Origin of the sequence: Massilia agrisoli (genome assembly GCF_020831365.1) — a bacterium.
Classification (GTDB): domain Bacteria; phylum Pseudomonadota; class Gammaproteobacteria; order Burkholderiales; family Burkholderiaceae_D; genus Telluria_A; species Telluria_A agrisoli.
Window position 1 is genome coordinate 281,005 of the sequence record NZ_JAJHPV010000012.1, and the last position, 57,468, is coordinate 338,472.

Here is a 57,468-nt window from a genome sequence, read left to right on the forward strand (position 1 = left end):
TTTTCATCTGGGTCGGGCGAATATTGTGGTTTCGGGTTGTAAAGCTCTGGCGCACGCCGTGGAAATGGATCGCCAGGCAGGCGACCAGCGTGTCCTCGGTGCGTTCCAGGACTTTCACCCCGCCGCACCAGGGCAGGAATTTCGGATAATCTTCCACGTTCGCCACCAGGTCGAACATCTGTTCTGCGCTATAACCCAGAAAAACTGTTTTGTGCACTACTGCCATGAGTCAGCCGTTTGTTATGATGTTGGATATGTTGCATTAGTAGTTTAACCGAACCGCGCCATTTCGCTATTTCATGAGCATTGCAGACAACAGAAAAGCATTTCACGACTACTTCATCGAAGACCGCTACGAGGCCGGCATTGTGCTGGAAGGATGGGAAGTCAAAGCCATCCGCGAGTCGCGCGTCCAGATCAAGGAAGCCTACGTCGTCGTGCGTGGCGATGAGCTCTATCTTTTCGGCGCCCACGTCAGCGCCCTCAACACCGCGTCGGCCTTCAGCCACCCGGAAGCCATCCGCACGCGCAAGCTGCTGCTCCACCGCGCCGAAATCGACAAGCTGATCGGCAAGGTCGAGCGCTCCGGCTACACCTTGGTGCCTTTGAATTTGCATTTCAAGGGTGGGCGGGTCAAGTGCGAGATTGGCCTCGCCAAGGGCAAGAAGCAGCACGACAAGCGCGCCACCGAAAAAGACCGCGACGCCAAGCGCGAAGTGGCCAGCGCGATGAAGCAGAACACCCGCTAACCAGCGTCTTTCCCATTCGGGATCAGACCACCACGTTTCTAGAACATTTCGCAAATTCGGGGTCAGACCACCGCATTTCACAAATTCGCGCAAATTCGGGGTCAGACCACCGCGTTTTTAGCGCAAATTTGGGGTCAGACCACCGCGTTTTTAGAATATTGCGAAAAAACGGTGGTCTGACCCCGATTTTGGCAACTATTGCGAAAAAACGGTGGTCTGACCCCGATCTTGCGAAAAAACGGTGGTCTGACCCCGATTTTGGAAATTCGAAGAACGGTGGTCTGACCCCGATTTTGGAAATTGTTGACGGCCGCCGGGGTCTGTCCCCGGGGACGGACCCCGAAGTTTTTGTTTATTGCTGCGGAGCCTGGACGCGCAGGCTGAGGCGCCAGCACAGGAAGCTGGCGACCAGCCCGGCCATCACGCCGCAGGCTAGCTTGAGCGCGCTGTCGAATAGCACCGGCGCGAGCAGGCCCGATACCAGCGCAAACGCCATCATCTGGATGAACGAGAGCATCGATGAGGCGAGCCCGCGGTTGGCCGGGAACAGCGCCAGCGCGCCGACCTGGATCGCGGGCATCGCTACCGCCAGCCCGAACGTGTAAATCATCAGCGGCAGCACCGCCCACGGAATGTCTGCTACAAACAAGGCGTTGTAGCCGACATTGAGCACGCTCGCCAACGCCATCACGGCAAAGCCGAGCCATACCATGCGCGCGGGCTTGATCTTGTCCGCTTTCTTGCCGCCCCACGCCGAGCCGATGACCATGCCGCTGATGAGCGGCACGAACAGCCAGCCAAACGCCGTTTCCGGCAGCTTCAGGATCTCCAGGATAAAATTCGCCGCCGATCCGATGTACAGCGACAGCCCCCCAAACGCCATGCCGACCGCTAGCGACAGCAGCAGGAACTGCGGGTTCTTCAGCACTTTCAGGTAGTTTTTGGCGATGGCTACGCCGTGGAAGGCGTGGCGCTGCTCTTTCGGCAGGCTCTCGGGCAGCATCCGGTACACCAGCGCAATCAGCAGCGCGCCAAACACGGCCAGGAAGATGAAGGTCGAGCGCCAGCCGAACGTCACGTGCAGCCAGCCGCCCAAAATCGGCGCAATCGCAGGCGCAAGCCCGAATACCATCATGATGTGCGACATGATCCGCTGCGCGTGCGACTGGTCATGCGAGAACCGGTCCTGCACGATCGCTTGCCCGATCACCGAGCCGGCGCCCGCCGCCAGCCCCTGCAGCGCGCGGCATACCAGCAGCCAGCCGAAGGTGGGCGCAAACGCCGCGCCCAGCGAGGACAAGGTATATACCGTCAGCGCCACCAGGATCACCGGCCGGCGCCCGAACGAGTCGGACAGCGTGCCGTAAAACAGCATCATGAAGGCGAAGGTGAATAAAAAGACGCTGAGCGTCTGCTGCACGGCCAGCGGCCCAACCGCAAACTCCCGACCGATGGCGGGGATGGATGGCAGGTAGGTGTCGATCGCAAGCGCCCCCACCATGCCCAGGAGAGCCAGAATAACCGTCAACAGTCGCTGCATGCAATGCCCTCACAGAGTCCGGCACCGCAGTGTGCGCGCCATCAGAGGGCGAGATTTTACGGGAATTTCCGAAAGATTACCGATGGCCCAACTTTTACTACCGTTAACGGCGCTCCTATTCTTTATGCGATCTCAACGCGCCCTGCCGGATCACACCGGATCATCACGGTTGTGTCCGTCTGATTTGATATCGCTGGAGCCTACCATGAACGCCTTCCTCCGCCACCTGACCGGGACCCAGCCCTTGCCGGCCCGCCCCGAGCTGCCGGTCGTGCATGTCCCCTACTATTACGAAGTGCGCAGGCTGGTGGCAGATGTCGCCACGCTGCGCGCCGAAAACATCGACCCTAACCTGGTCAACGCCTGGGGCATTGCCTTCAATCCCTTCGGTTTTGTGTGGGTGTCCGACGAGGGCACCGGCCTGTCGACCCTGTACGACGGCGACGGCCATCCGCAGTCGCTGGTCGTCACGATCCCGCCTCCTGCCGGCTCCACCGCCCGCGGCGAGCCGACCGGCATCGTGTTCTACGGCGGCGGCGGTTTCGTGGTCAGCAACGGCAGCTCGTCGGGCCCCAGCCGCTTTATCTTCGCGGGCGAAGACGGTGTAATCTCAGGCTGGGCGCCGAACGTCGACTTCACCAACGCCATCCGCGTGATCGACAATTCGCCGCTGGGCGCCGTCTACAAAGGCCTGGCCATCGGCGCCAGCGGCCAGGGCGCGCTGCTGTACGCGACCGACTTCCATAACGCCCGCATCGACGTGTTCGACGCCACCTTCCAGCCCGTCGTGCTGCCCGCCCGCGCTTTCCAGGACCCGCACCTGCCGCACGGCTTCGCGCCGTTCGGCATCCAGGCAATCGGCGGCGATATCTATGTGACGTATGCAAAGCAGGATGCGGACCGCGACCATGAAGTGCCAGGCCGCGGCCTCGGACTCGTGTCGGTCTTCAGCCCGACCGGTGAATTCGTGCGCCGCCTGATCACGCGCGGCGCCCTGAACGCACCGTGGGGCCTGGCCCTGGCGCCAGCCAGCTTCGGCAAGTTCGGCAACCGCCTGTTGGTCGGTAATTTCGGCGATGGAGCCATCAACGCCTACGACATCGCCAACGGACGCTTCGCCGGCCGCCTGCGCGGCACCGACCGCGAGCCGCTGCGCATCGACGGCCTGTGGGGACTCGCCTTCGGCAATGGCGTCAACAACCAGCCGCTGAACACCTTGTTCTTCACGGCCGGTCCGGGTAACGAAGAACACGGCCTGTACGGCCGCATCGACGTGGCCCGGGACGACACCCAGGCCGATGTCCAGGACGTTGAGTGATCAGTCGAGCGCCATCAGGAAGCGCGACCCGCGCGGCATCCAGTTGCCCTTGATATCGGCCGAGACCAGGACACGCTCGGCCCTTCCGATCAGCAGCTCGCGCTTAACAAAACCGATAAAGCGCGAATCCGCGCTGTTGTCGCGGTTATCGCCCAACATCATGAACTGGCCCGCCGGTACCGTCACCGGGCCGAAGCTGCGCGCCGCTTTAATCCCAGGCATTACAAGGATTGGACGCTGTTTGCCGCCGGACGTTTCGGTCAGCTGGAGCGCGTCCGTGTAAGTGGTGGTGGACCCGACCTGCTCGGACACCTGGCCCACCATGTCGTATGCCGCCTCCTGGCCATTGATCACCAGGCGCTCGTTGCGCATCTCGACCACGTCGCCCGGCAGCGCAATAAGGCGCTTAATCAGGCGCGTGCCGTCTTTCGGAGAGCTGAAGGTGACCACATCGCCCCGCGCCGGCTCGCCCAGCTGTGCCACGACCACGTCCGTCAGCGGCACCTTCAGGTTGTAAGCAAGGCGGTTGACCAGCACGACATCGCCTTCGAGCAGGTTGGGCCGCATCGACCCCGACGGAATCGGGTTCCAGTCCGCCACCGCGGTGCGGAACACACCGAAGAGGACGAGGAAAACGAGGAATCCCTTGTTCGCGCTAATCCAGCTTTTCATTTCAGGCCCCATCTGTTGTTGGTATGCCCGCAGTTATACGCAGTTAGTCTTTAGCCAAGCTTAAAACAGGAGCCAGACCAACGTCGTTCCCGCGCAGGCGGGAACCTATAGCACCTGTGAACGGCGGCGCTATGGATTCCCGCTTTCGCGGTATGACACTGCCACGGGTGCCCGGGTCAGCGCTTTAATCCGTACCACGCGCAAGCAGCGACGGGCACGCCAAGCGTCACCGCCGACAGCGCATCCCAGACGCCATCGCCAAGCAGCGCGGAGATGAGGCCAACCGTCGTCAGCGCCCCAAATACGATGGGCGCGCGCCAGGTACTGTGTGTCGGTCGATTCATTGTGCCTCCTTGCGTGCACAGGCCGGTTGCGGCACGTTCAGCGATGGCAGCGGGGCCTTGGCCTTCACTACCCTCGCGCGCTTGACCCACAGGTACAAACCGCTGCCCAACACGATGATGGTGGCGATGTCGAGCATCGCCCATAAAAACTGCATCCACGCGCCGCCGTAGTCGCCGAAGTGCAGCGGTTGCGACACCAGCAGCGCGGTCAGGTACCAGGGCAGCGTGCGCCGGTCGGTCATCTCGCCTGTTTGCGCGTCGATCAGCGCGGGCCTGTACAGGCGCGACGAAAACGCTTCGTCGCCGCGCATGAAGACCCCGTAGTGATGCGGCGTAGCGAACGGCGTGCCGGGGAACGCGACGAAGGCAACTTCCATCCCCGGCTCGGATGCCAGCGCCAGCTTGACCGAGCGGTCCATCGAGGCCAGCGTCTTTGGTGCGCCTATGCCCTGGTATGGCTTGACCATCTCTGCCAGTTCGGTCGCCTGCCAGTACTTCAGCAGCACGTCGGCCCAGGTGTTGATCATGCCAGTCGCGCCCACCACCAGCGCCCAAACCAGCGTGACGATGCCAAGCACATTGTGCAGGTCCAGCCACTTGGTGCGCGCCGAGCGGTCGCGGCGCACCGTGCCGAATTCAAGCTTGCGCATGAACGGCGAATACAGCACCGCGCCCGATACCAGCGCCACCAGCAACAGTAAGCCCATCAGGCCGAGGAACAGCTTGCCCCAGATGCCGGCGAACAGGTCGACATGGAGGTGGAACATCGTCGACATGAAGGCGCCGCCCTCGAACGCCGGCTCGGTGATCACCTTTGCGGTGCGCGCGTCGACGGCGATCGGCTTGTAGTTCTCGTCGGTCGGATGGTCGCCCAGGGTCAGGTTCCAGATGTTCGGCTCGTCCGCTTCCTGCGACATGTACATCATGATCTTCCCCGGGTACATCGCCTTCCCCGCCGCGATCACGTCGTCGAGGTTCGCCTTCGGCGTCCCGGCCGGCATGGCCGGCGCCTCGACATCGTTACCCAGCAGGTGGCCAATCTCATGGTGATAGATCAGCGGCAGGCCGGTCAGGCAAAGCAGCAGCATGAAAACGGTGCAGACAAGGCTGCTCCATTTGTGGATCCATGCCCAGCGGCGGACAGTAAGAGGAGTCATCAGGAATGCATCAGAAGGGTATATCCCTCGATGTTAATGCAAATCGTTCTCATTTACAAGAAGCGGATTGCGCAGTACAATGAGAATCGTTCTCATTATGACAAAGAAGCTTCCATGCACACCCTCCCCTTCAAGCTGTCTCCCCTCGCCCTCGCCGCCCTGGTCGTTGCCAGTCCCGCTGCCCACGCACAGACCGCCACCGGCGATGCCGCCGTCATGCCGACCGTGGTGATCAGCGCATCGGCCGACGCATCGGCGCAGGGACTGCCGTCTGTGTTCGCCGGCGGCCAGGTCGCCCGCGGCGGCCGCATCGGTTTGCTGGGCAATGTGGATGTGATGGATACCCCGTTCAACACCACCAATTACACGCAGGCGCTGATCCAGGACCAGCAGGCGCGCAGCGTGGCCGACGTGCTACAGAACGATCCGTCGGTGCGCGTGGCGCGCGGCTTCGGCAATTACCAGGAGCTGTATGTGATCCGCGGCTTCGCGGTGAACTCGGACGACCTGGCCTACAACGGTTTATATGGCCTGCTGCCACGTCAGTTCGTCGCCTCCGAGCTGCTTGAACGGGTCGAGGTCTTCCGCGGCGCGAACAGTTTCGTCAACGGCGCAGCGCCGGGCGGCGGCGGCATCGGCGGCTCGATCAACCTGCTGCCCAAGCGCGCTGCCAACACGCCGCTGACCCAGTTCACGCTCGGCGCTGAAAGCGGCGGCCAGGCTTACGCGGCGGCCGACATCGGACGCCGTTTCGGGCCGCAAGACCGCGCCGGTGTGCGCATCAACGCAGTCAAGCGCAAAGGCGACACCGCCATCGACCGCGAAGAGCGCGAACTGAGCCTGTTCTCGGTTGGCCTCGACTACCGTGGCGATAAGGTGCGCGTCTCCGCCGACGCCGGCTACCAGGACCACGCGCTGGACAAGGCCCGCCCGAGCGTGACCCTGGGCGCGGGCATCCCGGTTCCGGCAGCGCCGGAAGGAACCAGCAACTGGGCGCAGCCGTGGACCACGTCCACCGAGCGCGACACCTTCGGCACCTTGCGCGCGGAAGCCGACCTTGGCGGCGACACGGTGGCGTGGGGCGCATTCGGCGTGCGTTCGGGCGACGAGTTCAACATCCTCGCGTCGCCAACGGTCGGCAAGGCCGACGGCAGCGCCGTGATGTACCGTTTCGACAATGCCCGCACCGACCACGTTCGCACAGCCGAAATCGGCGTGCGCGGCAAGCTGCGCACCGGGACGGTCGGCCACACGCTGAGCGCCACGGCGTCAGGTTTCTCGCAGAAGTCGCGCAACGCCTACGCAATGAGCGACTTCTTCACCGGCTTCGCCACCAACCTGTACCGGCCGGTCGATGTCGCCGCGCCTGCGGCCAACTTCTTCACCGGCGGCGACATGAACAACCCGCTGCTGACCCAGAAGAGCGTGTTGTCGAGCTACGCAGTGGCCGACACGATGGAGCTCGCCGGTGGCAAACTGCTGGTGACTGTCGGCGCGCGCCGCCAGAACATCAAGGCCTACAGCTACGACTACAACACGGGCGCCGAGAATGCTGCGTACGACCAGGGTGAAGTCACGCCGGTCGCAGGCATCGTGTACAAGCCATGGGCAGGCGTCTCCGTCTACGCGAACTACATCGAAGGCCTGCAGCAAGGGCCGGTCGCCTCCGGCGCCAATATCGACAACGTGGGCGAGGCTTTTGCGCCGTTCACGTCCAGGCAGAAGGAAGTGGGCGTCAAGTATGACGCGGGCAAACTGGGCATGAGCGCGGCGTTGTTCACCACATCGCAGCCATCGGCGTATGTCATCGAGCGCCGTTTTGGCGTGTACGGCGAGCAGCGCAACCGCGGACTGGAGCTGTCGGTGTTCGGCACGCCAGTGCGCGGCGTGCGCGTGCTGGGCGGCCTCACCCTGCTCGACGCGGAGCAGCGCGTTACCGCTGGCGGCATCAACCAGGGCAAGGACGTCATCGGTGTGCCTGACACCCAACTGAACCTGGGCGCTGAGTGGGATGTGGCGGGTGTCGATGGATTGACGCTGACAGCCCGCACGCTGTACACCGCGGGCCAGTACGCGGACGGCGCCAACCTGCAGAAGCTGCCGTCGTGGGCACGCCTCGACCTTGGGGCAAGCTACGCCACCCGCATCGCTGACCGCGCTGTCACGCTGCGCGCCCGTGTCGACAATGCGACCGGCAAGGATTACTGGGCATCGGCGGGTGGCTACCCTGGCGCCGGCTACCTGGTGCAAGGCGCAGCGCGCACGGTGGCGGTCTCCGCATCCGTCGACTTCTGAACCCCGTCGTTCCCGCGAAGGCGGGAATCCATACATCAGGGGCTAGACCTCTCAGCATAGGTTCCCGCTTTCGCGGGAACGACGGTGATACGTTTTACCTTGGCTTGGCGTCGTCCTTGACGGCCGCCAGCGCCATGTCCTCCACAACACCGGGCGCGACCAGCTTCAGGAAGCGTCCGACCTTCGACTTCAGCGTCATCACCACCTCGCGCTCACGCTTGTTCATCCCCGCGATGATCAGGCGCGCGCACTCCTCCACGCTCATCGCATCATCTTCCTTCAGCTTGCTCACACCAGCAGGTTTGCCTTCAGCGTTAAACCCGCGCACGCGAATTTTGGTGGCCACCACGCCCGGATAAGCTGTCGTCACACTGACGCCTGCGCCTTTGAGCTCCATGCGCAAGGTCTCGAAGAAGCCGGTCATCGCAAACTTGGTCGCCGCATACGCCGTCCTGCCCGGCACCCCCACCAGGCCGACAATCGACGACACCGCGACAATAGAACCCTTCGACGCCTTCAGGTGCGGCAGCGCCGCGTGCGTGCACCACACGCTGCCCCACAGGTTGATGCGCATGAGTTCTTCGTACCAGCCCAGGTCCGCGACTTCTTCGAACAGCGCGTGCGCGGAGCGCCCCGCATTGTTGATCAGCGCGTCGATGCGGCCGCACCGCTCGACCGCCTGGTCAACCAGCCGGATACATTGCTGCTGCTCCGTCACATCGGTCGGCGCCACCAGGACCTGCGCGCCGAAGGCCTCGCACTGGCCAGCCACTTCCGCCAGCATCTGCCCGTTCCGGGCCGCCAGCACAAGCGCCACATCGCTGCCGTGCGCTTGCGCAAGCTGGCGCGCCATCTCGGCCCCGATCCCGTCGGAAGCGCCGGTGATGATGACGACCTTCATCAAGTCTTTTGCGCTTTGGCGATCTGCATCGCGCTGGCAATCAGCCCGCTCATGTCCGACAAGTTGGCCGGCACAATGATCGAGTTGTTCGTCTTGGCCAGGTTCTCGAACGCGTCCACGTACTGCTCCGCCACCTTCAGGTTGACGGCTTCCGTGCCGCCCGGCTCGCGGATCGCCGCGCCGATCTGGCGCAGCGCATCGGCGTTCGCTTCCGCCAGCGCCACGATGGCCTTGGCCTGGCCTTCCGCCAGGTTGATCGACGCCTGCTTTTCGCCTTCGGACCGGGCGATGGCAGCTTCGCGCTCGCCGGTTGCGATGTTGATCTGTTCCTGCTTGCGGCCTTCGGACGCGGCAATCAAGGCGCGCTTCTCGCGTTCGGCGGTAATCTGCGCCTGCATCGCGTGCAAAATCTCCTGCGGCGGCGTCAGGTCCTTGATCTCGTAGCGCAGCACCTTCACGCCCCAGTTGGCGGCCGATTCGTCGATCGCATTGACGATGGTGGTGTTGATGTGGTCGCGCTCTTCAAAGGTTTTGTCGAGCTCCATCTTGCCGATCACGGAACGCAGCGTGGTCTGGGCCAGCTGGGTAATCGCCGCCAGGTAGTTCGACGAGCCGTACGAGGCGCGCATCGCGTCGGTGATCTGGAAGTAGAGGATGCCGTCCACCTGCAACTGCGTGTTATCGCGCGTGATGCAGACCTGTGGCGGCACGTCGAGTGGAATCTCCTTGAGCGAATGCTTGTACGCGATCCGGTCGATGAACGGCACCACGATATTGAGCCCCGGGGCCAGTGTCGCATGGTACTTGCCGAGCCGTTCCACCACCCACGCATGCTGCTGCGGCACCACGTTGATCGTCTTGAACACGAATACCAGTGCGACGATGAACAGAACCGTCGCTACGCTGCCAAAGAACTCCATGTTTGAACCTCTTTCAGTTTGATTATTATGAATTCGCGACGATCAGGCGATTGCCCTGTACTTCGACAATCTTGAAGCTCCCTGCTTCGGCAATGGCGCCCTGCCCCAGTTCGACGTCCCACAGCGCGCCCCGGTACATCACGCGCGCCTTGCCACCCTGCCATTCGGCGACCGTCAGGCGCTGGCCGATGTCGATGTTCACGTTGTGGTCGCGCGCGGGGTTTTGCTTGGCCGGGTGGCCAAAGCGGCTGCGGTGCAGCACGCCCGTCGCAATCACACCGACCACCGCGGCCACGATCGTCTGCGCCGGCACCGACATGCCAAACAGCGCGGCCAGCGCACCGAAGCCCAGGCCGATCGCAATCATCAAGAGATAGAACGTCCCGGTGAACATCTCCAGCACCACCAGCACACCGGCCATGATCAGCCATAACACCCAGTCGTTCATTTCACCCTCCTTGGGTAATGCGGATTCAAAATGCAAAAACCCCCGAAGCCGGTGAGGGCTGCGAGGGTTCCTGATGCGATCGTATAAGTTTTTATAATGTCGGGATTCGCTAAGTTGATACCCGTAGTGTAGCCATATTTAGCGAAGTGTCAACATCATCCTTCCTTACATGGCCGCGAGCTTTTGCCAGGTTTCGACGACCGAGTCAGGGTTCAGCGACATCGACTCGATCCCTTCGGCCATCAGCCATGCGGCGAAGTCCGGATGGTCCGATGGGCCCTGGCCGCAGATGCCGATGTACTTGCCCTGCGCGCGGCAGGCCTTGATCGCCATCGACAGCATCGCCTTGACGGCCGGGTCGCGCTCGTCGAAGTCGGCAGCCAGCAGCGCCATGCCCGAATCGCGGTCCAGGCCCAGGGTCAGCTGGGTCAGGTCGTTGGAACCGATCGAGAAGCCGTCGAAGTGCTTGAGGAATTCGTCGGCCAGGATGGCGTTCGAAGGCACTTCGCACATCATGATCAGGCGCAGGCCGTTTTCGCCGCGCTTCAGGCCATTCTTGCCCAGCAGGTCGACCACCTTCTCGGCCTGCCCGATGGTGCGCACGAACGGCACCATGATCTCGACGTTGGTCAGGCCCATGTCGTTACGCACGCGCTTCATCGCCGCGCATTCCATTTCGAATGCACCGGCAAAGTCGGCCGCCAGGTAGCGCGCCGCGCCGCGGAAGCCCAGCATCGGGTTTTCTTCGTCCGGCTCGTAGCGCGAACCGCCGATCAGCTTCTTGTACTCATTGGACTTGAAGTCCGACAGGCGCACGATGACCGGCTTTGGCCAGAAGGCCGCGGCGATGGTGGCGATGCCTTCGGCCAGCTTGTCGACGTAGAAAGCCTTCGGCGATGCGTGGCCGCGCGCGACCGATTCCACCGCCTTCTTCAGGTCCGCATCGATGTTCGGGTACTCGAGGATCGCCTTCGGGTGCACGCCGATGTTGTTGTTGATGATGAATTCAAGGCGCGCCAGGCCGACGCCTGCATTCGGCACCGACTGGAAGTCGAAGGCCAGCTGCGGGTTGCCGACGTTGAGCATGATCTTGGTTTTCAGCGGAGGCAGTTCGCCGCGCGCCACTTCCGACACTTCGGTTTCCAGCAGGCCGTCATAGATGCGGCCTTCGTCGCCTTCGGCGCACGATACCGTCACCAGGGTGCCGTCCTTGAGGATGTCGGTCGCGTCGCCGCAGCCGACCACCGCCGGTACGCCCAGCTCGCGCGCGATGATCGCCGCGTGGCAGGTACGGCCGCCGCGGTTGGTCACGATTGCCGATGCGCGCTTCATCACCGGTTCCCAGTTAGGGTCGGTCATGTCGGCCACCAGCACGTCGCCCGGCTGCACGCGCTCCATTTCAGACGGGTCGGTGATGACGCGGACCGGGCCGGCGCCGATCTTCTGGCCGATTGCACGGCCCGAGGTCAGCACGGTGCCGCTGCCTTTGAGCTTGAAGCGCTGCTGCGCGTCGGTCGACTTCTGCTGCGACTTCACCGTTTCCGGGCGCGCCTGCAGGATGTACAGCTTGCCGTCGCGGCCGTCCTTGCCCCACTCGATGTCCATCGGGCGGCCATAGTGGTTTTCGATGATGACGGCGTACTTCGCCAGCTCGACGACTTCCGCATCGTTCAGCGAGTAGCGGTTGCGCATCTCGATCGGCACGTCGACCGTCTTGACCGAGCGGCCAGCCTTGGCTTCATCGGTGAACTCCATCTTGATCAGCTTGGAGCCGATGTTACGGCGAATGACCGGCAGCTTGCCCTGTTCGAGCATTGGCTTGTGGACGTAGAACTCGTCCGGGTTGACCGCGCCCTGCACCACCGTCTCGCCCAGGCCGTAGCTGGAGGTGACGAACACCACGTCCTTGAAGCCGGACTCGGTATCGATGGTGAACATCACGCCGGCCGCGCCCAGGTCGGAACGGACCATGCGCTGCACGCCAGCCGACAGCGCCACCTCAGCGTGGGTAAAGCCCTTGTGCACGCGGTACGAGATCGCGCGGTCGTTGTACAGCGACGCGAACACGTGCTTCATCGCCTCGAGCACGTTGTCGATGCCGACCACGTTCAGGAAGGTCTCCTGCTGGCCCGCGAACGAGGCATCCGGAAGGTCTTCCGCCGTGGCCGAAGAACGCACCGCGAACGACATCTCCGTCGTCGAATCGGCCACCAAACGCTCGTAGAACGCGTGGATCTCCTGTTCAAGGCGCGGCTGGAACGGCGTTTCGACGATCCACTGGCGGATCTCGGCGCCGGCCTGGGCCAGCGAACGCACGTCGTCGATGTTCAGGCCTTCAAGGCGGGTTGCGATGCGGTCGCCCAGCGATGGGCCGCCGTCGATGCTGTGATCGAGGAAATCGCGGAACGCCTGCGCGGTGGTGGCAAAGCCGCCCGGCACGCGCACGCCGGCGTGCGCCAGCTGGCTGATCATCTCCCCGAGCGAGGCGTTCTTGCCGCCGACGGATTCGACGTCCGTCATGCGCAATTGCTCGAATGAAGCGACATACACGCTCGAATCGGCCTGGTCGGGCTCCTTCAGTGCAGCGTTAGACAAGTTGGTCATGGTATTACCTTTAGTGATGATAGAAATCTTCGCGTGAGGCAGTGCTGCCCAACTCCGGGCCGCCCGGTATTCTTGTTATTCTTGGCGTGGTACAGCACAATTGAATCCGTTGCAGAGCATTTTACAGCCTGTGCGTGTAATTTACAGCGCACAACCTTGAATCATTGGCATCCAGATAACAAAATGACATTAGAAACCCGCCCCCCTTTGCCGACTTCGGCGCGCACCGTCTTTTTCGTCTCGGATGGCACAGGCATTACAGCGGAGACCTTCGGGCACGCGGTGCTCACGCAGTTCGAGATGAGGTTCCGCCAGGTGCGGCTGCCGTTTATCGACACGCTCGACAAGGCCTACGACGCCAAGCGCAAGATCAACGAAGCGGTCAACACCGACGGACAGCGGCCCATCGTGTTCTCGACCCTGGTCAAGCACGACCTGTCGCAGGTGATCCGCCAGGCGGACGGCATGCATATGGACCTGATCCAGACTTTCGTGGCGCCGCTGGAGCAGGAGCTTGGCATGAAGTCGACCCACACGGTCGGCCGCTCGCACAACATCGTCGACAGCGAGGAATACAAGAACCGCATCGAGGCGATCAACTTCTCGCTTGCGCACGACGACGGGCAGTCGCACAAGAATTTGTCGGACGCGGATGTGATCCTGGTGGGCGTGTCACGGTCGGGCAAGACGCCGACCAGCCTGTACCTGGCGATGCAGTACGGGATCAAGGCGGCCAACTACCCGCTGATTCCCGACGATTTCGAGCGCGGCAAGCTGCCGTCGTCGCTGCCGCCGTTCCGCCACAAGATCTTCGGATTGAGCATTACGCCGGAGCGCCTGTCGGAGATCCGCCATGAGCGCCGCGCGGGCAGCAAGTATGCATCGATCGAGAACTGCCGCTATGAGGTGAACGAGGCGGAGCTGATGATGAAGCGCGAGGGAATAAGGTGGCTGTCGTCGACCACCAAGTCGATCGAGGAGATTGCGACGACCATCCTGCAGGAGATCAAGCCGGACCGTCGGGACTATTGACGTCAAAACGGCGGATGCGGCCTCCGGCCTTATCCGCCCTACGATTCGCCGCGGGCGGTAGGGCGGATAAGTGAAACGCATCCGCCGGCATACCACTAAAAGAAATGCCGCCAATCCTCCAGCCACCCCGGAAACGCTTCCGCTTCCATCGGCTTGGCGATATGGTAGCCCTGCGCATACGTGCACCCGAGCCCCTGCAGGAAGTCCCAATCCTGCTTGGTCTCGACGCCCACCGCGACCGACATCCGGTCCAGGCTGCGCGCCAGCCCGAGGCATGAACTGAGCACCGTCCCCAGCGCGCGCTTCTTCGAGGCGCCATCGACAAAGCTGCGGTCGATCTTCAGCTCCGAGAACGGCACCCGCGCCAACAGCTGAAGGTTCGACCTGCCGGTACCGTAATCGTCAATCGCCAGCCCGAAGCCCATCATCCGCAAGCGCACCAGCCGCTCAAGGAAGGTCGGGTCGGTCGTCAGCACCGACGACTCAGGCATCTCGAACGTAATATAGTCAGGCATCACGCGGTGCCGCTGCACGCATGCCGTGATCTGCTGGATGAATCCCGCATGCGCCAGCGTCTCGGGCGCGAGGTTGATCGAAATCGGAATCGGCGTGCCCTTGTCCTGGAACTCGCGGCAGCGTTCGACCGACTTTTCGATCATGGTCCAGTCGAGGAAGTCGATGCGGTTGTGCTGCTCCAGCGCGTCGATAAACGCATGCGGACCGAGCACGCCATGCTCCGGGTGCACCCAGCGCGCAAACGTCTCCAGTCCCTTGACCTGGCCGGTGGCCAGTTCGATCTTCGGCTGGAAGTACGGTTCGAACTGGCGCGCCTGCAGGCCGATGCCGATATCCGAAAACGAAAAGGTCGGCCCGCGCGGGCGTTCCGAGCGCTGCGGCGGCGGCACGTAATTTTCTATCAGCGCCTGTAAGCGCGAAATAGTCACCGGCTTGGCGATGGTGCCGAGCAGGTCGAGGCCATAGGCCTGCGCCATCGTTTCGACCGAAAACAGCAGGTTCGATGGCTGCGCGCCGGCGACGATGACGCGGGTGCGGCAGTTCATGCCGGCCAGGGTGCGGATCAGTTCCAGCCCGTCCATGCCGGGCAGCCCCAGGTCGACGATCGCGATATCCACCGCCGGCGCGAACGATTCGTTCAGGAAGCGCAGGGTCGAATGGCCGTCGGGTACCTCTGAAACCTGGCTGGCGCCCAGCTTGCCGAGCATGTCCACGACCGCGAGACGCTGGGCCTGGTCCGCTTCGGCTACCAAAAAATGCAAATGGGCGATGTCCACTGTTTACTCCACTGTTGCTCTAGCCCAAGAGGTTACCCTCAGTTAAGGCTGTCGTCTACGCCTGAATTTGCCGGACTTGCTCAAAAAAGCAAACTGCTGCGCAAGCCGCAACATTTAGGGACTCAACCTGGCCCAAATGGGGAATCACCACCTGCTGGGTGGCCATGTTCAGCAAATCGTCGGCGACGCCCTGCCCTTCATGGCCGAAGATCCAGGCGACCGGCTGGCGCAGGTCGGCGTCGTAGACGCGCTGGGTGGCATAGCCGCTGGTGGCCAGGACGGCAATCTTCGATGGCGCGATCAGCGAAGCCAGGTCGACGTTCTCGTAGATGTCGACGACAAAATGGGCGCCCATCGCGGCGCGCAGCACTTTTGGCGACCAGCAGAATGCGGTGCCGCTGCTGCAGAACACCTGGGTGATGCCAGCCGCCGCCGCGCTGCGCAGGATCGAGCCGACATTGCCCGGGTCCTGCACGTTATCGAGCAAAACCGCGTTGACTGTCAGCGTGGCCGGCAGCTCGCTCGACGGCGTCTCGATCAGGAACATCAGGCCGACGCCGTGTTCGACCTGGCTGACGGTGTTGTACAGCGCGTCCGGCAGCGCGGTCACGTGCGCGTGCTGGTTCTCGCAGCGCATGACGATGTCCGCGACCTCCGGGTTGGCCAGCGCGCTTTCGCTGACGATGCATTGCAGCGGCGCGCCGCGCATGTCAAGCCAGGCTTGCGCCAGGTGCACCCCGTCGAGCAAGGTGCGGCCGGCCTTGCGGCGTGCCTGCGAGCTGGTCGCAAGGTGCTTGAGTTCCTTGTACAGCGGGTTGTCGCGCGACGTGATGGTCTTCATTCTTCAACTTCCATCGCGAAATCGAATGCCAGCGTCTCGCCTATGCCGAGCGCTGCCCGCACGGGCGCGAACGAGCGGCGGTGCACCGGGCACGGGCCGTGCTCGCGCAGGCGCTCCATGTGCATCGCGGTGCTGTAGCCCTTGTGCTGGTCGAAACCGTACTGTGGGTACTGCTGGTGCAGCGTCACGAGGGCGGCGTCGCGCGCTGTCTTGGCCAAAATCGATGCGGCGGAAATCGCGTGCACCTTGTCGTCGCCTTCGATGATCGGGTGGCAGCGAATGGTCATTACCGGGCTGCGGTTGCCGTCGATGAGCGCAACGGTCGGTATCGTCGCCAGCGCTTCGACCGCACGGCGCATCGCCAGCATGGTCGCCTGCAGGATGTTGATGGCGTCGATCTCTTCATGCGAGCACTCGGCGATCGCCCACGCCAGCGCGTTGGCCTTGATCAGCGGGGCCAGTTCGTCGCGCCGCTCGGCGGTCAGCTTTTTGGAGTCGCGCAGGCCGAGGATCGGGCGTTCCGGATGCAGGATCACCGCCGCGGCGAACACCGGCCCGGCCAAGGGGCCACGTCCGGCTTCGTCGACGCCGCAGACGATATCTTCAGGCGTAAACGGCAGCGCGTTCTTCTTCAGCCCAGGGTAAAAATTGACTTTCTTGGTTCTCATGATGCCTTGGACGATTGTATGACGCGCATGACGGCGGCGGCGCTTTCTTCCGCGCTGTTGCGCAGCAGGCTGTGATGCATGTCGGTGAAGCGCTGGACCAGCTTCAGTCGGCCCGGCACGTCTTCGAGCTGCTTCCACACCGCGTCGGCCAGCGCTTCGGGCGTGGCCGCGTGCTGCAAAAATTCGGGGACCAGGAACTCGCGCGCCAAAATGTTCGGCAAGCCGATCCACGGCTGGTAGCCCATGTGGCGCATGATCTCCCACGATGCGCGCATCACCTTGTAGGCAATGACCATCGGCTTCTTGAACAGCGCCACTTCCAGCGTGGCTGTACCGGAGGCCACCAGCACCGCATCGGCGGCGGCAATCGCGGTATGCGACTGGCCGTCGACCAGGTCGATCTGCACGTCCGCCAGCCCGGCCTCCTGCACCAGCTGGGTGAAGTACTGGCGCTGGCGCTCGCCGGCCATCGGCACCACAAAGCGCAGGGCCGGGTCGCGTTTGGCCAGCAGGCTGACGGCCGCCACAAACGGCGCAGCCAGGTATTTGAGCTCGCCCATGCGGCTGCCCGGCATTACCGTCACCACCCGCGCATCCTCCGGAATGCCCAGCACGCGGCGCGCGGCTGCTTCGTCTGGCTCCATCGGGATCATCTCGGCCAGCGGATGGCCGACATAGGTCACGGGCACGCCAGCCTGCTTGTAGATCTCTTCCTCGAACGGGAAGATCACCAGCATGTGCGACACGGCTTTCTGGATCTTCTTGATGCGCCCGCCGCGCCAGGCCCAGATCTGCGGGCTGACAAAGTGCATGGTCGGGATGCCGGCTTCGCGCAGTTGCATTTCAAGGCCGAGGTTAAAGCCGGGATAGTCGGCGCCGATGAACACGTCCGGCTTCTCGGCGATCAGCCGGTCGCGCAGCGCGTTCTGGATGCCCTTGATTTCGCGGTAGCGCGGGATGATCTCGAACAGGCCGCGCACGGTCAGGGTATCCATCGGCACGTCCGACACAAAGCCTTGCTCGGCCATGCGCGGGCCGCCAATGCCATGGAAGCGTGCTTCGGGAAGATGCGGGCGCAGGCCGGCCAGGAGGCGGCCTGCGAGCATGTCGCCGGACACCTCGCCGGCGACGACGGCGACCGTTATGTCAGCGGACGATGCCACGGGTAGCGCTACCCAGGAAGTCCAGCATCGCGCCGACCTGCGGCGCGGCGTCCGGCGTATCGCCCTGCAGCTTCGCCAGTTCCGCCTTGGCCTCGTCGAGCGTGAGGTTGTTACGGTAGATCAGCTTGTAGGCTGCGCGGATGCCGTCGATCTGGGCGCGCGTAAAGCCGCGCCGCTTCAGGCCTTCGATGTTCACGCCGCGCGCGCCCGCCGGGTTGCCCGACACGAGCACGAACGGCGGCACGTCCTGCGTCAGGCTGGTGTACATGCCGACGAACGCGTGCGCGCCGATTTTGCAGAACTGGTGCACGCCGGCGTAGCCGGACATGATCGCCCAGTCGCCCACTTCAACGTGGCCGGCCAGCTGCGCATTGTTCGAGAAGATGGTGTTGCTGCCGACCTGGCAGTCGTGCGCCAGGTGGACGTAAGCCGAAATCCAGTTGTCGTTGCCGAGGCGCGTTACGCCCTTGTCCTGGGTGGTGCCCAGGTTGAAGGTGCAGAACTCGCGCACGGTGTTGCGGTCGCCGACTTCAAGCCGGGTCGGTTCGCCCGCCCACTTCTTGTCCTGCGGCGCGGCGCCGATGGACGAGAACTGGAAGAACTTGTTGTCTTCGCCGATCGTCGTGTGGCCTTCGATGACCACATGCGGGCCGACCACGGTGCGCGCGCCGATCTGCACGTTCGGGCCGATGATCGAATACGCGCCGACTTCAACGCTGCTGTCGAGCTGCGCCTTCGGGTCGACAATGGCGGTTGGGTGAATCATCGTCATTTACTGCCCCGCTGGCTTGCTCGCGTCGTCGGTGGCGCGAATGGTGCACATCAGTTCAGCTTCGAGCGCCACCGCGCCGTCCACGCTGCCTACTGCCTTGTACTTCCAGATGCCGCGCGATACGCGCAGGATCTCGACGTCCATCTTCAGCTGGTCGCCGGGACCCACCGGGCGCTTGAAGCGCGCGTTGTCGATGCCGACAAAATAAACCACCGAGTTTTCGTCCGGCTTGACGCCCATGGTCAGGAACGACAGCAGCGCGGCGGTCTGCGCCAGCGCTTCGATCATCAACACGCCAGGCATGACCGGCTTGTGCGGGAAGTGGCCGTTGAAGAATTCTTCGTTGACGGTGACATTCTTGATCGCGGTGATCGACTTGTTCGCTTCCCAGGTCAGCACGCGGTCGACCAGCAGCAGCGGATAACGGTGCGGCAGCAGCGCCTTGATCTGGCAAATGTCGAGGGTCTTGTTTTCGGTAGTGGTCATTTTTGTTCTGTCAGGGTTTTAATTGTTTTTTCCAGCGCGCGGATTTTATCGCGCATTGTGTCCAGGTTGCGAACGATCGCCGCAGTTTTTTCCCAGTCGGCGTTTTTCGCCAGCGGATAGAAGCCGGTGTACTGGCCCGCTTCCGCAATCGAGCGCGAGACCATGCTGCCCGATGAGATATGCACGTGGTCGGCAATCGTCAGGTGGCCCAGCACCATCGCCGCGCCGCCGAAGGTGCAGTACTTGCCGATCTTTGCGCTGCCGGCCACGCCGACGCAGCCGGCCATCGCGGTGTGCGCGCCGATGTGGCAGTTGTGTCCAATCTGGATCTGGTTATCGAGCTTGACGCCGTCTTCGATGATGGTGTCGGCCAGCGCGCCGCGGTCGATGGTCGTGTTGGCGCCGATGTCGACGTCGTCGCCGATCACCACGCGGCCGGTCTGCGGAATCTTGATGTACACGCCGCCTTCATTGGCAAAGCCAAAGCCGTCAGTGCCGATCACCGCGCCCGAGTGGATGATCCCGCGCGCGCCGATCTGGCAGCCGGCATGGAAGGTCACGTTGGCAAACAGCCTGGTTTCGGCGCCGATGACGGCGTCGCGGCCGACGAAGCAGCCAGCGCCAATCACTGCGCCGGCGCCGACGGAGGCGCCCTCTTCGACCGTCGCATTCGGGCCTACGTGGGCCGACGGATCGACCCTGGCGCTGCCCGCGACATAGGCGCTCGGATGCACGCCGGCCGCAGGCACGAACGCCGTCAGCGCTTCGAAATACTGCGCCGCGCGGGCAAAGTAAGCATACGGATTCTTGGTGACGATGCGCGCACCCGGGTAGGTGGCGCCGACCGTTTCGCTGTCGCTTGGTGCCAGGATCAGGGCCGCGGCCCCGCTTTGCGCGGCTTGTGCGCGCAGTTTGCTATTGCTTAGGAAGCTGATGTGCGAAGCGCCCGCATCGGCCAGCGGCGCGATGCCCGTGACTTCGATATTCGGGTCACCCGCCAGCTCACCGCCCAAGCGTTCGACCAATTCACCCAGTCGAGTGCCCATCTGGTATTTCCTGTTTCTGTTATTTGTCGAGTTGCTGCAAGATCTTGTCGGTGATGTCGATCCGCGGATTGTGCCATCCGGCTTCGTAGATCACGACGTCAAGCTGCTCCTGTGCGGCGATCTGTTCGATGATCTTGTACGCTTTGGTTGCGATGTTGGCGCGTTCTTCGTTCTTGCGCTGCATCAGGTCTTCACGGTACTCGCGCTGCTTGCGCTGCACGTCTTTTTCCATGTCGATCAGCTCGCGCGTGCGGCGGGTGCGGTCCATCTCGGTCATCTTGGGCGCTTCGCGCTCGAACTTCTCGGCCAGCGCGCGCACGCTGCCGATCTGTTCGTTGATCGACTTGTCGCGCTTGGAGAATTCGGCTTCGATGCGCTCGTCGGCCTTCTTCGCCAGCTTCGATTCGGTCATCAGGCGCTCGGTCGCCACGTAAGCGATGCGGCTGCCGGCCATCTGCGCCTGCGCCTGGGCGAGCGGAATGGCGCACAGCGCGAACAGCAGCAGCTGTTTCGACATTGAGGTAAAGGCAGTTTTCAACTTGTTCTCCGCAATCTGAATTGAAACGTCGCTAAATCAGAACCCGGTACCCATCTGGAACTGGAAGCGCTCCAGGCGGTCGCCCGGCTTTGCGTTCAAAGGCTTAGCATAACTCAACTTGAGCGGGCCCACCGGCGAAATCCAGCTGACGCCAAGGCCGGTCGAGAAGCGCAGCTCATTGGCGCGGATGGTCTGGCCTTCCTGGTAGACCTGGCCGGCGTCGAGGAAGCCGAACCAGCGCAGGCTGCGGTCGGGACCGCCGCCAGGGAATGGCATCTGCAGTTCGGCGTTACCGATCACGCGCACCGCGCCGCCCAGGGCGTCGTAGGTGAGCGGATCGACGATACCGAGCGACGAGCTGACATAGCCGCGCACCGAACCGATGCCGCCGCCGTAGAAGTTTTTGAAGACCGGGTACTTGTTACCGCGCAGGCCATGGCCGTAATCGAGCTCGCCCTTGAGCGCGAGGGTAACCATGCTGGTGAGGGGCTTGTAGTACTGCTGCTCGTACACCGCGCGGTAGTACTTGGCGTCGCCGAACAGGTCAACCTCGAGGTTGGCGCGCTGGTAGCGGCCGCGGGTTGGCGTGATCGCGCTGTCGCGGCTGTCGCGGCCCCACGCTGCGGTCAGCGGGAAGGCGTTGGTGGTGGCCGTGCCGATGCCGTCCGGCGAATCGCCGAAGTCGCGCACGTATTCCTTGAAGCGGGTCGGGCTGGTGATATCGGTTTCGATCTGGGTGCGTTCCAGGCCGGCGCCGAAGTAGACGGTATCGTATTCGGAGAACGGCACACCGAACGACAGGCGGCCGCCGGTCTGTTTGACGGTGTAGCTGCCGATGTTCAGCGCAGGCGGGCGCATGGTGCGCAGGTACAGTTCGAACGAGCGCGATACGCCGTCGTCCGTGAAGTACGGATTGGTGTGCGAGAACGCGATCGTACGCAGGTAGCGGCTGGTGTTCAGCTCGAGGCCGACGGTGTTGCCGCTGCCGGCGAAGTTGGCCTGCTGGATCGACGCCGTGAAGGTGAACTTCTCGGCCTGCGAGAACGCGCCGCCGATCATGAAGTTACCGGTCGGCTTCTCAACCACGGTCAGGTTGACGTCGACCTGGTCGGTCGTGCCCTGCGCTTCCGGCGTGTCGATCGTCACGTCCTTGAAGTAGCCGAGGCGGTCGACGCGGTCGCGCGACATCTTGATCTTGTTCGCGTCGTACCACGAACCTTCAAACTGGCGGAACTCGCGGCGGATCACTTCATCGCGGGTGACGGTGTTACCGGCGATGTTCATGTGGCGCACGTAGGCGCGCTTGCCCGGATCGACAAAGAAGGTAAATGCGACTTCGCGCTTTTCGCGGTCCAGTTCCGGGTTGGCGTTCACGTTGGCGAACGCGTAGCCGAAGGTGCCCATGCGGTCGGCGATCAGCTTGTTGCTGAGGGTGAGCAGTTCGCCCGAGTAGGCCTTGCCCGGCTTGAGCAGGATCAGCGACTTGATTTCATCTTCGCGGCCGAACATCTCGCCTTCGACCTTCACGCCCGAGACAGTGTACTTCTCGCCCTCGGTGATGTTGATGGTCAGGTAGATGTCCTTCTTGTCCGGCGTGATCGAAACCTGGGTCGATTCGACGTTCGCTTCGAGGTAGCCGCGGTTCAGGTAGAACGACTTGATCGCCTCGATGTCGCCGGTCAGCTTGGTCTTCGAATACTGGTCGGCCTTGCTGTACCAGGTGAACCAGCCGCTCGTATCGAGCTGCAGCTGCTGGCGCAGTTCCTTGTCCGAGAAGGTCTTGTTGCCGACAATGTTGATCTGCTTGATGCGCGCGACTTCGCCTTCGTCGATGTTGAACATGACGGTGACGCGGTTACGTTCGATCGGGGTGATGGTGGTCGTGATCTTCACGCCATACAGGCCGTGCGACAGGTACTGGCGCTTGAGCTCCTGCTCGGCGCGGTCGACCGAGGCCTTGTCGAAGATCTTCGCTTCGCCGACGCCGATTTCGCGCAGCGCCTTGACCAGGATATCTTCTTCGAATTCCTTGGCGCCGGTGAAGTCGACCTTGGCGATTGCCGGGCGTTCCTCGACCAGCACGACCAGCACGCCGTTGTCGACTTCGAGGCGGACGTCCTTGAAGAAGCCAGTGGCGTACAACGCCTTGATCGCGGCAATGCTCTTGTCATCGTTGAAGGTTTCGCCGACGCGGACAGGCAGGTAACTGAAGACGGTGCCGGCTTCGGTGCGCTGGATACCTTCGACGCGAATGTCCTTGACCACGAACGGGGCAACTGCGAAAGCAGGTCCGGCGCACAGCACCACAACGGCGGCGCCGATCAGGCTGCGGCGAAAGAAAGGCAATGCGAAACGATCAGATTGTAATTTCATCGGCTAAATCAAAGGGTCGATCAATAGGCACAATACGTTATTCAAAGGTTGCAGGCGCGGGCTTTACAGCAGCCGCGCCACGTCGTTGAAGACGGCTAGCGCCATCAGCATCACCAGCATGGCGACGCCAGCGCGCTGCGCAAATTCGGCGATCCGCTCCGGCAAGGGGCGGCCGGTCAAAACTTCCAGCGAATAATACAGCAAAAGGCCACCATCCAGAACCGGAATTGGTAACAGATTCATCACACCAAGGCTGATGCTGATGGAGGCGATGAAGATCAGGAAGGTCACTACGCCCATGCGTGCGGTCTGCCCCGCGTAATCGGCAATCGTGATCGGCCCGGTGACGTTCTTCAGCGAGACTTCGCCGGTGATCATCTTGCCGATCATCTTGACTGTCATTGCGCTGGTGTCCCAGGTCTTGCGAACGGCCTTGCCCAGCGCCTCCACCGGGCCCGACGCGTTGGTCACCATGTCGGGCACCAGCGCCACTTCGGCCTTGATGCGGCCATGGCCGGTTGCCGGGTCGCGCTCGGGCAGCACGGGAATCGTAAACAGCCGCCCGCCGCGGTTCACATCGACCTGCACGGTGCGGCCGCCGGCCGGGCGCAGCGCTTCGATGAAGGCGATGCCGTCGGGGACTGGCTTGCCGTCGACCGCGACCACCAGGTCGCCGGTCTCCAGGCCCGCGCGTTCGGCCGCGCCGCCCGGCAGGATTTTGCCCAGCACAGGCGCCGGCCGCGCCACCGTGATGCCGACCGCGCCTAGCAGGTCGGCATCCGGGTCGAGCCCATCGAAGGATGCGGCAGGCAGCTCCACGTCGACGCGGCCCTGCGACGGGCGCTCGACTTCCAGGCGCACGTCGCGCTTGTCGAGGGCAGACGAAATGACTTCCCAATTGAGTTCGGACCAGGCCCCAACCGGCTCGCCATTGACGGCGACGACCTGGTCGCCGCCGCGCAGGCCGGCCTGCCAGGCTGGCGTGGTTTCAGCCATGAAGCGGATGCGGGTGCCTGGTTCGGCGATGCCGTGCATGAACAAGCCGGCAAACACCACGATGGCGAGGATGAAGTTGGCAAGCGGGCCGGCAGCCACGATGGCGATGCGCCGCCACACGCTCTTGCGGGTGAATTCGTGCTGCTCGTCGCCGGGAGCCAGGGGCGGCGCATCCGGGTCGCGGCTGTCGAGCATCTTGACGTAGCCGCCCAGCGGCAGCGCCGACACCGCCCACTCGGTCTGGTCGCGGCCGAAGCGGCGCGACCACACCACCTTGCCCATGCCGACCGAGAAGCGCAGCACTTTCACGCCGCACAGCCGCGCAACCGCGTAGTGGCCGAGTTCATGGAAGATGATCAGCGGCCCCAGTGCCAGCAAGAACGCGAGCACTGTCTGGATGAAGTTCATCGCTGTATGCCTGAGATGATGGCTTCGGCGGCGCTGCGCGCCCTTGCGTCCTGCGCCATGACGGCCTCGATGCTGCTGGCCGCGCCGTGGTCGTTTTCATGCATGACCCGGGCGATGACACGGTCGATGTCGCGGAAACCGATGCGGTGTTCGAGGAATGCCTGCACAGCCACTTCGTTGGCGGCATTAAGCAGCGCCGGCGAGGTGCCGCCCGCCTCAAGCGCTTCGAAAGCGAGCGCCAGGCACGGGAAGCGCTGGTAGTCCGGCTTTTCAAACTGCAGGGTGCCGATGGCGGTCAGGTCAAGCTGCCCTACCCCGGACTCGATCCGCTCCGGGAAGGCCAGCGCGTTGGCGATCGGGGTGCGCATGTCCGGGTTGCCCAGCTCCGCGATCACGGAACCGTCGATGTAGGACACCATCGAATGGATCACGCTTTGCGGATGGATCACCACCTCGATCTGGCTGGCCGGCGCGCCAAACAGCCAGTGCGCCTCGATCACTTCGAGGCCCTTGTTCATCATGGTGGCCGAGTCGACCGAGATCTTGCGGCCCATGACCCAGTTCGGGTGCTTGCAGGCCTGGTCCGGCGTCACGGCGTCGAGCGTTTCAACCGCGCGCGCCAGGAACGGGCCGCCGGAGGCTGTCAGCAAAATCTTGGCGACACCTGCGCCGCGCGGTGAACGCGCATACGACTGGGGCAGCGACTGGAAGATCGCATTGTGCTCGCTGTCGATCGGCAGCAGCGTCGCGCCGTTCTGCTCGACCGCGTCCATGAACAGCTGGCCGGACATGACCAGCGCTTCCTTGTTCGCCAACAGGATCTTCTTGCCCGCCCTGGCCGCGGCCAGGGTTGGCGCCAGGCCGGCTGCGCCGACGATGGCAGCCATCACGGTATCGGTGTTGGGGCTGGAGGCTACTGCGCACAGCGCTTCTTCGCCGTAAGCGACTTCGGTGCGCAGGCCTTTTTCGCGCAGCAGCTGCGACAGTTTTTGCGCGGCCCCGGCGCTGCCAACGACGGCGTGCGCTGGCCGGAACTGCTCGCACTGGGCGGCCAGTTCGTCGACCTTTGCGTGCGCGGTCAGTGCGAAGACCTTGTACTTGTCAGGGTGACGCGCGAGCACGTCCAGCGTCGACACGCCGATCGAGCCGGTCGCGCCAAGGATTGTAATGCTTTGCATAGTGCGCCTTTTCAGAGCCAGGCGTCGATCAGCGCGGCGAATGGAAGTACCGGGACCAGTGCGTCGATCCTATCGAGCACGCCGCCGTGGCCAGGCAGCAGATTGCTGCTGTCCTTGACGCCGGCGCGGCGCTTGAGCATCGATTCGAACAGGTCGCCGACCACGCTGGCGGCCACGATGACGACCAGGATCGCCATGGCGGCAAGCCAGCCGCGCGCGGCCTGGAGTTTGACCACGAAGGTGTCAGCCACCATCGGGCTGTCGGACAGGATGAGCGCTGCGGAGAACAGCAGCACGGCGATGCCGCCGCCGATCGCACCTTCCCATGATTTACCCGGGGAGATGGACGGCGCCAGCTTGCGCTTGCCGAAGGCTTTGCCCGAGAAGTAGGCGCCGATATCGGCCACCCACACAAGAGCCATCACCGACAGCAGGAAGATTGGCGAGTGCTGGTAGAACACCACCATCGCGGCGAAGCAGCCGACCAGCGACAGGCCATAGACGGTGCCGAGCAGCGTATTGCCGATGCCTTGCGGCGGCGGCAGGCCATGGCCGAGCGCAGGCACGAAGCGCACCAGCCAGATGGCGGCGCACAGCGCAAACCAGAATTGGGTCGACTGGTTGGACTGGAACAGGAAGGTGTAGGCAAAGGCGGCGCCCCAGAACAGCGCAATGGCGAAAGCCTGCTTTTTCGACGAACCGAAAAGCTGGAAGGCTTCCCACACTGCGGCGACCAGGAACAGCACGATGGCGGCGGCGAACAGCGGATAGTAGCCGCCGAACAGGACGCCGAGCAGCGCGACGAGCAAGATGACGGCGGTGATGACGCGGGTTTTCAGCATTATGCGCTCTCTCCCGCCAGTTGGTCGCCGGTGCGGCCGAAGCGGCGTTCGCGCGCCTGGTACGACGCGATGGCGGCGTCGAGCGCATCGACGTCGAAGTCGGGCCAGTAGGTATCGGTGAAGTACAGCTCCGAGTAGGCGAGCTGCCACAGCAGGAAGTTGGAAATACGCTCTTCGCCGCCGGTACGGATGAACAGGTCGGGCTCGGGCGCGTAGGCCATGGCCAGGTGCTCGGCTAGCTGTTCTTCGGTAAATTCGGTGGCGCCAGGGTGGGCGGCGACCATCTTGCCGGTGGCCTGCATGATGTCCCAGCGGCCGCCGTAGTTGGCGCAGACGGTGACGGTCAGGCGGGTGTTGTTGGCGGTGCGGCGTTCGGCTGCGGCGATCATCTCCTGCAGCTTGACGTCGAAGCGCGACAGGTCGCCGACCACCTTCAGGCGGATGTTATTTGCGTGCATCTTCGACACTTCGCGTTCCAGCGCCGTGACAAAAAGGCGCATCAGCAGCGACACTTCTTCTTCGGGACGGCGCCAGTTCTCGGACGAGAAGGCGAACAGGGTCAGGTACTCGATGCCGCGCAGCGCGCAGGCTTCCACGACGCCGCGCACGGCTTCGACGCCCTTGACATGACCGGCCACGCGCGGCATGAAGCGTTTGGTCGCCCAGCGGCCGTTGCCGTCCATGATGATGGCAACGTGGCGCGGCATTTTCGCCACTTCAGGGACAGCTGTCGTCGAACTTTTGAAAATCATAGATCCTGGGGCCAAAAAAAACGTAGGGCGGATAAGCTCAAAGAGCGCATCCGCCGAGCATGCGTCAAGGCGACCCGACCGGGGTACGAACCGCCAACATGCGATTATTACACGGTCAGGACTTCTTTCTCTTTTTCGGCGACGGTCTTGTCGATCTCGACGACGAACTTGTCGGTCAGCTTCTGGATCTCGTCCGATGCGCGGCGCTCTTCGTCTTCGGAGATGGCCTTGTCCTTCACCAGCTTCTTGAGCGATTCGTTAGCGTCGCGGCGGATGTTACGCACGGCGATCTTGGCGTCTTCCGCTTCGCCCTTGCACAGCTTGACCATCTCCTTGCGGCGCTCTTCGGTCAGCGCCGGGGTCGGCACGCGGATCATGTCGCCCTGCGACGATGGGTTCAGGCCCAGGTCGGAGTCGCGGATCGCCTTTTCGATGGTGCTGGCCATCTTCTTTTCGAACGGCTGCACGCCGATGGTGCGGGCGTCGACCAGGGTCAGGTTGGCGACCTGGCTCAGCGCGGTCGGCGAACCGTAGTATTCGACCATGATGTGGTCGAGGATACCGGTGTGGGCACGGCCGGTGCGGACCTTGGCCAGGTCGGCCTTGAGGGTCTCGATCGACTTGTTCATGCGGTCTTGCGCGCTCTTCTTAACGTCAGCGATAGTCATGCTGCTCTCCTGTATTCGGTGATTATTGTTTGGTTGCTTCTTAAACGTGTACCAGCGTGCCTTCGTCTTCGCCCATCACGACGCGCATCAGCGCGCCCGGCTTGACGATCGAGAAGACCTTGATTGGCAGCTTCTGGTCGCGGCACAGCGCGAACGCGGTGGCGTCCATCACCTGCAAGTGCTTGGCGATCGCTTCGTCGAAGTTGATCGACTCGTAGCGGGTGGCGCCCGGGTCCTTCTTTGGATCGGCAGTATATACGCCATCGACCTTGGTTGCCTTGAGGACGATCTCGGCGCCGATCTCGGAGCCGCGCAGCGCGGCGGCGGTATCGGTGGTGAAGAACGGGTTGCCGGTGCCGGCGGCGAAGATGACGACCTTGCCCTCTTCCAGGTACTGCAGCGCCTTCGGGCGCACGTACGGCTCGACGACCTGCTCGATGCCGATCGCCGACATCACGCGCGCGGTGATGCCCACGTGGCGCATCGCGTCGGCCAGTGCCAGCGCGTTCATCACGGTGGCCAGCATGCCCATGTAGTCGGCGGTGGCGCGGTCCATACCCTGCGCGCCAGGCGCGACGCCGCGGAAGATGTTGCCGCCGCCGATGACCACTGCCAGTTCTACGCCCGCTTTCGCCACTTCCGCCACGTCGGCGACCATGCGCTCGATCGTTGCGCGGTTGATGCCATAGGCATCATCACCCATCAGAGCTTCGCCAGACAGTTTCAGGAGTACGCGTTTGTAGGCTGGTTTTGACATGTGTGGGCTCCTAAAATGACGGTTTTATTCGGGTCCGGCCCGCAGCGGCAGTCAAGGCCGCCATCCAGGCCTCACCCGCCAGTGCTGGCAGGTGGCATGAGTTAAAAAAACGGGCCTTCCGGCCCGCTTTCCAAACTTACTGCTTCGAAGCAGCCATTTGCGCAGCAACTTCTGCCGCGAAATCGTCCTGCTTCTTCTCGATGCCTTCGCCAACAACATACATCGTGAACGCTTTCACGGTGGTGTTCTTTTCTTTCAGCATCTGTTCGATCGACTGCTTGTCGTTCTTGACGAACGCCTGGTTCAGCAGCGATACCTCTTTCAGGTACTTCTGTACCGAACCTTCGAGGCGCTTGGCCAGGATTTCCGGCGACTGGGCTGGCTTGCCTGCGGCAGCAGCTGCGTCAGCGTCTTCCTGTGCTTTCAGTGCAGCAACCGAACGCTCTTTTTCGATCAGTTCAGCTGGCACTTCGTTCGACGACAGTGCAACTGGCTTCATGGCAGCGATGTGCATTGCCACGTCCTTGCCGACCTGTTCGTCCGCGCCTTCGAACTCTACCATGACGCCGATACGGGTGCCGTGCAGGTACGAAGCGAGCTTGCCGGTGGTCTCGAAACGCTGGAAGCGGCGGATCGACATGTTTTCGCCGATTTTACCGATCAGTGCGGAACGCACTTCGTCCAGGGTCTTGCCGTCCAGCGGCAGCGCCAGCAGGGCTGCGACGTCAGCAGGGTTGTGCTCGGCGACCAGCTTGGCTGCGTTTGCTGCCAGTGCCAGGAAGTCGTCGTTCTTGGCAACGAAGTCGGTCTCGCTGTTTACTTCGACCAGGGCGCCAACATTGCCGCTGATGTAAGATGCTACCACGCCTTCCGCGGTGATTCGTGCCGACGCTTTCGATGCCTTGCCGCCCAGCTTGACGCGCAGGATCTCTTCCGCACGGCCCATGTCGCCTTCGGCTTCGGTCAGTGCTTTTTTGCATTCCATCATCGGCGCATCGGTCTTGGCGCGCAGTTCGCCAACCATTGCTGCAGTAATCGCTGCCATAAGATTCTCCTAAATTGTTACGTATTCTGTTTAAAAAAAAGGGGGAGCTGATGCCACCCCTTTTTCTACGTGATCAGCAGGTTGCCCTGCCGCCAGTTATGCCTGCTCGGAAACTTCGACGAACTCGTCCGACGACTTAGCCATCTGAACGACTTCGTTGGTCGCGTTAGCGCGGCCTTCGAGGATCGCGTCAGCTACGCCGCGGGCGTACAGGGTGATTGCCTTCGAGGAGTCATCGTTACCTGGGATAACGTGGGTCACGCCTTCTGGCGAGTGGTTGGTATCAACCACGCCGATGACTGGGATGCCCAGCTTGCCAGCTTCGGTGATCGCGCCCTTGTGGTAGCCGACGTCGACGACGAAGATAGCGTCAGGAACGCCGCCCATGTCCTTGATGCCGCCGATGGCCTTCTGCAGCTTGACCATTTCGCGCTGGAACATCAGGTTTTCTTTCTTCGACAGCTTCTCAGCCGAACCGTCTTCGATTGCAGCTTCCATGTCCTTCAGGCGCTTGATCGAGGTCTTGATCGTCTTGAAGTTGGTCAGCATGCCGCCCAGCCAGCGCTGGTCAACGAAAGGAACGCCAGCACGAGCAGCTTCAGCAGCGATGATGTCGCGAGCCTGGCGCTTGGTACCAACCATCAGGATCGTGCCGCGGTTAGCGGAGATCTGCTTGATGGTCTTCATTGCTTCCTGATACATACCCATCGTCTTTTCCAAGTTGATGATATGGATCTTGTTGCGGTGGCCGAAGATGAAAGGAGCCATCTTTGGGTTCCAGAAACGGGTTTGGTGACCGAAGTGGACACCGGCTTCCAGCATTTCACGCATTGTTACGGACATGTAATTCTCCAGGGTTGGGTCTGGAATCCGGCCAGTCACCTCGAGGGCACCCTTTGAGGCCGGATTCGCGATTTAACAAGTATTTTGACAACATTGCCTGAAAACGTAAATCAAGCAACCCGAGATTCTAGCCGGTTTTGGACATGTTTTCAAGTACCGCGTGCAGTGAAGGACATGCATATGCCCCTTCGGGCGGTTCCCGCTTTTCCACCATGCAGCCTACCTGATGCCCTACGATCACTTATAATGTGCTCATTCCCGATTTAACCGCTTTTTGTCGATTGCGACCCTTATGTCCACCATTTCCATCAAAACCCCCGAAGAAATCGAAGGCATGCGCCTCGCTGGCCGCCTTGCTTCCGAAGTCCTCGATTACATCACTCCCTTCGTCAAGAACGGCGTCACCACCGGCGAACTCGATCGCCTGTGCCACGAATACATGGTCAACGTGCAGGGTACCGTGCCGGCGCCGCTGAACTACTGCCCGCCCGGCTACACCCCGTACCCGAAGGCCATCTGCACCTCGGTCAACGACGTGATATGCCATGGCATCCCGGGCGACAAGGTCCTCAAGAACGGCGACGTGGTCAACCTCGACATCACCGTCATCAAGGACGGCTACCACGGCGACAACAGCCGCATGTTCTTCATCGGCGAACCGTCGATCCTGGCGCGCCGCCTGTCCGAAGTGACCTACGAGTGCATGTGGCTCGGCATTTCCAAGGTCCGTCCTGGCGCTCACCTGGGCGACATCGGCCACGTGATCCAGCAGCACGCCGAAAAGAACGGCTACAGCGTGGTGCGCGAATTCTGCGGCCACGGCATCGGCAAGGTGTTCCACGAAGAGCCGCAGGTGCTGCACTACGGCCGCCCGGGCACGCTGGAAAAGCTCGAAGCGGGCATGATCTTCACGATCGAGCCGATGATCAACGCCGGCCGCCGCGACATCCGCGAAATGGGCGATGGCTGGACCATCAAAACCAAGGACCGCAGCCTGTCGGCGCAGTGGGAACACACCATCCTGGTAACCGAAACGGGCTATGAAGTGCTGACCCAGTCGGCCGGTACGCCTCCTCCGCCAGCCATTATCAACGCCCCGGCGCAAGCGGTAGCGGCGTAAAAGCCATGCCAGCGGCGGTGCACAAGAGCGAAACGCGCGACCTGCTTAAGCAAAGGCTGAAGGCGGACCGCGCGCAGCTTATCGCCGCGTTCAGGGAAGACAACAAGCCCGAAAAGCTACTGCGCAGCCTGCGCCAGAGCGTCGACGCGGTCCTCACCGAAGCGTGGAACGCCTCCGGCCTGCCGCCCGAGGCCGCACTGGTCGGCGTGGGCGGCTATGGCCGCGGCGAGCTTTTCCCGTTTTCCGACGTCGACCTGCTGATCCTCCTGGCCGAACCGGCCAACGCGCTGACCCAGGCCCGCCTTGAAGGCCTGGTACAGCTGCTCTGGGACCTTGGGCTGGAGATTGGCCACAGCATCCGCACCGTCGACGAGTGCCTGGTCGAATCCGAGGCCGACATCACCGTCCAAACCAGCCTGCTGGAAGCGCGCCTGATCACGGGCGGCGCCGCCGTCTTCGAAGAACTCCAGCAGCGCTACAGCGAAGCGATGGACGCGCAAGCCTTCTTCCAGGCCAAGATGGCCGAGATGCGCCTGCGCCACGCCAAGTACGAAGACACCGCCTTCAGCCTGGAGCCGAACTGCAAGGAGAGCCCGGGCGGCCTGCGCGACCTGCAGGCGATCCTGTGGGTCGCCAAGGCGGCGGGGCTTGCCAATTCGTGGGGCCAGCTGGCCTTGCGCGGCCTGATTACCCAGACCGAGGCGCGCCAGCTGATGGAGAAGGAAAGCGCCTTCAAGGACATCCGCATCCGCCTGCACCTGCAAGCCAACCGCCGCGAAGACCGCCTGCTGTTCGACCTGCAGACCCCGATCGCCGAAACCTTCGGCCTGAAGACGACCGGCGAAGGCGCCCACGTGCGCCGCGCCAGCGAATACCTGATGCAGCGCTACTACTGGGCCGCCAAGACAGTCACGCAGCTCAATACCATCCTGCTGCAGAACATCGAGGCCCAGCTGTTCCCCCAGGACTCGGTGCCTGAAGCGATCAACGAGCGCTTCGACGACGTCGGCGGCTTCATCGACATCACCGACGACAATACCTTCGAGACGACGCCCTCCTCCATCCTTGAGATGTTCGTGCTGATGACCGAGCGGCCCCACCTGAAGGGCATGACGGCGCGGACCATGCGCGCGCTGTGGCACGCTCGCTCGCTGATCGACGCCGAGTTCCGCGCCGACCCGGTCAACCGCGCCAATTTCCTGCGCATCCTGCAGGCGCCGGTCGGCCTGGTGCACGCGCTGCGCCGCCTGAACGACACCGGCGTGCTGGGACGCTACCTGCCAAGCTTCCGGCCGATCATCGGCCAGATGCAGCACGACCTGTTCCACGTCTACACGGTGGACCAGCACATCATGATGGTGGTGCGGAATATGCGCCGCTTCACGATGACCGAACACGCCCATGAATACCCTTTCTGCAGCCAGCTGATCGCCAACTTCCCGCGCTCATGGCTGCTGTACGTCGCGGCGCTGTTCCACGACATCGCCAAGGGACGCGGCGGCGACCACTCGATCCTCGGCGTCGCCGATGCGGTGCAGTTCTGCGAAGAGCATGGCCTCAGCGCGGAAGACACCGAGCTGGTGGCCTTCCTGGTACGCGAGCACCTGGTGATGTCGACCGTCGCGCAAAAGCAGGACATGTCGGACCCCGACGTCATCCAGGCCTTTGCCAACCTTGTCAAAGATGAGCGCCACCTGACCGCGCTGTACCTGCTGACTGTCGCCGACATCCGCGGCACCAGCCCGAAGGTATGGAACGCATGGAAGGCCAAGCTGCTGGAAGACCTGTACCGCATCACGCTGCGCGTGCTGGGCGGCGAACCGCCGTCGGCCGACCGTGAGCTGAAGAACCGCCAGGTCGAAGCAATGGCCACCCTGCGCCTGTTCGGCCTTGCGCCCGACGCGCACGAAGCCCTGTGGGCGCAGCTGGACATGGCCTACTTCCTGCGCCACGACGCCTCCGACATCGCCTGGCAAACTCGGTCGCTGTACGACCGCATCGACAGCGAGCGGCCGGTGGTCAAGTGCCGCCTGGCGCCAATTGGCGAGGGCCTGCAGGTGACGGTGTACGTGAAGGACCAGCCCGACCTGTTCGCGCGCATCTGCAGCTACTTCGACCGCAAGAACTTCAGCATCCTCGATGCCAAGATCCACACCACGCGGCACGGCTACGCGCTCGACACCTTCCTCGTCACCGAGCAGAATTTCGCCAAGAGCTACCGCGACATCATCAACCTGATCGAGCACGAAATCTGCGACCTGCTGGTGTCCCAGACGCCGCTGCCGGCGCCGTCGCGCGGACGGCTGTCACGGCTGTCGCGCACCTTCCCGATTGCCCCGACTGTCGACCTGCGGCCCGACGAGCGTGGCCAGTACTACCTGCTGTCGATTGCCGCCAACGACCGCACCGGCCTGTTGTACTCGATTGCCAACGTGCTCACGCGCTACCGCATCAACGTCCACACGGCCAAGATCATGACCCTCGGCGAGCGGGTGGAAGACGTCTTCCTCATCGACGGCGCGGTACTCAACAACGCGCGCAACCAGATCCAGCTTGAGACCGACCTGCTCGACGCCCTCAAAGTTTAAACAAGCACTCCAAAAGTAAAGAACACGATGACTGAATTAGTACGCCTTTCGAAACGCATGTCCGAACTCGGGCTTTCTTCGCGCCGCGAAGCAGATGAATGGATCGCCCGCGGCTGGGTGCGCGTCGATGGCCAGGTGGTGTCGGAACTGGGCAGCAAGGTACTGCCGCACCAGAAGATCACTGTTGAACGCCAGGCCGCGGCGGAGCAGTCCAAGCGCGTGACCATCCTGATCAACAAGCCGATGGGCTATGTCAGTGGCCAGGCCGAAGACGGCTACACGCCGGCGGTCGCGCTGATCAAGCCGGAGAACCGCTGGGAAGACGATCCATCGCCCGAGCAGTTCCACCCAACCCAGCTGCGTAGCCTCGTGCCTGCGGGCCGGCTCGACATCGACTCGGTGGGCCTGTTGATCCTGACCCAGGACGGGCGCGTGGCCAAGACGCTGATCGGCGAGACCACCACCGTCGAAAAAGAATACCTGGTGCGCGTCGAGTACACCAAGGAAGGCAAGCTGCCCGAGTCCGACCTGAAGAAGCTGTGCTTCGGCCTTTGGATGGACGGCAAGCCGCTGCTGCCGGCCAAGGTGCGCTGGCAGAACGACGACCAGCTGAGCTTCACCCTCAAGGAGGGCAAGAAGCGCCAGATCCGCCGCATGTGCGACATGGTGGGCCTCAAGGTGGTCGGCCTGAAGCGCGTCCGCATCGGCAAGGTCAAGCTGGGCGACCTGCCGGTCGGTAAATGGCGCTACCTGCGACCAGACGAACAGTTTTGATTCCCGTTTTAGATTCGGAGACTTGATGCGTAAATTCCCTGTACTTGCTGCCGGCGTAATCCTGGCCAGCCATGCGGCTATCGCTGCTGCCCAAACCGTCACCGAAGCGCCGCTGCGCGCCCACCTGGCCTTCCTCGCCGACGACCTGCTCGAAGGCCGCGGAACCGGCCAGCGCGGCGGAGAACTCGCCGTCAAGTACCTTGAAACGCAGGCCGCCATCATTGGCCTCAAGCCTGCGGTGGGCAACAGCTACCGCCAGCCGGTCAAGATCGTTGGCAGCAAAACGCTGCCAACGAGCGTGGTGAAATTCGAGGCCCGCGGCAAGGCCATTGCCCCCGTGCTGGGCAAGGACATCGTGTTCGGCAACGCGAACGACGCGCCTGAGACGCGCTTCGAGGCGCCGATGGTCTTCGTTGGCTACGGCATCGATGCGCCGGGCGAAAAGTGGAATGACTTCGCCGGCGCCGACGTCAAGGGCAAGGTCGTGGTCATGATGGTCAACGACCCGAAGCCGACCGTCGCGGAACCGAACCGCTTCGGCGGCAAGTCGCTGACCTGGTACGGCCGCTGGATCTACAAGTTCGAAGAAGCCGTACGCCAGGGCGCGGCCGGCGTGCTGCTGATTCACACGACGGAATCGGCCTCGTACCCATGGAGCGTACCCGCCAACGGCTTCGCCCGCGAACAGTTCCGCCTCGCCGGCAAAGGCAATGCGATGCAAGGCTGGATCACCGAAGACATGGCGCGCACCCTGTTCGCGGCCGGCGGACATGACCTTGACGCACTGCGCGCGAAAGCGGAAGTGCGCGGCTTCAAGCCGGTGGACCTGAACGCGAAGGCCACGGTGGCCATCGACAGCAAGCACCGCAACATCGAAGAAACCAATGTGGCCGGCATCGTGCCGGGCACCGATCCGAAGCTGAAGGACCAGGCGGTAATCTACTCGTCGCACTGGGACCACCTCGGCAAGCTGGAAGTGCCGGGCCAGCCCGACCACATCTGGAACGGCGCCATCGACAATGCATCGGGCAGCGCTGCCCTGCTGGCCATGGCACAGGCGGCAGTCGCCAAGCCAGCCAAGCGCACGCAGATCTTCCTGTGGACGGCGGCCGAGGAACAGGGCCTGATCGGTGCCACCGGGTACACCCGCAACCCGATCTGGCCATTGGCGAAAACCGCAGCGGACCTGAACCTCGACAGCCTGAATTTCGTTGGCCGCACGCGCGATATCGGCGTGGCTGGTTCGGAGCGCAGCAGCCTGCACGCCAGCGCGGCCAAGGTAGCAAAGGCGATGGGCCTGCGCCTGGCGCCGACCGTGCCGGACCTGGGCGGCGCCTTCTTCCGCGCCGACCACTTTGCGTTCGCCAAGGCCGGCATCCCGGCGTTCAATGTCGGTTCGGCCGTGTTCTCGGGCGACGGCTCGTTCGACTTCGAGCACGACCACTCGGCGTCTAGCCAGAAGATGGTCGGCTTCACCAAGCACTACCACCAGGTCAGCGACGAATACAACCCGGCGTGGAACCTGTCGGGCATGGTGCAGCAGGCGCAGTTCACGCTGAACCTCGGCTACGAGGTGGCGAACGCGTCGGCAATGCCGACGTGGAATAAAGGTGAAGCGTTTGGGGAAGTGAAGCGCTGACACCCGCGCGCGTCACGCCTCTTTTTTCTGGATGTGCCAGAATGACCACGGTCCACACATCCAGAATCAGGAGAAAACGATGAACGAACGCATCACGATCGACACGCCGGATGGAAGCTTCGGCGCCTACGTTGCCAAGCCTGCGGCGTCGCCCGCTCCCGCCATTGTCGTCATCCAGGAAATCTTCGGCATCAATGCCGACCTGCGCGAAACCTGCGACCAGCTGGCCGCACAGGGCTTCATTGCGATCTGCCCTGACCTGTTCTGGCGCATGCAGCCTGGCGTCGAGCTGACCGACCAGAGCAAGGAAGATTGGGCAAAGGCGATGGAGTTCTACCAGAAGTTCGACATCGACAAAGGTGTCGAAGACATTGGCGCAGCGTTGCAGGCGGCGCGTACCTACGCTGGCTCCAATGGCAAGGTCGGCGTGATGGGGTTCTGCCTGGGCGGCCTGATGACCTTCCTGACGGCGGCCCGCAAGGATCCCGATGCCGCCGCGGCGTATTACGGCGGCAGGACCAATGAGTTCGCCGGTGAGTTCAAGTCGGTGTCATGCCCGATGATTATGCATCTTGGCGAAGCGGACGAATACATTCCACCTCCGGCGCGTGAGCAAATCACCAAGGCGGCACAGGCGCATGCAAATGTCACTGTGTACACCTATGCGGGACAGAACCATGCGTTCGCGCGGCACAAGGGCACGCATTACGATGCTGCGTCGGCGAAGCTGGCCAATCAGCGCACCTACGACTTCTTCAAGAAGCACCTCGGCTGATCGGCGAATTCGGCGGATGCGCGCCAGCGGTTATCCGCCCTACCGATCCGGACAACCGTAGGGCGGATAAGCGCGCAAGCGCGCATCCGCCGAACTCAGAACAGCTTGAACTTCAGCTGTAGCGATATCCCGCCGTGCAAGCGGTTCTTGTACGTCGGGATCACCGCCAGGTTCACGCCTACCCGCTTATACTCGTACGTCGCTGCCGGGATCAGGGCCGGGAACCATCCGCCGTCGCGCATGTTCGGATACCCGTCGAACGCACCTACCACCGCCCCCAGCTTCACGCCACGGTACGTCCACGGCTGGTAATACACACCCACGTACTTCGAGTGCTCGCGGTCGCTGTTATAAAAGCGTCCCGCCGTCACCGCGGCGACATCCGAAAACCGGTACTCGATACCGACACCGGGATTCTGCCCGTTGAGGTCCTTGTCGCTCTGGAAGTGGTAGGTCGCAAACCCGGTCGCGAGCCACAGCTCGCTGCGCTTGCCGTCGTCCTGCTTTTGCTCCTGCGCATTCGCCTGGGCGCACAGCAGCAATGCCATCGCAATGGCGGTCTTCTTCATCATGTTTTTATCAGTCGTCGTCGTTTGGATCAAGATCCGGAAACATCACTTCGGTGTAGCCGAACTTTGAAAAGTCGGTGATCCGCATCGGGTACAGGATCCCCATCAGGTGATCCACCTCGTGCTGCACCACGCGCGCGTGGAAGCCGTCGACGTCGCGGCTGATCTTGTTCCCGAACTGGTCCACGCCTTCGTAACGCAGCTTGCTAAAGCGCGGCACCAGCCCGCGCAGCCCAGGAACCGACAGGCAGCCTTCAAAAGCATCGTCCTTCTCGTCCGACAGCGGCGTGAGCACAGGGTTGATCAGCACCGTCTCTGGTACTTGCGGCGCATCCGGGTAGCGCACGTTTTGCTTGAAGCCGTAGATCACCAGCTGCAGGTTGACGCCGATCTGGGGCGCGGCGAGGCCGGCGCCGTTCGCCGCGTGCATGGTGTCGAACATGTCTGCGATGAGCGCATGCAGTTCGGGCGTATCGAGTTCGCGCACCGGTTCGGCCACGCGCAGCAAGCGCGGATCGCCCATTTTGAGGATTTCACGGACAGTCATTTTGGGTCGAGTCTTTCACATACGTCGTTAAGGAACTGGCGCAGGCCAGGACCGGTCTCTGGGTGCTTCAGGCCCATCGCGGTCATCGCCTTCAGGTAGCCAAGCTTGGAGCCGCAGTCGTAGCGCTGCCCGGAATAGCGGTAGGCCAGCACGCGTTCGGCCGCCATCAGCGCCGCGATGCCGTCGGTCAGCTGGATCTCGCCGCCGGTGCCGGCGCCAAGGTGTTCGAGGTAGTCGAATATGCGGCCGGTCAATACGTAGCGCCCCACCACGGCAAGCGTCGATGGGGCGGCTTCAGGCTGCGGCTTTTCGACGATGCCAGACACCAGTTCGATCCCCGGCCGGTAAGGCGCCGAGCTGACGATGCCATACTGCCTGGTGTTCTCGCGCGGGACGTCCTGCACTGCCAGCACGCTGCAGTTCTCGTAATCGTATAGTTCGGTCATCTGCTGCAGCACAGGCTTGTCTGCCGGACCGGTGTCCATGAAGTCGTCGGCCAGCAGCACGGCAAAGGGCTCGTCGCCCACCACCGGGCGCGCGCACAGCACCGCATGGCCAAGGCCCAGCGGCTCGGACTGGCGGATGTAGATGCAGGTGATGTTCTTCGGGATGACGCCCCGCACCACTTCCAGCAGCTGGGCCTTGCCCGCCGCTTCCAGCTCGGCTTCCAGCTCGTAGGCTTTGTCGAAATGGTCTTCGATGGCGCGTTTGTTGCGGCCCGTGATAAAGATCATCTCGGTGATGCCAGCCGCGACTGCTTCTTCGACCGCGTACTGGATCAGCGGCTTGTCGACGATCGGCAGCATTTCCTTGGGCTGCGCCTTGGTCGCGGGGAGGAAGCGGCTGCCAAGGCCGGCAACCGGGAATACTGCTTTTCTGATGCGCTGCATCCTGCACCCCCTCTTGTTCTGTTTAAGCGGCCGCGCCGTTTGCCGTCTCCAGCAGGGCTAACAGCGCAGCCTCGTCGAGCAGCGTGATGCCCAGTTCCTGCGCTTTTGCCAGCTTGCTGCCTGCGTCGGCGCCGGCTACCACGTACGAAGTCTTCTTCGATACGGAACCCGACACCTTGCCGCCTGCCGCCTCGATCATGGCCCCGGCTTCGTCGCGGCTCAGTGTCGGCAGCGTACCGGTCAGCACAAAGGTTTTGCCGGACAGCGCGCTGTCCGACTTCGCCATCGAATGCGCGCCCTCTTTCCAGGTCATGCCGGCTTCCCGCAGCTGGGCTACCAGCGCGCGGTTGTCTTGATCGGCCAGGAACTCGGCAATCGACTTGGCCACGACCGGCCCGACATCGGGCACGTCCATTAGCTGGATGCCATTCTCCCACGTTGCCGCATGAAGCAGCGCGTCGATGCTGCCGAAGTGCTGGGCCAGCGCCTTGGCGGTGGATTCGCCCACGTGGCGTATGCCGAGCGCGTAGATAAAGCGCGCGAGTGTGGTCTGCTTCGATTTCTCGAGCGCGTCGAGCACGTTCTGCGCCGACTTGGTGGCCATGCGGTCGAGCGCGCAGAGCCGGTCCATGTCGAGCCGGTAAAGGTCAGCGGCCGTCTTGACGGCGCCCTTGTCGACCAGCTGTTCGATCAGCTGGTCGCCCATGCCTTCCACGTCGATGGCGCGGCGCGAGACGAAGTGCATCAAGCCGCCCTTGCGCTGGGCGCTGCAGTGGGTCCAGCCGCCGGAGCAGCGCGCGATTGCTTCGTCTTCCGGCTTGACGATGGGCGAACCGCATACCGGGCAGTTGGCCGGCATGACGAATTCGCGCGCGTCCGCCGGCCGGCGTTCAGGTACGTGCGCCACCACCTCGGGGATCACGTCGCCGGCACGCCGCACGATGACGGTGTCGCCGATGCGGATGTCCTTGCGGCGCACTTCGTCTTCATTGTGCAGCGTCGCGTTCATGACGTTGACGCCGCCGACGAATACCGGCACCAGGCGCGCCACCGGTGTGATTGCGCCGGTGCGGCCTACCTGCACCTCGATATCCTGTACCTGCGTCAGCGCTTCCTCGGCCGGGAATTTATGGGCCAGCGCAAAGCGCGGCGCGCGCGATACAAAGCCAAGCTGCTGCTGGTCTTCCAGCCGGTTGACCTTGTAGACCACGCCGTCGATTTCGTACGGAAGGCCGGTGCGGCGCTTGCCGATGTCGCGGTAAAACGCCAGCATGCCCTCAAAGCCGCTGACGACAGCGCGTTCGGCGCACACCGGCAGGCCGAGTTCGTGGTACCAGTCGAGCAGTTTCGAATGCGCGTCAGGCATCGCCGCGCCTTCCAGCGCGCCGATCCCATAGGCAAAGAAGCGCAGGCTGCGCTGCGCGGTAATGCGCGAGTCGAGCTGGCGCAGGCTGCCCGCCGCAGCGTTGCGCGGGTTGGCGAATTCCTTTTGCCCTGCGTCGCGCTGGCGCGCATTCAGCCTGGCGAAATCGGCCTTGTACATCAATACTTCACCACGCACTTCGAGCACCTTGGGCACCACGCTGCCGTGCAGGCGCAAGGGAATGGCGCGGATGGTGCGGATATTGGTAGTGACGTCTTCGCCGGTGGCGCCGTCGCCGCGCGTAGCCGCCTGCACAAACACGCCGTCCTCGTAGCGCAGGCTGATGGCCAGGCCGTCGAACTTGAGTTCACTGGCATAGTCCGCCCGCACCGCGCCAAGGCCTTCACGCACGCGGCGGTCGAAGTTTTCGACATCCTCGTCCGAAAAGCCGTTATTCAACGACAGCATCGGCACCGTGTGCGTCACCTGCTTGAATTCGGGGATCGGCGCGGCCCCTACCCGGTAGGTCGGCGAATCGACCGATACCGCTTCCGGGTGCGCGGCTTCCAGTTCCTGCAGTTCGCGGAACAGCTTGTCGTACTCGGCGTCGGGAATGGTCGGCGCGTCTTGTACGTGGTACGCAAAGATGTGGCGGTTCAGTTCAGCCGTCAGCCACTTCATCCGCTCCAGGTAGGCGCTGTTTGCTTCAGTCGTCACGGTACTCCCTGAACTCAGCTGAACAAGCGCATTGCGCGGGTCGAGCCGGCAGGGATGTCGGCCGCTTCCATCTCCTGGTAGAACTCCAGTACCTGGCCATTGATCTCGGCCAGCGCGGCATCCGTCAGCGGCTGGTCGAAGTCGTCGACGATGGTGCAGTCCAGGCGCTCGACCAGCTGCTTGGCGCAGGTGACCATGGCGCCAAAGCCATCGCGCGCCGGCGCCACGCATGGCACGTCGAGCAGCAGCGTCAGGCGCGATGTGGTGTCGGCGCCCAGCGTCACATTGGTCGACAGCGTGAACAAAATGCCGCCCTCGCCGTCCGGCATCGCAAAGCGGCCGTCGGGACGCACGTCGAAGCCCTGCTTTTCCAGCGCGCCGATCAGGGTCGCCATCGACCATGGCGCGCCGTTCGACATCAGGTTGACGCCCAGCTGGGCGTCGTGGCCGGCGACGAAGCGGTGCAAGGTGCGCGATTCGCCCATTACTTCGATCATGTCCGGGATTTCCGGCTCTGCGCCGATTTCGTCAGCCACCGCGCGCAGGCGCGTTACCAGCTCGGAGTATTCAAGTTCGTTCAGCGCCGTGGTGCGGCTGGCCATCTGCACGCCTGCCTGCAGCTTGGTGTAGACGCCGCCGTGCGTGATCGGCTCCCAGTCGCCGTTGACATGCAGGCCGATGAAATGGACCGGCTTGTTGCCGACGTGGCGCAAGGTTTGCAGCACCGGCAAGATCTTGTCGCCGCGGACGGCGATCTCCAGCGCCAGCGGGATCAGGCAGTCGATCAGCGGATCGACCAGCGAGTTGGCCAGTTCGGCGGCGGGCGTCAGCCCGTCCGGGCCCACCGGCGCCTGGGCCGGGGCGATGGGTGCGAAGTCGCCTTCCGGTGCGCCGACTGACGGCTCGGCGTCAAAACCGCCGCCGCTGGCCGCACCCGGGATCGGGTTCAGGCCAAGGTCGAACGACGGCTCCTGGCGCGGTTCGCCCGCGCGCATCAAGACGTCGTCATGGTCGCTCGCGAAGGCCCGCTCCACGGTTTTCTTGGCCTTGTACTCCTGCCATTTGTTGTAGGTATAAACGCCAGCGATAAAAACGCCGCCAGCGGCAAGAAGGCTCACTTGAAGATCTGTCATGCTGCTTGTGCCTCAGTAGCGAAATTTGCGGCGGACTCCATGTCCACCGCCACAATGCGCGATACACCTTGTTCCTGCATCGTCACACCGATCAGTTGATTGGCCATTTCCATCGCAATTTTGTTGTGCGAGATGAAAAGGAATTGGGTATGGTCCGACATCCGCTTGACCATCCTGCAGAAGCGTTCGGTGTTCGCGTCGTCGAGCGGCGCGTCCACTTCGTCCAGCAGGCAGAATGGCGCGGGGTTAAGCCGGAACATCGAAAACACCAGCGCTGTCGCGGTCAGGGCTTTTTCGCCGCCCGACAGCAGGTGGATGGTCGCGTTCTTCTTACCCGGCGGCTGCGCCATCACCTGCACGCCGGAGTCGAGGATTTCGTCGCCGGTCATCACCAGCTTGGCATTACCGCCGCCAAACAGGATCGGGAACAGCTCCGAGAAATGGTGGTTGACGCGGTCGAAGGTGTCCTGCAGCAGGTCACGCGTCTCCTTGTCGATCTTGTGGATGGCGTCTTCCAGCGTGGTGATCGCCTCGTTCAGGTCGGCGTTCTGGGAGTCGAGGAAGTTCTTGCGCTCGGACGCCTGCGCCAGCTCGTCGAGCGCGGCCAGGTTGACCGCGCCAAGGGCCGTGATGGCGTTGGTCAGTCGCGTCACTTCGCCCTGCAGGTAGGACGCCTTCATGTCCGGATGGAGCTTTTCGTTGAGCGCCGCTTCATCGGCTTCCACCGCCTTGAGCGCGTCGGCAAACTGCTCCTGGTTCAGGCGCGCGGCCTGTTCCTTCAGCTGCATCTCGGTGATCTTGTCGCGCTGCGGCTGCAAGCTGCGTTCGGCCTGCATGCGCGCTTCTTCGGCGCTGCGCAGCTGTTGCGTGATCTGGTCCAGCTCATGGCGGGCATCGGCCAGCGCGCGTTCCTGGCTGGTGCGCCGCTCAAGCAGGTCCTGCAGGCCGTCGTTGGCCGCGCCGGACTCCAGCGATTCGAGTTCCTGCTGGCCGAGTTCGATGCTCTCGCCAACCTGCGACGCCTGCTGCGTGGCGGTGGCGATATTGCGCCGCAGTTCTTCGATCTTGCTGCGCTGCGACTTCTCGGCGAACTGCGCTTCCTGCGCTGCGCGTTCCATCTCGCGCAACTGCTGGCGGGCGTCGGCAAGCGCCTGCTCTTTTTCGAGGAAGACGGTCTGGCCGTCTTCGTGCGCGCCCTGCAGTTCGGCCAGCTCCATGTCGAGCTGTTCGAACTTCTCTTCGGCCTCGGCCTGGATCTGCTGCTGTTCAGCTTCCTGCATCGCGATCTCGGCCAGGTCGGTGGCGATCTGGGTGCTGCGCTGGTTGAAGCGCGCTTCGACTTCCGACTGCTTGACGACCTCGATTTGCAGGCCGTGCACCGTCTGCGTCAACGAGGCGATACGCTGGCGGGCGTCCTGCAGGCGGCGCGACAGGTCGGACGCGGCAGCGTCGGCGCGTACCGAACGGGCGCGCGCTTCGTCGGCCAGCAGGGCTTGCGCGCGCAGCTGGCGCGTGATGTTTTCGATTTCCTGCTGACGCCCAAGCATGCCGTCCTGCTCCGCGTCGGCCGCGTAGAAGCGCACGCTCGACTGCGTGACGACGTGGCCCTGGCGGGTGATGAACGAGCCGCCTGTTGGCAGCTTGCCGCGCTCCGCGAAAGCGGTGGCGGTGTCTTCGGCGGCGAACACATTGTGCAGCCAGTCGTGCAGCAGGCCGCGCAATCCGGTTTCATTCAGCTTGAGCAGGTTGGCGAACGACTTGAGGCCATTGACTTCCACAGGCGACGCCGCGTTTTCAAGCGTCGGGGCATACAGCGCCAGCTTGGCCGGCGGTGCATCGTTGAAGAAGGCCTTGGCCCAGTCGATGTTCGACATTTCCAGCGCGCCGGTGCGCTCGCGCAGCACCGCTTCCATCGCGGTTTCCCAGCCCTGGTCGATATGCAGCTTCTGCCACAGGCGCGGCAGGCCATCGAGTTCGTGCTTTTGCAGCCATGGCTGCACCTTGCCCTGGGTTTGCACGCGTTCCTGCAACTGCTTCAGTGCGGACAGGCGCGCTTCCAGCTGCGCGTTGGCGGCGCTTTCGGCATTCACCTGCGCCTGCGCGGCGGAGCGTTCTTCTTCGACGCGCTGCTGCTGCTCGGCGGCCTCCTCGAGCGTCAATGTCTGCTCTTCCAGCGCCTGCTGCTTTTCCTCCAGCTGCATCTTGAGGTTCGCGAGGTGGCTGCTGTCCGGCAGGTTCAAACCGTTCTTTTCCTGCTGCAGGCGCTCGCGCCGCGTGGCCAGGCCTTGCAGGATGTTCGATGCATTGCGCTGGTGCGCCGAGGACAGCTCGATCTGCTGCTGCGCCTGCATGATTTTCTGGCGCGACTGCGTGGTCTTTTCCTGCGCTTCGCGCCACGCCGCTTCGAGCGACGGGATGCGTTCGTTCTGCGCTTCCGCCGCCATCTGCGACTGCTCGACACGGCCGCCCAGTTCCTCCAGCAGGTATTCGGCTTCTTCGATCTGTTCCTGGTACTCCTGGCCCTGCGCCTGCCACTGGTTGCGCTGGGCGGTCAAGGTACCGATCTGGTTCTGCAGGCGCGTGCGCGACTCGATGACGAACTTGATCTGCGCTTCGAGGCTGCCGATTTCGGAGTTGGTCTGGTACAGGTGGCCCTGCGCGGTGTGCAGGCGGTCGCCGACCGCGAAGTGGGCCTGGCGCATGCGCTCGAGGTCCAGCTCCACGTGGCGCAGCTTGGCGGTCTGCTCTTCGAGGTCGGTCTGGGCCTGCTCCATCTCGCGGAAGTACCTGGTCTGCTCGGCCTTCGCCTCGTTCTTGCGCAGCAGCCAAAGCAGCTTCTGCTTCTCTTCCTGGTCGGCCTGCAGGGTGTGGAACTTGTTGGCGACGACAGCCTGCGCCTCCAGCTTCTCGAGGTTGGTGTTCAGTTCGCGCAGGATGTCCTCGACGCGCAGCAGGTTTTCGCGCGTGTCGTTCAGGCGGTTTTCGGTTTCGCGGCGGCGTTCCTTATATTTCGAGACGCCCGCCGCCTCCTCCAGGAACACGCGCAATTCTTCAGGGCGCGACTCGATGATCCGCGAGATCATGCCCTGGCCGATGATCGCGTAGGCGCGCGGGCCCAGGCCGGTGCCGAGGAAGATGTCCTGGATATCGCGCCGGCGTACCGGCTGGCTGTTGATGTAGTAAGTGGAGGTACCGTCGCGCGTCAGGGTGCGCTTGACCGCGATCTCGGCGTACTGGCCCCACTGGCCGGCAGCCTTGCCGTCGTTGTTGTCGAACACCAGTTCGACCGATGCGCGGCCCGCCGGTTTGCGGTGCGTGGAGCCGTTGAAAATAACGTCCTGCATCGACTCGCCGCGCAACTCGGAAGCCTTCGATTCGCCCAGCACCCAGCGCACGGCGTCGATGATATTCGACTTGCCGCAGCCGTTAGGGCCGACCACGCCCACCAACTGACCCGGGACCTGGAAATTGGTGGGATCGACGAAAGACTTGAATCCCGACAATTTAATGGAAGATAGACGCACGTTGTTGACTGTTCTTCGCCTTGCTCGGCTCTAGGTTACCCGGAGATCGGAAAGGCCACCATCATACCATCTGTTGCTTGCATTAAGGCCAAGTACAGAGCCAGGTCCAGCGTACTTTTTCCGGGGCACACGGGGGAATGTAAGGTGCCGGGGCCAGTTGCCAGCCCGGGCGCTGCCAGACGCGGTCGTTGCCGGACAGGGTCAGCGCGGCCGCCACCAGCCATTGCTGGGACATGCGCGGGTCGATTTTAGGGAGCAGCAGCATCAGGGAAAGCGTGATGGCGACCAGGATCGGGCCGGGGCGGAAATTGACCGCGGACCGGGCGCGCGCGATGAACAGCAGCGCTGCGGCGAGGCCGAGCAGGCAGCCGGACAGGGCTTCGGCGACCGAATGGGCGCCGACGACCACGCGCGATGCGGCAATGGCGGCGCCGAGCAGCGCCCCGGCGAGCACGCCCTGGTTGCGCAGGCGCGGTTTCTGGCGATGCAGCAGGAGGCCGATGGCGACCGGGAAAACCGCCGCGGCACGTGCGGCATGCCCGCTGAGGCCGGCAAAATCGAGGGCCTGGGAACCGATGCCCCAGCCGAGGAAGGCGAGTTTACTGGCCACCACCAGCGCCATCGCGGCGAGGAAGACAGCAATCCAGTAGCCGGCCAGGCGCACGCAATGGGCGACGCCGAGCCAGGCGGCAATGCCCACGGCGATGGGCGCCGTGACATTCAGACTGCCAAGGTCGGTGAGGTGCTGCCACCAGTTCATGAGTAGCCAGGTTGTTGTCGTAGCGCTGGATTATGCGCTCAGGACGGCAGGCACCGGGTCGTTCATGGCTTCCGACAGCACGCGCGCGACCACCCCGCTCTCCTGGATGACGCGCGCCTTGCCATCGCGGCACAGTTGCGCCAGCGCCTCGCCCTGCAGCGAAAACGCCTCCTGGCGTGCGCCGGTCGAGAAGATGAACAAGCTGCGCAGCGGACTGACCCACGCCAGCTTGACCTTGCGCACGCTGGCGTCAGGCTGCACGAACTCCAGCCACATGCCGCGTTCCAGCCCATCCACGGTAACGATGGCCTCGTCAGCCTGGGCCGCCTGCTCCAGCTCGGCCGCAGCCTGCTCTTTTTCGATCCGGCGAATCGCGTCCTGCTGCGCAGCCTCCACCGCGATCTCCAGTTGGCGCGCGGGCGACAAATCAAGCGGCGCGCGCACGATCGAGGCGTGGCACTCGGCCAGCCCGGCAAAGAACTGCAGCCGGTCGGCGTCCTGCCACTTGATCACGTCGAGCCACTTGTTCAAGGTCGTCAACAGGCCAGGCAGCTTGCCGATCAGTTCCTTGCGCTGCTCAGTCGTCACCTTCGGCTTGACGCTCCACAGCAGGTCGTCCATGGTGCGCGTCGCGTTGGCCACCGCACCAGGCTTGTCCTCCTCCACCGTATAGGCAACCGTCAGTACGGTGGTCCATTTCTTTTCAAGGAAGCTATCGACGATTTCAACTGCGCCGTTGCCGCCGAGGCGCATCGCCACCGCGGTCTTTGCGCTACGGGTCGCCTCGGCGGCTTTTTCCTGCTTGAGGGCCTTGGCGATCGGCCCCGCGATATCGGTTTCGGCGATGGTTTCGTCGGCGGCAATCGATGCTTCCAGGTCAGCGACCGCCTCCGCAAAGGCTTGCTGCTCGCGGCCGGCATCGCGTCCCACCAGGTCGACGTTGCGGCGCATCGCCTGGAACAGCGGGTCATCCGCGCTCTTGCGCTGTTCCCAGCCCATGCGCGACAACAAGTCGATCATGCGCCGCGCCGGGTGCGCCTCCTCGAAGAAGAAGTTCTTGTCCGACAGCGCCGCCTTGAGGACCGGAATCTGCAGGAACTGGATCAGGTCGCGGATCTCGGGCGGAATACTGTCGTCGAGGAAGACGGTTTCAAAGATGCGCGACAGCAGGTCGATGGTGCTTTCATCGCCGCGCGACAGGCTGCCCTGCGGCAGGCTCTGCTTCAGGCGCGGCAGGTAAAACACGTTGTGGGGCGCCGCGCCCGCATCCGGCAGCTGCGGCATGCGCTTCTGCATCTCGCCCAGCATGCCCAGCAATCCACCGCTGCCACCGCCACTCATCGGTGCAGGCTGTGGGCCCTTGGCCGCCTCCGCAAAGCCCCCGCGTGTCGGCACGGCTTCCCTCGCCGCTGGCGCATCGAATCCCGCAGCGGTGCTCGGGCGCCAGCCGCCGTTACCCTGCGGCATAGATGGGAGGTCAGGAATCAGGGGAATGCCATCGTCCGGTTCGGCGCCGCCGCCAAAGAAGTCCTTCAGCCGCCGCGACAGCGCCGCCTTCTCGGCCGCGCGCGCCGCCCTGGCCGCCGCAGCGTTGTCGGTTTTCTGGATACGGTAGGCGTCGACGGAACCGGGCAACACGCCTTTGCGCAGCATGGCCAGGTTCAGCGCCTCATACATGGGCGCGAACTCAAACAGGATAGCCGGCTTGAGCAAAGGAACGATCAAGCCGTGGCCCGCGGCATCTGGCTCGAAATCGACCCATGCCTGCTGCAGGGCCATCAGGAATACCTGCGGACGGAACGGGTTCTGGTTCATGCGCAACACGTCGCGCCCGAGCATATGCCCGAGGCGCACGCTGAGCGTGGCCAGGGCATCGGAGCAGGTCACGTCGAATGGGCGGCTGATCGCGTCGAAAGCCACCTGGTTGTCCATCTCCTCCAGCGGCACCAGGCTCAGCGGCGCCGCCGGCGCCGCACTTTTGGCGCTGACCGGGGCCAATGCCGCCAGGTCCTTGCGCACCGCATCGGTAAGCGCCGTGCAGGCAAGATGGAAGAAGGCGTAGCTGTTTTCTTTAAGCAGGTTGCCGGATTTGACGCGCTGGTACATTGCGCCGCCATTGGCGGAAGGATCGGTCGCATCGAGCAACCCGGCAATGATGCGGTTCACCACTGCCATCAGGTGTTCATTGACGTGGCTGCTGACGATGCCGACGAGCTTGTCCATCAGGTCCTGGCGCGCTTGGGCGCCAGATGCCTGCGGGGGGCCTGCTTCCGATTGTCGACTCGCCATCATTAGGCCATTCTGACAGGTTATTGCCACAAGGCAATAGCCATTATGCATATTTGCGACGCTTTTTGCGCGGTTTGCGCCATTTTCTGCGAAATATCGGTCCGTCAGCCGGCCTGCCGAACGAGGTCGCGTCTTTGATATCGCGCAATTATTGCTAATAGGACTTCCTTACCATGGGAAAGATGCCCCATCTGGAATTGCCACTGAGAAGGAACCCATCATGAAACTCATCCGTAACCTCGACACCACCCTGAAAATCCACGCCTGCCTTGCCATTGTGCTGTTCCTTGGGGTGGGATTGGCGGCCTGGCTGCTGGCGCAACTGGGGCAATTGAGCGAGCTGACGGCGCAGGTGTTGCAGAGAGGCGGGATCGGGGGCGGCGCCCAGGCGGCCGAGTTACTGCGAACCGGCTATGACGACACGCGCAACTGGAGCATTGTGTGCATTATTGCCGGGCTGGCGGTCGCCGGTACGCTCGCGGCCTGGCTGGCGGCCGAGGTGTCGCGCCCGATCCACGCCGCTGTCGTCGCGGCCCAGCGCATTGCCGGGGGCGACCTCGGCACCCGGCTTGAGCAGGAAGGCAGCGGCGAGCAGGGTTTGCTGATGCGCGCCATGCAGGAGATGAACGACAAGCTGGTGACGATGATTGTCGACGTCCGCTCAGGTTCGGAAACCATTTCCAGCGGCGCCGGCGAGATTGCCAGCAGCAGCATGGACCTGTCCGCCCGCACCGAACAGCAGGCCGCCGCGCTGGAAGAAACCGCCTCGTCGATGGAAGAACTGACCTCGACCGTCAAGCAGAATGCCGACCACGCCCACCAGGCCAGCAAGCTGGCGGTTTCGGCGTCGGAAGTGGCCGTCAAGGGCGGCGCAGTGGTGTCGGAAGTGGTCGGCACGATGGCGTCGATCAACGAATCCTCGCGCCGCATTGCCGAGATTATCGGCGTGATCGACGGCATTGCGTTCCAGACCAATATCCTGGCGCTGAATGCGGCGGTCGAGGCCGCGCGCGCCGGCGAACAAGGCCGCGGCTTTGCGGTGGTGGCCGCCGAGGTGCGCAACCTGGCCCAGCGCTCCGCCGCGGCGGCGCGGGAAATCAAGGAACTGATCGACGATTCGGTCGACAAGGTCACCGCAGGCACCCAGCTGGCCGACAAGGCCGGCAACACGATGAATGAAGTGGTGGCGAGCGTCAAGCGGGTCACTGAGATCATTGGCGAAATCGCCGCTGCCAGCGCGGAGCAGACCACCGGCATCGAACAGGTCAACCAGGCCATCGCCGCAATGGACCAGGCCACCCAGCAGAACGCCGCGCTGGTGGAAGAGTCGGCCGCCGCGGCAGCGTCGATGCGCGACCAGGCGGGCGCACTCAAGCACACCATCAGCGCGTTCGTGCTCGATGTCGAGCACAGCCGTCCTGCAGCGCAGATTCACCTAGTCGCCAGCAACCCCAACCCCGGCAAGCCGGCCGCCGCGAAGGCCGAGCCGGCCCGCCGCCCTCGCCCGGTCCCGGTCGCGTCGGCGTCCACGGCGCGCAAGCCGGCGGCGTCCAAGCGTGCCGCTACCAAGCCTGACACCGATTGGGAGGAATTTTGACCGCTGAGTTTCGTTGCAATCCTGTAGGACGCAATCCTACAGGGGTACGAGTAATGTTCCGATACCAGTTCAACAGTGCGGATCGCATCATTGCTTCACCGGAAACGCAGATGAGAACTTTTCTCAACCGCTAAACCGGCGAGCACAGCATCCCAACTTTAAAAAGGAATGAACATGAACTCGAATCAAAAGAACCAAGGCGGCAACAAGCAATCGGGTAACCAGCAGTCGGGTAACCAATCGGGCTCGCGTTCGGATAGCCAGCAATCGGGCAACCAGTCGGGCTCGCGTTCGGGCAGCAACCAGGGCAGCCAGCAATCGGGCAATAACGCCGGTTCGCGTTCGGGCAACCAGGGCGGCACCCATGAGCAGCACGTAGAAGCCGGCCGCCAAAGCCACAAGAACGACGCATCGCGCCAGTCGGATTCGCAAGCGTCGGACGCCAACTCGGCCTCGTCCGGCAGCCGCCAGTCGAGCGGTGGCGGAACCCGCGGTGGCACCCCTGAGCAACACGCTGAAGCTGGCCGTCAAAGCCACAAAAACGACAAGCGCTGATAACGTAGTCGCATGCTGGACGGCGCCGAGTTTCCGGGCCCCGTCATGACAGTAGCCAAACAGGAAGCAAAAAGAAAGAGTCTGCGCCGGACATTCCGGTTGGCAGGCTCTTTTCCTTTGGGCGTCGTTCCCGCGAAGGCGGCAATTCATCACCCGGTGGCATGGTGGCGATGCACGCTTTGGCACGCAGGCGACGGACTATAGGTTCCCGTTTTCGTGCGAACGACACTGTGGCGTAAAAAAACCGGCGCGAGGCCGGTTTGGTTTAGATGTTGTGCAGGTGGAAGCCCTTGGGCGGGGCAAAGTCGCGAATGCTGTTGATCACTCCGGCCACCTCGGCGTCGCGGGCGGTCAGGTGCAGGTCGGAATACTGGTGGATCGCCCACTGCTCCGGCGTCAGCGTAACGTGCTTGCGCAGGATCGATTCGGTGCGCGCGTCATCGGCGCGCAGGCCTTCGACGATGATGTTCAACGCATCCGGGCGCGCGCCTGGCGACGCGGTCGCATGCGACTTGTGCACCATGAAACGCGCCGTCTCGCTGGCATAACGCTCAGTGCCCGACAGGTAAAGGATGACCGCGATCGACGCTACCGCGCCGCCGTTGTACGTCACGAACTTGATCGGCGAATTCGACAGGAAGTTGTACAGGCACAGGCCATCGCTGACATAGCCGCCGTTTGACTGGATTAACACGTGCGCGGTGTCGATGCCGCGCTCGGTCATTTCGGCGACCGCCTCGAACACACGGTGCACCATGTCGCTGTTGACGTCTCCCGACAAAGTGTAATAGGCGTCCGTTTCCTTCGTTACGGTTTCTTCGCTCATGGTTATTGGCTCGCGTTGTTGATAGTCTGATTCTAACAAATTAGAGCACGGCAAGCCTTGCGCCTCCCCTCATTCGTGCGCGCCCCGCCACCACCGGGCCGATGGCGCCGAGTTGACACCAGGGCCATGGTGGCATATCCTCCACAGTCTTGATCGGGAGAGGGCAGCGCACGGCTGCCGCCGAAGGGGCATCACCCAAAAACTCTCAGGCAAAAGGACCGGTCAGGGGTCGGCGGCGCATCGCGCACCGGTTCAACTCTGGAGAGCGGCCGCGGCACATTGCAAGCGGCCCACCGAAGGGGCAGGCGGATCATTCCGCTATCTCTCAGGTATCGAGGACAGAGGGGCGCGAACAAACACGGACGGCTGTGAGGCTTGCCGCGTCTGCTCGGCAGTCCCCTTTTCACTTGCCCTGAGGATTCCATGACGCTTAAAGCGACCCCGCTCAATTCCGCACACCGCGCCGCCGGCGCCAAGATGGTCGACTTCGGCGGCTGGGACATGCCCGTCAACTACGGCTCCCAGATCGAAGAACACCACGCTGTGCGCACTGACGTCGGCATGTTCGACGTCTCGCACATGTGCGTGGTCGACATCGAAGGCGCCAATGTCCGTGCTTTCCTGCGCGGCCTGCTGGCCAATAACGTCGACAAGCTGCAGGTACAGGGCAAGGCGCTCTACTCGTGCATGCTCAAGCCTGAAGGCACCGTCATCGACGACCTGATCGTCTACTTCTTCAACGAGAACTGGTTCCGCCTGGTGGTCAACGCCGGCACCGCCGAAAAGGACCTCGCCTGGATCAACGCGCAGAACGCGGCCACCAACAGCGGCGTCACCGTCACCCAGCGCCGCGATGGCGACAATGCGATGGCGCTGATCGCCGTCCAGGGCCCGAACGCACGCGCCAAGGTATGGGAAGTCCTCCCTACCGCCAAGGAAGCATCCGAACAGCTCAAGCCATTCAATGCCGTGATCGTCAAGGACACCGCCTTCGGTGAAGTGATGGTCGCGCGCACCGGCTACACCGGCGAAGACGGTTTCGAACTGGCCTTCCCTGCTGCGCAAGCCGACGCGCTGTGGAACGCCCTGGTCGCCGCCGGCGTCAAGCCTGCGGGCCTGGGCGCGCGCGACACGCTGCGCCTGGAAGCCGGCATGAACCTGTACGGCCAGGACATGGACGAAACCGTCAACCCGCTCGACGCCGGCCTGGGCTGGACCGTCGACCTGGTCTCCGAGCGCGACTTCATCGGCAAGGCAGCGCTGCAAAAGGCAGGCCAGAACCAGCAATACGTTGGCCTGATCCTGCGCGAAAAAGGCGGCGTGCTGCGCGCGCACCAGAAAGTCATCAGCGCGTCGGGCAGCGTCGGCGAAATCACCAGCGGCACCTTCAGCCCGACCATGCAGCAAGCGATTGCGCTGGGCCGCCTGCCGATGGACGTCGCCGTCGGCGACACCGTGCACGTCGAGATCCGCGACAAGAAGCTGGCCGCCACCGTCGTCAAGCTGCCTTTCGTGCGTAACGGTAAAATCCTGGTTTCCTAAGCCTTTGCTGCCCCGACCAACACCCTATATCAAACACTGGAGCTACACATGAATATCCCTGCCGACCTGAAATACACCGAGTCCCACGAATGGGTCCGAGCTGAAGCTGACGGCACCGTCACTGTTGGCATCACCGAGTACGCGCAGGACGCGCTGGGCGACATCGTCTTCGTCGAACTGCCAAAGGTCGGCAAATCGCTGACCGCAGGCGACGACGCAGCGGTGGTCGAATCGGTCAAGGCGGCAAGCGACATCTACGCGCCGGTATCGGGCGAAGTCGTGGCAGTCAATGATTCGGTCGCCGACGCGCCTGACTCGATCAACCAAGACGCCTACTCGGCCTGGCTGTTCAAGCTCAAGCCAAGCGACGCCAACGCCATCAACGGCCTGCTCGACGCAGCCGGCTACGGCAAGGCAACCGCGGAGTAATCCGTTTCCTGCCGCGCGCCCGCGCGCGGCAGGCCCTGTCCTATCAGCCCTTCATACCCATCGGCAGCCCTCCTCCGGCAGCCAGCATCTTATTTGGCCCCTACCATGACCCGCACCAGCCTGACCCAACTTGAAGCCCGCGACGATTTCATCTCGCGCCACATCGGCCCATCGGAAACCGAACAGCAAGCCATGCTGTCGAAGCTCGGCTACGCATCGCGCGCCGCGCTGATCGACGCTGTCGTCCCGGCCAACATCCGCAACAAGAGCAAGCTCGCGCTGGGCGAGTTCTTCAACCCGATGCCCGAACAGGAAGCGCTGGCAAAGCTCAAGGCGATCGCCTCGAAGAACAAGGTCATGAAGTCGGTGATCGGCCAGGGCTACTACAACACCTTCACCCCAACCGTCGTCCTGCGTAACATTTTTGAGAACCCGGCCTGGTACACCGCTTACACCCCGTACCAGCCAGAGATCTCGCAAGGCCGCCTCGAAGCGATCCTGAACTTCCAGCAGGTTGTCACCGACCTGACCGGCATGGGCATCGCCAACTCGTCGATGCTCGACGAAGGCACCGCTGCCGCTGAAGGCATGACCCTGATCCAGCGCGTCGGCAAATCGGCATCGAACGTGTTCTACGTCGCCGATGACGTCCTGCCGCAGACCCGCGAAGTCATCGAGACCCGCGCCAAGCCGCTCGGCATTGAAGTGCGCACCGTGCTTGCCTCCGAAGTTGAATCGCTCAACGAATCCTGCTTCGGCGTGCTGCTGCAATACCCGGGTGTCAACGGTGAAGTGCGCGACTACCGCGCCGCCGTCGAAAAGCTGCACGCAGCTGGCGCAATGGTCATCGCCGCCGCCGACCTGCTGGCGCTGACCCTGCTCGCGCCTCCGGGCGAATGGGGCGCCGACGTTGTCGTCGGCAACAGCCAGCGCTTCGGCGTACCGCTCGGCTTCGGCGGCCCGCACGCAGGCTACCTGGCCACCCGCGACGAATTCAAGCGCAGCATGCCAGGCCGCCTGGTCGGCGTGACGATCGACGCGCAGGGCAACAAGGCCTACCGTCTCGCGCTGCAAACCCGCGAACAGCACATCCGCCGCGAGAAAGCCACCTCCAACATCTGCACCGCGCAGGTCCTGCTGGCAGTGATGGCGTCGATGTACGCCGTCTACCACGGCCCGAAAGGCCTGGAGCGCATCGCCACGCGCGTGCACCGCTTCACCAGCATCCTCGCCTCGCAACTGGGCCAGCTCGGCTACACGCTCGACAACACGACGTGGTTCGACACGCTGACGATCAAGACCGACCGCGCCGAACAGCTGCACGCTACGGCTGAAGCCAAAGGCGTCAACCTGCGCCACATCGACGGCTCGCACGTCGGCGTCTCGCTCGACGAAACCACCACGCGTGAAGACATCGCCCTGCTGCGTTCGATCTTCGCCGAAGGCATCGACAGCGCCGCCGCGCCCGACCTCGACGCGCTCGACGCGGATGTAAACGACTCCTACCCATCGGCCCTGGCCCGCACCAGCGCCTACATGACGCACCCGACCTTCAGCCGCTATCACGCCGAACACGAAATGCTGCGCTACCTGCGCAGCCTGGCCGACAAGGACCTGGCGCTTGACCGCACCATGATCCCGCTCGGTTCGTGCACGATGAAGCTGAACGCCACCAGCGAAATGATCCCGGTCACCTGGCCGGAGTTCTCGTCGATCCACCCGTTCGCGCCGGACAACCAGACGGTCGGCTACCGCGAAATGATCGGCCAGCTCGAAGAGATGCTGTGCGCCGTCACCGGCTACGCCGCGATCTCGCTGCAGCCGAACGCCGGCTCGCAGGGCGAATACGCGGGCCTGCTGGTTATCCAGGCCTACCACCAGTCGCGCGGCGAAGGCCACCGCAACATCTGCCTGATCCCATCGTCGGCGCACGGCACCAACCCGGCATCGGCCAACATGGTCGGCATGAAGGTTGTGGTCACCGCCTGCGATGAAAACGGCAACGTCGACCTGGACGACCTGAAGGCCAAGGCCGAGCTGCACAGCAAGAACCTGGCGTGCGTGATGGTCACCTACCCATCGACCCACGGCGTGTTTGAAGAAGGCATCCAGGAACTGTGCGAAGTGATCCACTCGCACGGCGGCCAGGTGTACATCGACGGCGCCAACATGAACGCGCTGGTCGGCGTGGCGGCTCCGGGCAGCTTCGGCGGCGACGTCAGCCACCTGAACCTGCACAAGACCTTCTGCATCCCGCACGGCGGTGGCGGACCAGGCGTAGGCCCGATCGGCGTTGGCGCGCACCTCGCCAAGTTCCTGCCGAACCAGCGTTCGACCGGCTACTCGCGCGATGAAGCAGGCATTGGCGCCGTCAGCGCCGCGCCATACGGCTCGGCCAGCATTTTGCCGATTTCGTGGATGTACATTGCGATGATGGGCGGCGAAGGCCTGACCGAAGCGACCGAAACCGCGATCCTGTCGGCCAACTACATCGCCCGCCGCCTGGCGCCGCATTACCCGGTGCTGTACACCGGCCATGATGGCCTGGTAGCGCACGAATGCATCCTCGACCTGCGCCCGCTGCAGGACGCGACCGGCATCAGCAATGAGGACGTCGCCAAGCGCTTGATGGACTTTGGCTTCCACGCACCGACCATGAGCTTCCCGGTACCGGGCACCCTGATGATCGAGCCGACCGAGAGCGAATCGAAGGTTGAGATCGACCGCTTCATCGACGCGATGATTGCGATCCACGCCGAGATCGTCAAGGTTGAGCGTGGCGAGTACGACCGCATGGACAACCCGCTCAAGGGCGCGCCGCACACGGCGGAAGTGGTGATGGCTGACGACTGGCAACACCAGTACACGCGTGAAGCTGCAGCCTTCCCGGTAGCGTCGCTGCGCAAGCAGAAGTACTGGCCGCCGGTTGGCCGCGCCGACAACGTGTACGGCGACCGTAACCTGTTCTGCGGCTGCGCACCGATCAGCGATTACGAGTAAGCTTTGATTCGGCGGATGACGCTTCGCTCTTCCGCCCTACGGTCCATGATGACGTAGGGCGGACGAGCGTGTATAGCCGGGACACATAGTGAACACATGTCGGGAGACATGGTGAACACCTTTTATGATCATCGTTTTGCCACCTTGGGGAGCAGACGATGCCTTGGAAGGAGAGTTCACAAA

49 protein-coding genes and 2 riboswitches (1 of these 51 only partly in view) are annotated in these 57,468 nt (G+C 63.2%); of the genes, 14 read left to right on the forward strand and 35 right to left on the reverse strand.

From position 1 onward, the window contains the following. A protein-coding gene (locus LMJ30_RS08685) for a type II toxin-antitoxin system RatA family toxin (protein ID WP_229431944.1) crosses the window boundary here: on the reverse strand, positions 1-226 show its 5' portion. It extends 206 nt beyond the left edge of the window; the window shows 226 of its 432 coding nt (coding positions 1-226); the start codon lies at positions 224-226; the stop codon falls past the left edge of the window. Between the two features lie 73 nt (positions 227-299). Here LMJ30_RS08685 and smpB point away from each other — a divergent pair, with 73 nt between their 5' ends. Next, positions 300-749 (forward strand): SsrA-binding protein SmpB, encoded by a 450-nt coding sequence (smpB, locus tag LMJ30_RS08690; RefSeq protein WP_229431945.1) that lies wholly within the window; start codon positions 300-302, stop codon positions 747-749. 352 nt (positions 750-1,101) lie between these two features. Here the strand turns inward: smpB and LMJ30_RS08695 are convergent, their stop codons facing one another. Further along, positions 1,102-2,289, reverse strand: coding sequence for a multidrug effflux MFS transporter (locus LMJ30_RS08695; protein WP_229431946.1), 1,188 nt, complete (start codon positions 2,287-2,289; stop codon positions 1,102-1,104). A 205-nt stretch (positions 2,290-2,494) separates the two neighbouring features. Here LMJ30_RS08695 and LMJ30_RS08700 point away from each other — a divergent pair, with 205 nt between their 5' ends. Beyond that, on the forward strand, positions 2,495-3,607 hold the full coding sequence (locus LMJ30_RS08700; protein WP_229431947.1) for a TIGR03118 family protein: 1,113 nt from the start codon (positions 2,495-2,497) through the stop codon (positions 3,605-3,607). Here the strand turns inward: LMJ30_RS08700 and lepB are convergent, their stop codons facing one another. From lepB to LMJ30_RS08715, 3 genes are all read right to left on the reverse strand, one after another. Further along, positions 3,608-4,279: a signal peptidase I gene (gene lepB, locus LMJ30_RS08705; RefSeq protein WP_229431948.1), complete on the reverse strand. Its 672-nt coding sequence runs from the start codon at positions 4,277-4,279 to the stop codon at positions 3,608-3,610. A gap of 176 nt (positions 4,280-4,455) precedes the next feature. Beyond that, positions 4,456-4,623 (reverse strand): hypothetical protein, encoded by a 168-nt coding sequence (locus LMJ30_RS08710; protein WP_229431949.1) that lies wholly within the window; start codon positions 4,621-4,623, stop codon positions 4,456-4,458. After that, positions 4,620-5,780 carry a PepSY-associated TM helix domain-containing protein gene (locus LMJ30_RS08715; protein WP_229431950.1) on the reverse strand — a complete coding sequence of 387 codons (1,161 nt, stop codon included), beginning with the start codon at positions 5,778-5,780 and terminating at the stop codon, positions 4,620-4,622. The genes LMJ30_RS08710 and LMJ30_RS08715 overlap by 4 nt, the downstream gene beginning before the upstream one ends. A gap of 114 nt (positions 5,781-5,894) precedes the next feature. Here LMJ30_RS08715 and LMJ30_RS08720 point away from each other — a divergent pair, with 114 nt between their 5' ends. Further along, positions 5,895-8,075, forward strand: coding sequence for a TonB-dependent receptor (locus LMJ30_RS08720; protein ID WP_229431951.1), 2,181 nt, complete (start codon positions 5,895-5,897; stop codon positions 8,073-8,075). 94 nt (positions 8,076-8,169) lie between these two features. On the opposite strand, the gene LMJ30_RS08725 is transcribed toward LMJ30_RS08720, so the two are convergent. From LMJ30_RS08725 to ppsA, 4 genes are all read right to left on the reverse strand, one after another. After that, a complete protein-coding gene (locus LMJ30_RS08725) occupies positions 8,170-8,976 on the reverse strand; it encodes an SDR family oxidoreductase (RefSeq protein ID WP_229431952.1) in 807 nt (268 codons plus the stop codon). Beyond that, positions 8,976-9,896, reverse strand: a complete 921-nt coding sequence (locus LMJ30_RS08730; protein ID WP_229431953.1) for an SPFH domain-containing protein — start codon at positions 9,894-9,896, stop codon at positions 8,976-8,978. Before LMJ30_RS08730 ends, LMJ30_RS08725 begins: the two co-directional genes overlap by 1 nt. Positions 9,897-9,921: 25 nt before the next feature. Next, the gene (locus LMJ30_RS08735; RefSeq protein WP_229431954.1) at positions 9,922-10,344 is read right to left on the reverse strand and encodes an NfeD family protein; all 423 of its coding nucleotides are present in this window, start codon (positions 10,342-10,344) and stop codon (positions 9,922-9,924) included. Between the two features lie 165 nt (positions 10,345-10,509). Further along, on the reverse strand, positions 10,510-12,948 hold the full coding sequence (ppsA, locus tag LMJ30_RS08740; protein ID WP_229431955.1) for a phosphoenolpyruvate synthase: 2,439 nt from the start codon (positions 12,946-12,948) through the stop codon (positions 10,510-10,512). Positions 12,949-13,131: 183 nt separating this feature from the next. Between ppsA and ppsR the strand changes: the two genes are divergently transcribed. Then, positions 13,132-13,980: a posphoenolpyruvate synthetase regulatory kinase/phosphorylase PpsR gene (ppsR, locus tag LMJ30_RS08745; RefSeq protein WP_229431956.1), complete on the forward strand. Its 849-nt coding sequence runs from the start codon at positions 13,132-13,134 to the stop codon at positions 13,978-13,980. 95 nt (positions 13,981-14,075) lie between these two features. Here ppsR and LMJ30_RS08750 read toward each other — a convergent pair whose 3' ends face one another. The 17 genes from LMJ30_RS08750 to rpsB all read right to left on the reverse strand — a co-directional run bounded on the left by LMJ30_RS08750 (position 14,076) and on the right by rpsB (position 30,648). After that, entirely contained in the window at positions 14,076-15,272 is a 1,197-nt protein-coding gene (locus LMJ30_RS08750) for an EAL domain-containing response regulator (RefSeq protein WP_229431957.1), read from the reverse strand. A gap of 55 nt (positions 15,273-15,327) precedes the next feature. Beyond that, positions 15,328-16,113: a TrmH family RNA methyltransferase gene (locus LMJ30_RS08755; protein ID WP_229431958.1), complete on the reverse strand. Its 786-nt coding sequence runs from the start codon at positions 16,111-16,113 to the stop codon at positions 15,328-15,330. Then, positions 16,110-16,781: a ribonuclease HII gene (gene rnhB, locus LMJ30_RS08760; protein ID WP_229431959.1), complete on the reverse strand. Its 672-nt coding sequence runs from the start codon at positions 16,779-16,781 to the stop codon at positions 16,110-16,112. The genes LMJ30_RS08755 and rnhB overlap by 4 nt, the downstream gene beginning before the upstream one ends. After that, positions 16,778-17,944 (reverse strand): lipid-A-disaccharide synthase, encoded by a 1,167-nt coding sequence (lpxB, locus tag LMJ30_RS08765; RefSeq protein WP_229431960.1) that lies wholly within the window; start codon positions 17,942-17,944, stop codon positions 16,778-16,780. The genes rnhB and lpxB overlap by 4 nt, the downstream gene beginning before the upstream one ends. Beyond that, a complete protein-coding gene (gene lpxA, locus LMJ30_RS08770; protein ID WP_229431961.1) occupies positions 17,928-18,716 on the reverse strand; it encodes an acyl-ACP--UDP-N-acetylglucosamine O-acyltransferase in 789 nt (262 codons plus the stop codon). The genes lpxB and lpxA overlap by 17 nt, the downstream gene beginning before the upstream one ends. Then, entirely contained in the window at positions 18,717-19,202 is a 486-nt protein-coding gene (gene fabZ, locus LMJ30_RS08775; RefSeq protein ID WP_169463752.1) for a 3-hydroxyacyl-ACP dehydratase FabZ, read from the reverse strand. It lies immediately after the preceding gene. Then, a complete protein-coding gene (lpxD, locus tag LMJ30_RS08780; protein WP_229431962.1) occupies positions 19,199-20,248 on the reverse strand; it encodes a UDP-3-O-(3-hydroxymyristoyl)glucosamine N-acyltransferase in 1,050 nt (349 codons plus the stop codon). Before lpxD ends, fabZ begins: the two co-directional genes overlap by 4 nt. 19 nt (positions 20,249-20,267) lie before the next feature. Then, complete coding sequence (locus tag LMJ30_RS08785) at positions 20,268-20,786, reverse strand: OmpH/Skp family outer membrane protein (protein WP_229431963.1); 519 nt, start codon at positions 20,784-20,786, stop codon at positions 20,268-20,270. A gap of 36 nt (positions 20,787-20,822) precedes the next feature. Continuing rightward, positions 20,823-23,159 (reverse strand): outer membrane protein assembly factor BamA, encoded by a 2,337-nt coding sequence (gene bamA / locus LMJ30_RS08790; protein ID WP_229431964.1) that lies wholly within the window; start codon positions 23,157-23,159, stop codon positions 20,823-20,825. 63 nt (positions 23,160-23,222) lie between these two features. Continuing rightward, positions 23,223-24,563 (reverse strand): RIP metalloprotease RseP, encoded by a 1,341-nt coding sequence (rseP, locus tag LMJ30_RS08795; RefSeq protein ID WP_229431965.1) that lies wholly within the window; start codon positions 24,561-24,563, stop codon positions 23,223-23,225. After that, positions 24,560-25,741, reverse strand: a complete 1,182-nt coding sequence (gene ispC / locus LMJ30_RS08800) for a 1-deoxy-D-xylulose-5-phosphate reductoisomerase (RefSeq protein WP_229431966.1) — start codon at positions 25,739-25,741, stop codon at positions 24,560-24,562. Before ispC ends, rseP begins: the two co-directional genes overlap by 4 nt. Positions 25,742-25,752: 11 nt before the next feature. Continuing rightward, positions 25,753-26,583: a phosphatidate cytidylyltransferase gene (locus LMJ30_RS08805; RefSeq protein WP_229431967.1), complete on the reverse strand. Its 831-nt coding sequence runs from the start codon at positions 26,581-26,583 to the stop codon at positions 25,753-25,755. After that, the gene (gene uppS / locus LMJ30_RS08810; RefSeq protein WP_229431968.1) at positions 26,583-27,335 is read right to left on the reverse strand and encodes a polyprenyl diphosphate synthase; all 753 of its coding nucleotides are present in this window, start codon (positions 27,333-27,335) and stop codon (positions 26,583-26,585) included. The genes LMJ30_RS08805 and uppS overlap by 1 nt, the downstream gene beginning before the upstream one ends. Positions 27,336-27,442: 107 nt before the next feature. Continuing rightward, positions 27,443-28,003 (reverse strand): ribosome recycling factor, encoded by a 561-nt coding sequence (gene frr / locus LMJ30_RS08815; RefSeq protein WP_229431969.1) that lies wholly within the window; start codon positions 28,001-28,003, stop codon positions 27,443-27,445. Between the two features lie 40 nt (positions 28,004-28,043). Next, the gene (pyrH, locus tag LMJ30_RS08820; protein WP_229431970.1) at positions 28,044-28,760 is read right to left on the reverse strand and encodes a UMP kinase; all 717 of its coding nucleotides are present in this window, start codon (positions 28,758-28,760) and stop codon (positions 28,044-28,046) included. Positions 28,761-28,896: 136 nt separating this feature from the next. Continuing rightward, positions 28,897-29,805, reverse strand: a complete 909-nt coding sequence (gene tsf, locus LMJ30_RS08825) for a translation elongation factor Ts (protein ID WP_229431971.1) — start codon at positions 29,803-29,805, stop codon at positions 28,897-28,899. Positions 29,806-29,901: 96 nt separating this feature from the next. Next, positions 29,902-30,648, reverse strand: coding sequence for a 30S ribosomal protein S2 (rpsB, locus tag LMJ30_RS08830; protein ID WP_229431972.1), 747 nt, complete (start codon positions 30,646-30,648; stop codon positions 29,902-29,904). Positions 30,649-30,940: 292 nt separating this feature from the next. Between rpsB and map the strand changes: the two genes are divergently transcribed. The 5 genes from map (at position 30,941) to LMJ30_RS08855 (ending at position 37,544) form a co-directional block, all read left to right on the forward strand. Next, entirely contained in the window at positions 30,941-31,768 is an 828-nt protein-coding gene (gene map / locus LMJ30_RS08835) for a type I methionyl aminopeptidase (RefSeq protein WP_229431973.1), read from the forward strand. A gap of 5 nt (positions 31,769-31,773) precedes the next feature. Beyond that, positions 31,774-34,356: a [protein-PII] uridylyltransferase gene (locus LMJ30_RS08840; protein ID WP_229431974.1), complete on the forward strand. Its 2,583-nt coding sequence runs from the start codon at positions 31,774-31,776 to the stop codon at positions 34,354-34,356. A 27-nt stretch (positions 34,357-34,383) separates the two neighbouring features. Further along, positions 34,384-35,130, forward strand: coding sequence for a pseudouridine synthase (locus tag LMJ30_RS08845; protein ID WP_229431975.1), 747 nt, complete (start codon positions 34,384-34,386; stop codon positions 35,128-35,130). 25 nt (positions 35,131-35,155) lie between these two features. Continuing rightward, on the forward strand, positions 35,156-36,769 hold the full coding sequence (locus LMJ30_RS08850) for a M28 family peptidase (protein WP_229431976.1): 1,614 nt from the start codon (positions 35,156-35,158) through the stop codon (positions 36,767-36,769). Positions 36,770-36,848: 79 nt separating this feature from the next. Beyond that, positions 36,849-37,544 (forward strand): dienelactone hydrolase family protein, encoded by a 696-nt coding sequence (locus LMJ30_RS08855; protein WP_229431977.1) that lies wholly within the window; start codon positions 36,849-36,851, stop codon positions 37,542-37,544. Positions 37,545-37,639: 95 nt separating this feature from the next. On the opposite strand, the gene LMJ30_RS08860 is transcribed toward LMJ30_RS08855, so the two are convergent. The 8 genes from LMJ30_RS08860 to LMJ30_RS08895 form a co-directional block, all read right to left on the reverse strand. Continuing rightward, positions 37,640-38,116, reverse strand: coding sequence for a hypothetical protein (locus tag LMJ30_RS08860; protein ID WP_229431978.1), 477 nt, complete (start codon positions 38,114-38,116; stop codon positions 37,640-37,642). 7 nt (positions 38,117-38,123) lie between these two features. Further along, positions 38,124-38,660: a peptide deformylase gene (gene def / locus LMJ30_RS08865; protein ID WP_229431979.1), complete on the reverse strand. Its 537-nt coding sequence runs from the start codon at positions 38,658-38,660 to the stop codon at positions 38,124-38,126. After that, a complete protein-coding gene (gene galU / locus LMJ30_RS08870) occupies positions 38,657-39,550 on the reverse strand; it encodes a UTP--glucose-1-phosphate uridylyltransferase GalU (protein WP_229431980.1) in 894 nt (297 codons plus the stop codon). Before galU ends, def begins: the two co-directional genes overlap by 4 nt. Positions 39,551-39,572: 22 nt before the next feature. After that, positions 39,573-41,594, reverse strand: coding sequence for an NAD-dependent DNA ligase LigA (gene ligA, locus LMJ30_RS08875; RefSeq protein ID WP_229431999.1), 2,022 nt, complete (start codon positions 41,592-41,594; stop codon positions 39,573-39,575). Between the two features lie 50 nt (positions 41,595-41,644). Continuing rightward, positions 41,645-42,763 carry a cell division protein ZipA C-terminal FtsZ-binding domain-containing protein gene (locus tag LMJ30_RS08880; protein WP_229431981.1) on the reverse strand — a complete coding sequence of 373 codons (1,119 nt, stop codon included), beginning with the start codon at positions 42,761-42,763 and terminating at the stop codon, positions 41,645-41,647. Continuing rightward, complete coding sequence (smc, locus tag LMJ30_RS08885) at positions 42,760-46,287, reverse strand: chromosome segregation protein SMC (RefSeq protein ID WP_229431982.1); 3,528 nt, start codon at positions 46,285-46,287, stop codon at positions 42,760-42,762. The genes LMJ30_RS08880 and smc overlap by 4 nt, the downstream gene beginning before the upstream one ends. An 82-nt stretch (positions 46,288-46,369) precedes the next feature. Next, entirely contained in the window at positions 46,370-47,047 is a 678-nt protein-coding gene (locus LMJ30_RS08890) for a phosphatase PAP2 family protein (RefSeq protein WP_229431983.1), read from the reverse strand. A gap of 30 nt (positions 47,048-47,077) precedes the next feature. Next, positions 47,078-49,270, reverse strand: a complete 2,193-nt coding sequence (locus LMJ30_RS08895) for a DUF1631 family protein (RefSeq protein ID WP_229431984.1) — start codon at positions 49,268-49,270, stop codon at positions 47,078-47,080. 286 nt (positions 49,271-49,556) lie between these two features. On the opposite strand from LMJ30_RS08895, the gene LMJ30_RS08900 reads away from it, so the two are divergent. Together LMJ30_RS08900 and LMJ30_RS08905 are read left to right on the forward strand one after the other, a co-directional pair. Next, positions 49,557-50,933 carry a methyl-accepting chemotaxis protein gene (locus LMJ30_RS08900; RefSeq protein WP_307729267.1) on the forward strand — a complete coding sequence of 459 codons (1,377 nt, stop codon included), beginning with the start codon at positions 49,557-49,559 and terminating at the stop codon, positions 50,931-50,933. Positions 50,934-51,107: 174 nt separating this feature from the next. Beyond that, positions 51,108-51,488 carry a hypothetical protein gene (locus LMJ30_RS08905; protein WP_229431985.1) on the forward strand — a complete coding sequence of 127 codons (381 nt, stop codon included), beginning with the start codon at positions 51,108-51,110 and terminating at the stop codon, positions 51,486-51,488. A 265-nt stretch (positions 51,489-51,753) separates the two neighbouring features. Here LMJ30_RS08905 and LMJ30_RS08910 read toward each other — a convergent pair whose 3' ends face one another. After that, on the reverse strand, positions 51,754-52,314 hold the full coding sequence (locus LMJ30_RS08910) for an ATP-dependent Clp protease proteolytic subunit (protein WP_229431986.1): 561 nt from the start codon (positions 52,312-52,314) through the stop codon (positions 51,754-51,756). A gap of 144 nt (positions 52,315-52,458) precedes the next feature. Beyond that, positions 52,459-52,545: riboswitch (glycine riboswitch) on the forward strand. A 17-nt stretch (positions 52,546-52,562) separates the two neighbouring features. Continuing rightward, a riboswitch (glycine riboswitch) is annotated at positions 52,563-52,666 on the forward strand. A gap of 71 nt (positions 52,667-52,737) precedes the next feature. Here LMJ30_RS08910 and gcvT point away from each other — a divergent pair. The 3 genes from gcvT to gcvP all read left to right on the forward strand — a co-directional run bounded on the left by gcvT (position 52,738) and on the right by gcvP (position 57,285). Beyond that, entirely contained in the window at positions 52,738-53,856 is a 1,119-nt protein-coding gene (gcvT, locus tag LMJ30_RS08915) for a glycine cleavage system aminomethyltransferase GcvT (RefSeq protein WP_229431987.1), read from the forward strand. 48 nt (positions 53,857-53,904) lie between these two features. Further along, entirely contained in the window at positions 53,905-54,285 is a 381-nt protein-coding gene (gene gcvH, locus LMJ30_RS08920) for a glycine cleavage system protein GcvH (RefSeq protein ID WP_229431988.1), read from the forward strand. A gap of 105 nt (positions 54,286-54,390) precedes the next feature. Next, positions 54,391-57,285: an aminomethyl-transferring glycine dehydrogenase gene (gene gcvP / locus LMJ30_RS08925; RefSeq protein WP_229431989.1), complete on the forward strand. Its 2,895-nt coding sequence runs from the start codon at positions 54,391-54,393 to the stop codon at positions 57,283-57,285. Positions 57,286-57,468: the final 183 nt, after the last annotated feature.

Excerpts from the sequence above, each read along its gene's own strand:
- smpB (WP_229431945.1), top strand. The coding sequence starts at position 300 with ATGAGCATTGCAGACAACAGAAAAGCATTTCACGACTACTTCATCGAA.
- LMJ30_RS08695 (WP_229431946.1), bottom strand. The coding sequence starts at position 2,289 with ATGCAGCGACTGTTGACGGTTATTCTGGCTCTCCTGGGCATGGTGGGG.
- LMJ30_RS08700 (WP_229431947.1), top strand. The coding sequence starts at position 2,495 with ATGAACGCCTTCCTCCGCCACCTGACCGGGACCCAGCCCTTGCCGGCC.
- lepB (WP_229431948.1), bottom strand. The coding sequence starts at position 4,279 with ATGAAAAGCTGGATTAGCGCGAACAAGGGATTCCTCGTTTTCCTCGTC.
- LMJ30_RS08710 (WP_229431949.1), bottom strand. The coding sequence starts at position 4,623 with ATGAATCGACCGACACACAGTACCTGGCGCGCGCCCATCGTATTTGGG.
- LMJ30_RS08715 (WP_229431950.1), bottom strand. The coding sequence starts at position 5,780 with ATGACTCCTCTTACTGTCCGCCGCTGGGCATGGATCCACAAATGGAGC.
- LMJ30_RS08720 (WP_229431951.1), top strand. The coding sequence starts at position 5,895 with ATGCACACCCTCCCCTTCAAGCTGTCTCCCCTCGCCCTCGCCGCCCTG.
- LMJ30_RS08725 (WP_229431952.1), bottom strand. The coding sequence starts at position 8,976 with ATGAAGGTCGTCATCATCACCGGCGCTTCCGACGGGATCGGGGCCGAG.
- LMJ30_RS08730 (WP_229431953.1), bottom strand. The coding sequence starts at position 9,896 with ATGGAGTTCTTTGGCAGCGTAGCGACGGTTCTGTTCATCGTCGCACTG.
- LMJ30_RS08735 (WP_229431954.1), bottom strand. The coding sequence starts at position 10,344 with ATGAACGACTGGGTGTTATGGCTGATCATGGCCGGTGTGCTGGTGGTG.
- ppsA (WP_229431955.1), bottom strand. The coding sequence starts at position 12,948 with ATGACCAACTTGTCTAACGCTGCACTGAAGGAGCCCGACCAGGCCGAT.
- ppsR (WP_229431956.1), top strand. The coding sequence starts at position 13,132 with ATGACATTAGAAACCCGCCCCCCTTTGCCGACTTCGGCGCGCACCGTC.
- LMJ30_RS08755 (WP_229431958.1), bottom strand. The coding sequence starts at position 16,113 with ATGAAGACCATCACGTCGCGCGACAACCCGCTGTACAAGGAACTCAAG.
- rnhB (WP_229431959.1), bottom strand. The coding sequence starts at position 16,781 with ATGAGAACCAAGAAAGTCAATTTTTACCCTGGGCTGAAGAAGAACGCG.
- lpxA (WP_229431961.1), bottom strand. The coding sequence starts at position 18,716 with ATGACGATGATTCACCCAACCGCCATTGTCGACCCGAAGGCGCAGCTC.
- fabZ (WP_169463752.1), bottom strand. The coding sequence starts at position 19,202 with ATGACCACTACCGAAAACAAGACCCTCGACATTTGCCAGATCAAGGCG.
- lpxD (WP_229431962.1), bottom strand. The coding sequence starts at position 20,248 with ATGGGCACTCGACTGGGTGAATTGGTCGAACGCTTGGGCGGTGAGCTG.
- bamA (WP_229431964.1), bottom strand. The coding sequence starts at position 23,159 with ATGAAATTACAATCTGATCGTTTCGCATTGCCTTTCTTTCGCCGCAGC.
- rseP (WP_229431965.1), bottom strand. The coding sequence starts at position 24,563 with ATGAACTTCATCCAGACAGTGCTCGCGTTCTTGCTGGCACTGGGGCCG.
- ispC (WP_229431966.1), bottom strand. The coding sequence starts at position 25,741 with ATGCAAAGCATTACAATCCTTGGCGCGACCGGCTCGATCGGCGTGTCG.
- LMJ30_RS08805 (WP_229431967.1), bottom strand. The coding sequence starts at position 26,583 with ATGCTGAAAACCCGCGTCATCACCGCCGTCATCTTGCTCGTCGCGCTG.
- uppS (WP_229431968.1), bottom strand. The coding sequence starts at position 27,335 with ATGATTTTCAAAAGTTCGACGACAGCTGTCCCTGAAGTGGCGAAAATG.
- frr (WP_229431969.1), bottom strand. The coding sequence starts at position 28,003 with ATGACTATCGCTGACGTTAAGAAGAGCGCGCAAGACCGCATGAACAAG.
- pyrH (WP_229431970.1), bottom strand. The coding sequence starts at position 28,760 with ATGTCAAAACCAGCCTACAAACGCGTACTCCTGAAACTGTCTGGCGAA.
- tsf (WP_229431971.1), bottom strand. The coding sequence starts at position 29,805 with ATGGCAGCGATTACTGCAGCAATGGTTGGCGAACTGCGCGCCAAGACC.
- rpsB (WP_229431972.1), bottom strand. The coding sequence starts at position 30,648 with ATGTCCGTAACAATGCGTGAAATGCTGGAAGCCGGTGTCCACTTCGGT.
- map (WP_229431973.1), top strand. The coding sequence starts at position 30,941 with ATGTCCACCATTTCCATCAAAACCCCCGAAGAAATCGAAGGCATGCGC.
- LMJ30_RS08840 (WP_229431974.1), top strand. The coding sequence starts at position 31,774 with ATGCCAGCGGCGGTGCACAAGAGCGAAACGCGCGACCTGCTTAAGCAA.
- LMJ30_RS08845 (WP_229431975.1), top strand. The coding sequence starts at position 34,384 with ATGACTGAATTAGTACGCCTTTCGAAACGCATGTCCGAACTCGGGCTT.
- LMJ30_RS08850 (WP_229431976.1), top strand. The coding sequence starts at position 35,156 with ATGCGTAAATTCCCTGTACTTGCTGCCGGCGTAATCCTGGCCAGCCAT.
- LMJ30_RS08855 (WP_229431977.1), top strand. The coding sequence starts at position 36,849 with ATGAACGAACGCATCACGATCGACACGCCGGATGGAAGCTTCGGCGCC.
- LMJ30_RS08860 (WP_229431978.1), bottom strand. The coding sequence starts at position 38,116 with ATGATGAAGAAGACCGCCATTGCGATGGCATTGCTGCTGTGCGCCCAG.
- def (WP_229431979.1), bottom strand. The coding sequence starts at position 38,660 with ATGACTGTCCGTGAAATCCTCAAAATGGGCGATCCGCGCTTGCTGCGC.
- galU (WP_229431980.1), bottom strand. The coding sequence starts at position 39,550 with ATGCAGCGCATCAGAAAAGCAGTATTCCCGGTTGCCGGCCTTGGCAGC.
- ligA (WP_229431999.1), bottom strand. The coding sequence starts at position 41,594 with ATGAAGTGGCTGACGGCTGAACTGAACCGCCACATCTTTGCGTACCAC.
- LMJ30_RS08880 (WP_229431981.1), bottom strand. The coding sequence starts at position 42,763 with ATGACAGATCTTCAAGTGAGCCTTCTTGCCGCTGGCGGCGTTTTTATC.
- LMJ30_RS08890 (WP_229431983.1), bottom strand. The coding sequence starts at position 47,047 with ATGAACTGGTGGCAGCACCTCACCGACCTTGGCAGTCTGAATGTCACG.
- LMJ30_RS08895 (WP_229431984.1), bottom strand. The coding sequence starts at position 49,270 with ATGGACAAGCTCGTCGGCATCGTCAGCAGCCACGTCAATGAACACCTG.
- LMJ30_RS08900 (WP_307729267.1), top strand. The coding sequence starts at position 49,557 with ATGAAACTCATCCGTAACCTCGACACCACCCTGAAAATCCACGCCTGC.
- LMJ30_RS08905 (WP_229431985.1), top strand. The coding sequence starts at position 51,108 with ATGAACTCGAATCAAAAGAACCAAGGCGGCAACAAGCAATCGGGTAAC.
- LMJ30_RS08910 (WP_229431986.1), bottom strand. The coding sequence starts at position 52,314 with ATGAGCGAAGAAACCGTAACGAAGGAAACGGACGCCTATTACACTTTG.
- gcvT (WP_229431987.1), top strand. The coding sequence starts at position 52,738 with ATGACGCTTAAAGCGACCCCGCTCAATTCCGCACACCGCGCCGCCGGC.
- gcvH (WP_229431988.1), top strand. The coding sequence starts at position 53,905 with ATGAATATCCCTGCCGACCTGAAATACACCGAGTCCCACGAATGGGTC.
- gcvP (WP_229431989.1), top strand. The coding sequence starts at position 54,391 with ATGACCCGCACCAGCCTGACCCAACTTGAAGCCCGCGACGATTTCATC.